Raw genomic sequence first — 57,671 nt, 5'->3', positions numbered from 1 at the left:
GGTTCTTTATCTAGAATTTTGGATAATACTGAGCTTATTCTTGGGCCTGTCTTTACAGATTCTGGTGAAACTGTTCTCATAACACTTGTGGCATGGATAGCAACGGGAAGCTTAATATGAGCATCTAATGAATTTTTTGATGGCAGCATTGTTCGAAAAGACATACTTGGCTTGGTGGAGTAGGTACAATTATTTAAGATAATTAATTGATGACAGTCAATAAGACACTTATGCTTACTCTCGAGGATGTGCTCTGCTTGCCATGGATGAACAGGAATCATTAAATAGTCATTGCTATCAAAACCTTTTTTTGCAAGTTCAGAACACCATAGTTTATATTCTTGAGGATAATTGTTAGACATCCAATCACTATATGTTGTATTTAAGCCATCTATAATTTCTGTGTGTGAAATGTTCTTATGGATTGCTGCAAAGATGATATCTACTTCTGCTTGAAACTCTGGTGAGTAAATAATATTTTCAAATTTACTCAATCCTAATTTAGTTTTTGATCCTGGGTGATAGATATGTCCGACAGCTCCCCACTGTTCCAAAAAAGATAAGTGCTGATCCTTGGGTATAGAGGCATTCATCCAATCCCAAAGGTTTTCAGAATTAGAGTTTTGTATGTTGTTAAGTAGCTGTTTTTGCCAAAAGTTTCGATATACGCCCATAGACAACTCATTTTCATATGAATTCATTATTTCTAATTCAAATTGTTTCCAGTCTATTAAACTAATCTGAGGATTATTTACTTTAGCCCAGTCTAGAAGTTCTGTTAGAGAATCTATTTTTTTTGATTTGCCTGAGTCAGAATTTATGATTTCAAGATTTTTGAATATTGGTCTATTAAGGCTAAAAGTAGCAACTTTCTCTATTTTTAGTAGAGAGCTATTTGTGAGGTTAGATGTAAGGATTGTGTTATTAGTATTTTTAGATTGACCTAATAACCCTTCCCTATATAGACCCATAGCAACCCTAACAAAAAGCTTGTGAGATACCTCTGCTTTAAATTTCTCTAGATTTAAGCTTAGGTTTTTAATAGTAAGCCCTATAAGTTCTAATGATTCTATATCTAGAGGATTTTGTGATTTTTGAAGTTGAGAAATCTTCATGTGTTATGGCTATTTATCAATAATGATAATCATTATCATTAATAATTTATTTAAAAGCAATATTTTTTTTGCAAAAAATCAAAAAAATGAGAGGTGTTTTAAACTTCTGGATAAAAACTTTAGGGATAAGAATAGTAACTAAAGGGCTTGTAACACTAAGTTTCTTATATAGCTATTTACTAATGATTGCTATTTTGGGAATTATTTTCTAGGACAAGATTTACATTTTTTGACATATATATTTAGACTGTGATCTACCATTTCAGCACCCATATCTCTGACTATTTGCTCTTGTAATTTTTCGATTTCTTCACTGTAGAATTCTTCGATATTGCCGCACTGCAAGCATATCATGTGATCGTGATGATCTCCTTGATTTAGCTCATACATCACTTGATCATTATCTAATTTTAGACGAATTATAATACCTGCGGATTCAAATTGAGATAATACTCTATAAACTGTAGCTATTCCCGTACTGCTACCCTGTGCCTTCAATTTAGAGAAAACATCATCAGGGCTTAAGTGGTCATCTTTATTCTTTTCAAATAATTTAAGTATTTCAAGGCGCGGTTGTGTTACTTTTAGGCCAAGCTCTTTTAGGTTAAGGTTTTTAGAGTTCATGTTTTATTTTAAGGAAATATTTTAGTAAATTTTGCATAAAAAAATATTTTATTGCAAATATTAAAAACCATCAAACTTAAGCTTTGCTAAGAAGTTTATTTAATCTTTTTAGAAACACTGGTTTGAGCTCGGTATAAATGGCCCTATCACTTTGTACTTGAAGCTTAATTATGCTATCATTGGGGCACTAATTGTTTTTATCATTTCTTTCTATGACTACTAATGTTTATGAACAGTTTGCTCCAATACTAATATTTCTTATTATAGCTTTTGGTCTGGGGGCGGCTTTTGCGATTATAGGTAAGGTCTTGTCAATGATCGTTGGTGCAAATAATCCAAGCAAAACAAAGGGTGAAACTTTTGAATGTGGTTTCCCTACTTTTGGCGATGCAAGAGAGAAGCTGGATGTGCGTTTTTACCTAATAGCTGTGTTGTTTTTGGTTTTTGATCTTGAATTGGCATTTATTATTCCTTGGGGAATAAACTTAAGAGCAGGTGCTGGGATACCTGCTATTTCAGATCATGCATTTTATGCGATGATAATATTCTTGGTAGTACTATTTTTGGGCTTAATATACGCCTGGAAAAAAGGAGCTTTGGAATGGGAATAGGTAACGAAAATAAAGGTTTTATAACTGCAAGTGCTGATGCTCTTATAAATTGGGTGCGTACTGGTTCAATGTGGCCAGTAACTACAGGTTTGGCTTGTTGTGCTGTTGAGATGATGCACGCAGGTGCAGCTAGATATGATTTAGATAGATTTGGTATAGTTTTTAGGCCATCTCCAAGACAGTCAGATGTGCTTATTGTTGCTGGTACACTATGTAATAAAATGGCTCCAGCCTTACGTCAAGTCTACGATCAAATGCCTGATCCTAAATGGGTTATTTCTATGGGATCATGTGCAAATGGTGGCGGGTATTACCATTACTCTTATTCGGTGGTTCGTGGCTGTGACAGGATTGTACCTGTTGATATATATGTGCCTGGTTGTCCGCCAACTGCTGAAGCTCTCGTTTATGGGATTATTCAGTTGCAAAATAAGATTGTTAGAAAAGATACTATAGCGAGGAAGTGATTGTGAGCCTTAAGTTACAAGATCATTTTGATAATATAACAAAGTTTTTAGACGGTTTTGGTGTCGAGAATTCTATCGCTAATCAAGAAATAACTATAGCTATTAAAGATCAGCGAGATATTCACCTGATCTTAGAAAAGTTGAGGAATAGTTATTGTTTTGAACAATTGACTGATGTTACAGCTGTCGATTATTTAACTTATGGTCAGTCAGATTGGCAGGTTGGAAAGGCGGTGTCTCAAGAAGGCTTTTCAAGAGGCCGTCAGCAAGGGTTCAAAACGGCAGATGTTGATAATAGATTCGAAATTATCTATCAGTTATTAAGCATGGAAAATAATGTTCGCGTGCGTGTGAAGTGTAAGCTAAAAGATGCACAGATTATTTTAATTGATTCTGTGAGTGATTTATGGGCTTCGGCTAACTGGGCTGAAAGAGAAGTTTACGACATGTTTGGAATTTATTTTAATAATCATCCAGATTTAAGAAGAGTGCTTACGGATTATGGTTTTGTGGGGCATCCATTAAGAAAAGACTTCCCGCAAACTGGTTATGTAGAGATGCGTTATGATGAGAATCTTGGCAAAGTGGTATATGAACCAGTAGAGATTGATGATAGGGTTAACACTCCAAGAGTGATTCGTAACTAATAAAAAACTATGGATTTATAGTAATGGCAGAGTATAAAAACTATACATTAAACTTTGGTCCAGTTCACCCAGCAGCGCATGGTGTTCTTAGGCTTATATTAGAGCTTGATGGCGAGAGTGTTGTTAGGGCTGATCCGCATGTTGGTTTATTGCACAGAGGTACAGAGAAGCTAGCTGAGTTTAAGCCGTATAATCAAAGTATTGGTTATATGGATAGATTAGATTATGTATCTATGATGTGTAATGAGCATGCTTATGTTATGGCAATTGAGAAGTTACTTGAATTAGAAGTTCCAGAGAGAGCACAATATATTCGAGTTATGTTTGCTGAAATGACAAGGATTTTAAACCATTTGTTGTGGGCAGCAGCCTGCGGTATTGACCTTGGTGCAATGACTGTGTTCTTGTATGCTTTTCGTGTCAGAGAAGATTTGTTTGACTGTTATGAGGCGGTTTCTGGTGCGCGTATGCATGCGGCATACTTTAGACCAGGCGGTGTTGCTAGAGATTTACCAACACAGATGCCAAAATATGAGAAAACTAGATTTAACAGCAAAAGAAAAACTAAGAAGATGAATGCTAATAGACAAGGTAGCATGTTAGATTTTCTAGATTCATTTGTTGTTGATTTTGAAAAATCTCTAGATGAGATTGATACTCTTCTAACGGATAATAGACTTTGGAAGCAAAGAACGGTTGATATTGGTACTGTAACCGCTGAACGAGCAAAAGAGCTTGGTTTTACAGGACCTATGTTAAGAGCAAGTGGTGTTGCTTGGGATCTTAGAAAGTCTCAGCCGTATGAAGTTTATGATCAGTTGGATTTTGATATTCCTATTGGTTCAAACGGTGACTGCTACGACAGATATCTTGTTAGAATGGCTGAAATGCGCGAATCAAATAAGCTTATTAAACAGTGTGTAGATTGGTTAAGAGCTAATCCGGGTGAAGTGCTTTCTGATAATCATAAAGTAGCCCCACCAAGAAGAAATGCTATGAAAAATAATATGGAAGAGCTTATTCATCATTTCAAACTTTTCTCTGAAGGGTATTGTACTCCTGAAGGAGAGGTTTATGTTGGTACAGAGCATCCAAAAGGTGAGTTTGGTGTGTATATCAAATCAGATGGCGCCAATAAACCATATAGGTTAAAGATGAGAGCTCCAGGTTTTGCACACATTAGTGCAATGGATGAATTATTGGCAGGGCATATGTTAGCAGATACTCCAGCGATTATCTCAACAATAGATGTCGTGTTTGGTGATGTAGATAGATAGAGGGAAATATGTCTTTAGTAGATTTAATATCGCCACTAGCGAAAGAAGATATTGATAGGGTTTTAAGTAAGTTTCCAGCAGATCAGAGAAGATCAGCTATTTTAGAAGGCTTACATATATTACAGGATCAAAATGGTGGCTATTTAACAGATGATTTACAAACAGCTTTGGCTGAGTACTTACAGGTAAGCAAAGTTGATGTTTATGAAGTTGCAACTTTTTACTGTATGTATGATTTGAAGCCTGTTGGTAGACACAAGCTTAACGTATGTACAAATGTTTCTTGTATGTTAAATGGTGCGTATGAGATTTTGGCACATATTGAGAAAAAACTTGGTATCAAACCTGGTGAGACTACAAAGGATGGTCGTATAACTCTAAAAGAAGTAGAGTGTCAAGGAGCTTGTTGTGGTTCACCAATGTTAGAGGTGGATAAAGTTTTTTATGAAAATCTAACTATAGAAAAAGTGAATCAACTTATTGATTCTTTGGAGTAGTTAAATGGCAAATGAAGTTTGTTTTCGTACCTTACACCTGGATAAGCCATATAGCTTAGAAGCTTACCTTTCTGTTGGTGGGTACTCATATTGGAATAAAATCTTAACAGAGAAAATTCCACCAGAAGAAATTATTGAACAGTTAAAGATTTCAGGACTTAGAGGTCGTGGTGGAGCTGGTTTCCCTGCTGGTCTAAAGTGGAGTTTTATGCCGCGTAATGCCCCTGGACAAAAATATGTTGTATGTAATTCAGATGAAGGTGAGCCGGGGACTTGTAAGGATAGGGAGATTCTTAGAAATAATCCTCACCAGCTTATTGAGGGTATGGCGATAGCTGGATATGTTGTAGGAGCTACAGCGGGTTATAACTACACAAGAGGTGAGTTTTATGAGCCGATTGCTAGATTTGAAGATGCTCTTATAGAAGCTTATCAAGCGGGACTTTTAGGTTCAAATATTAAATCATCAGGCATCTCGTTTGATTTGTATTCGGCTGTTGGTGCTGGTGCATATATTTGTGGTGAAGAGACAGCTCTTCTAAATTCTTTGGAAGGTAAGAAAGGTCGACCAAGATTTAAGCCGCCATTCCCAGCATTTAAGGGCTTGTATGGTAAGCCAACGAATATTAATAACACAGAAACTTATGCTTCTGTTCCTGCGATATTACAACATGGCGGAGAGTGGTTCAAAAAGTTAGGTACTGAAAAAAGTGGCGGTACTAAGCTTTTTTGCATTTCAGGACATGTTGAGAAACAAAGAGTTATGGAGATCAGTTTAGGTACTCCGTTTAAAGATGTTTTAGAAATGTGTGGCGGTATTCGTGGTGGCAAAAAGCTAAAAGCTGTGATTCCTGGCGGTAGCTCATCAAAGATCCTTACAGGTGAAGAGATGATGAAAGTCAATATGGATTATGAATCTATTGGTGAAGCTGGATCGATGCTTGGTTCAGGAGCAGTTGTAGTTTTAGATGAAACAACCTGTATGGTAAAAACTTTAGCAAGACTGGCTGATTTCTATCATGAAGAATCATGTGGTCAGTGTACACCATGCAGAGAGGGTACTGGTTGGTTAGCACGTACGCTACATAGGATTGTAGCTGGTGAAGGTAAGCCAGAGGATATAGATACTTTAGTTCGAGTGGCAACAAATATAGAAGGTAATTCCATTTGTGGTCTAGGTGATGCAGCAGCATGGCCAGTACAGAGTTATATTAATAAGTTCAAGGATGAGTTTGTTTATATGATTGAGAACAATGGTAAAAGTATAGTGGATCAATAGTTTATTGGAGTAATTTAAGTGTCAGACAATAAAGAATCCAAAAAAGTAAATATAGAGATTGATGGTAAGAATTATGAAGCTTTACCTAGTCAGTCGATAATTCAGGTTGCAGATGAAAATGGTATTTATATACCTAGATTTTGCTACCATAAGAAATTATCTGTAGCAGCAAACTGTAGAATGTGTTTGGTAGATGTTGAAGGTGCAAGGCGTGCCTCACCAGCCTGTGCAACACCTGTTATAGATGGTATGAAAGTCAAAACTCGTTCAGAGACAGCTCTAAAAATGCAAAAAGATATGATGGAATTTTTGCTTATTAACCATCCGTTGGATTGTCCAATATGCGATCAAGGTGGTGAGTGCGAATTGCAGGATATTGCTATGGGCTATGGTAATACTACTTCAGAGTACCATGAGACAAAAAGAGCTGTTGAAGATCCTGAACTAGGACCTCTTGTAGCTACAGATATGACTAGATGTATTCTTTGTACTCGCTGTGTGCGCTTTGGTGAAGAGGTTGCTGGAGTTAAAGAGCTTGGTGTAATGGGTCGTGGAGATCACTCTGCTATTAGTACTTACATGTCTGGTGATATGATGGATTCAGAAGTCTCTGGTAATGTTATTGATTTATGTCCAGTTGGAGCACTTACATCTAAGCCATTTAGATTTAAAGCAAGAGCTTGGGAGTTAAAACAATTTCCAACAGTATCAGCAGGTGATGCTTTAGCTACTGAGATAAATGCTCATGTATATCAAGGGAAAGTTGTTAGAGTAGTGCCTAGAGAGAGTGAAATTACAGGTACATGGATAGCAGATAGAGATAGGTTTGAGTATTCAGGTTTATATGCCCAGGATAGAATTCAGCAACCGATGATTAAAAAAGGTGATGATTGGGTAAATGTTTCATGGGAAGAAGCTTTAGATTTTGTAAAAGTTGCTGTTGAGAAGACAAAAGAAAAAGATGGTGTAGATGCTATATCTGCAATTATGTCTGAAGCATCAACTTCAGAAGAAATGTTTCTTATGAAAAAACTTCTTGCTGGAGTTGGTTCAACAAATATTGATGGTCGTGTTAGACAATATGCTGATATCGCTGGTATTAGTGCAGGTAAGGGACTTAGCTGCTCATTAGATAATATTCGTGAGAGTGATTTTATCTTAGTGTTTGGCTCAAATATTAGAAAAGAATATCCATTGGTAAACGTTGCTATTAAGGATGCTGTAGATCAAAATGGCGCAAATGTGGTTGCTTGGAATCTTTGTGAATATGACTTTAACTATGATGTTAAGCAAACTAGTTTAGCCGCTGATAATATTCAATATATTGCATTATCATTACTTAAAGCTATTTTCGTTAGGGCAAATATTCCTTATGGCGAGTTAGATGAGATTTTAAGGAAAGTGGATCCTGCTGCTGAAGTCAGAGAGGCTGCTGATAAGATAATTGCAGCTGAAAATCCAAAGATAATCATTGGTCAGGATATCGTTAATACAAGTAGTTTTGAGACTGTATTCAGTGTTTTTGATATATTAGAAAAAGTTTCTAATATTAAAGGTGGTGTTTTAGCTAGTAATGTAAACTCTGTTGCTGCAGATAGATTATTTAGCTCATCTAAGTCTGAATTTAGTACTTATAAATGTTTAAATGGTCAGACAGGAACTAAGCTTTTATTTACAGCACATACTGAGCTTGCTAAAGATAGTATGTATGGAGAACAAAGGTTAAGAAATGCTCTAAGAGATATAGATATTGTAGTAAGTTTTACGTCATTTGCTGATAAGTTTACAAAAGATACTTCTGATATAATTATACCAGTAGCTACTCATTATGAGACTAGTGGTAGTTTTGTTGATCTATTTGGTAATACAAAAGAGTTTAGGCAAGCTGTTAAACCATATGGTGATAGCAAGGAATTGTGGAGAGTTATCAGAGTTTTAGGTAATCTTTTAGAGCTAGAAGGATTTGAATACAATACTATTTCAGAGGTTACAAAAGATACTTACGCATCTAGATCAAGAGTAACAGCAAATCATGTTAGACAAGTGTTAAATGCAGATCTTGAGTATCAAAAAAATATTGTATTTGTTGCATCTAACTCTATGTATGGTTCTAATAGTATTCTTAGGCGTGCAGAGCCTCTACAACAGACTAAAGATGCAAAGCGCTTTGCGGGTGTGAGAATATCACAAGAATTAGCTGATGAGATAGGGTTAAAAGATCCTAAAGGAGTTATCAAGATTTATGATATTGATAATGAAATAAACCCTGAAGTAACAGTTGATTCTAGTTTGCAAGCTAAAAATATTATGTTTCCAAGAGCTTTGTTTAAAGACTTTTTGCTAGGTGACAATATTTCAATTAAGTTAGTAGAAGAGGAGGAGAAGTAAGATGATAGAATATATCTTGTGGACAGCACTTTATGTATTGCTGATTGTTATTCCTCTTATCTTAGTTGTTGCATACTATACTTATGCAGAAAGAAAAATTATTGGCTACATGCAAGATAGACTTGGACCAAATAGGGTTGGTTCTTTTGGTTTATTACAGCCAATCTTTGATGCCTTAAAACTTTTCTTAAAAGAAATTATTGTTCCAACAAATTCAAATAGATACTTGTTTTTTGTAGCTCCAATTCTAGCATTTGCGCCAGCTTATGCGGCTTGGGCTGTTATTCCTTTTTCAAAAGGTGTAGTGTTATCTGATATGAATCTTGGCTTACTGTATATCCTTGCCATGACTTCATTCTCAATATATGGTGTGGTGATAGCTGGCTGGGCTTCAAACAGTAAGTACTCGTTATTTGGAGCATTAAGAGCAGGTGCTCAAGTTATCTCTTATGAGTTGGCTATGGGCTTTGCTATTGTTGGTGTAGTCATAGCTGCAGGTTCTATGGGGATTTCAGGAATTATTGAGTCTCAAACTGGTGGCATTTGGCATTGGTATTTCATTCCATTGTTTCCATTATTTATTGTGTACTTTATCGCAGGTATTGCTGAGACAAATAGAGCACCTTTTGATGTGGTTGAGGGTGAGTCAGAGATCGTTGCAGGACACCATATTGAGTATACAGGTTCTAGATTTGCACTGTTTTTCTTAGCTGAGTATGCAAATATGATTTTGATAAGTATACTAACAGCTATTATGTTTTTGGGTGGTTGGAACTCTCCACTTCAAGGTACGCCTTTAGAAGCAATCTTTAGTTTTGTGCCAGGTGTTGTGTGGTTATTTGCTAAGACTGGTATATTTATGTTTATGTTCTTGTGGGTCAGAGCGACATTCCCAAGATATAGATATGACCAAATCATGCGTTTAGGCTGGAAGATCTTTATACCTCTTACATTTGTATGGGTTGTTGTGGTTGCATTTATGGTCAGGTTTGGCGTAGGACCTTGGTGGTAATAAAAGGGATATTATTATGAGAAATATAGCAAATTTTTTTAAAACCTTTTTATTATGGGAGCTTTTAAAGGGAATGAAAGTTACAGGTAAACACTTTTTTACCCGTAAAGTTACTGTTCAATATCCTGATGAGAAGACTCCAATATCAAATAGGTTTAGAGGGCTACATGCTCTTAGACGCTATGAGAATGGCGAAGAAAGGTGTATTGCTTGTAAGCTATGTGAAGTTGTTTGTCCAGCTTTAGCAATTACTATTAATTCAACAGAAAGAGACGATGGTACGCGTAGAACATCAAGTTATGAAATTGATTTATTCAAATGTATCTTTTGTGGTTTTTGTGAGGAGTCATGCCCTGTTGATTCAATTGTTGAGACAAATATTCTTGAGTATCACTTCGAAGAGCGCGGTGAGAATATTATGACAAAAGCTAAACTTCTTGCTATTGGTGATAAATATGAATCACAAATTGCAGCAGATAGATTGCAAGATAAGGATTTTAGGTAGAGATATGCTTGTAACAGATATTTTATTTTATATTTTTGCTTCATTGGCGATAATTTCTGCACTAGTTTTGGTGTTGGGTAACAATCCTGTTAATTCTGTAGTAGCAATGATCTCAACATTTATATTTACAGCTGGGGTATGGATTATATTACAACAAGTATACTTAGCCTTATTGCTAATAGTTGTGTATGTTGGTGCCGTGTTAGTTATGTTTTTATTTGTTGTCTTCATGCTTGATTTACATGTTGAAAAACAAGGTAGAGTTGGAAGATTCTTTTATGCTTTAGCTGCTGTTATTGTTTGTGCTGTATTTGCAACAATTATAAGTTATGCAGTTACTCATGTTTTTGCTGATCAGCAGATGCAGGGGGGCGTAGGTGGTCTAAGAATTATAGGATCTACTATGTTTGATAACAATAATCTATATGTATTTGAGCTGATCGACTTTATATTATTAGCAGCGATGACTGCTGCAATTACTCTAACTCTTAGAGCTAAGCGTAAAGATAATAGAGCTGTTAATCCGGCTAAGCAAGTTAAGGTTAGAGCAAAAGATCGTTTAACTATGGTTAAAATGCCAAGTAATAAAGAGGGCTCTAAAGATGAATAGTATCTCTGTTTCAGTTACTAATGGACTGATTTTTAGTACAATTTTATTTGTTATAAGTGTAGCAGGCATTATCATCAATAGAAGAAATATTCTGATACTTTTGATGTCTATCGAGCTAATGCTTCTAGCAGTTAATACAAATTTCTTGATATTTGCTAATATGCATCATCAAGCGATGGGTGGAGTTTTTGTATTCTTTATAATGGCAGTGGCAGCTGCTGAAACAGCTATTGGATTAGCTATAGTTGTTGCAATATTTAGAAAACGTAAGACTATTGATTTAAGTAAACTAAATACACTAAGAGGTTAGTAGGCTATGACAATAAATTCTCAAATAGCATCTGTACTAATCGCGGTTATAGTTTTAGCTCCTTTGTTAGGTGCTTTAATTGCTGGGTTTGCTGGTAAGTCGATCAAGAATGCAGGTGTAAACTTTTTTACAATTACTTTATGTGGACTTTCATTTGTCTTAAGTGCTATTTTAGCTTGTGGTGTATTTGGTAGTAATGAAGTGTATACGGTTAGTTTCTATCAATGGGCGCCTATTTCAAATTTGTTTTCATTTGATGTTGGTTTTACAGTAAATAAGATAACTGTATATATGATGTTGATAGTAACATCTGTATCTACGCTTGTGCATATATATTCTATTGGATATATGAAAGGCGAAGAAGGCTATGCAAGATTCTTTGCATATATCTCAGGCTTTACATTTTCAATGCTTACCTTAGTTATGGGGAATAACTTCTTACTTCTATTCTTTGGTTGGGAAGGTGTTGGTTTATTCTCATACTTGCTTATTGGCTTCTACTTTACTAGAGAGAAAGCGATTGTTGCTAGTTTAAGAGCATTTTTAGTAAATAGGGTTGGTGACTTAGGTTTCTTACTAGGTATCGGCGCAGTTATTTTATATACTGGTTCGGTAGATTACACTACGGTTTTTGCTTCATTATCAAGTATTGATAATACTCAAACAATTCATTTCTTAGGATTAAGTTTTAGTCCAGTTACACTTATGTGTTCATTGTTATTTATAGGTGCAATGGGTAAATCTGCTCAATTTCCACTACATTCTTGGTTAGAGGGGTCAATGGAAGGTCCTACGCCAATTTCAGCATTAATCCATGCTGCAACAATGGTTACAGCTGGTGTATTTATGGTGGCAAGATTATCGCCAATGTTTGTACTATCGCCAGCAGCCCTAAGTTTTGTATTGATAATTGGTGCCATTACTTGTTTGTTTATGGGTCTGATTGCTATTGTTCAAACAGATATTAAGAGGGTTATTGCTTACTGTACTCTATCTCAGCTTGGTTATATGATGGTGGCACAAGGTGCTGGGGCATTCTCAATTGGTATGTTCCATCTTATGACCCATGCAATGTTTAAGGCTTTGTTATTCTTGGCAGCTGGTTCTGTTATTGTTGCTATGCATCATGAGCAAGATATTCGTAGAATGGGAGGCTTAAGAAAATATATGCCTGTTACATATATATGTATGTTTATAGGTGCTTGGGCTCTTGCAGCGTTACCGCCATTCTCTGGTTTCTTCTCAAAAGATTTGATTATTGAGGCTGCTCAATCTACTACTGTATATGGGCATCAGTTTGCATACTACATGGTGTTAGCTTGTGCTTTTGTAACTTCTTTCTATATCTTTAGGATGTTCTTCCTTGTTTTCCATGGAAAAGAGAGAATGTCTGAAAAAGAAAGATCACATATTAAAGAATCACCGTTTAGTATATTGTTACCGTTAATATTGTTAGCAATACCTTCGGCATTTATAGGTGAGTACTTCTTTAGTAGTATTTTATCGCAAGATAATGGTTTATTTGGCAATACTATCAGCTCTTACGCTCAGTCAGGTTTGCATGGTATGTCAGTTACAGCTCATCTTGCTGGTGAGTCTGCTATGCAAAATCCTATGACCTATATGACTCACTCACTAGAAACAGTACCTTTCTGGTTGGCGCTAAGTGCTTTAGTTTTGTCGTATGTATTGTATATATGGGTTCCAGCTATTCCAAAAGCTTTAGCAACTACGAAATCTGGTTTTGGGATTGTTTATCATATTTTGGTCAAAAAGTATTTTATTGACACTTTATATGATGTCATATTTGTAAGTATTTTCTTAGCTATTAGTAATTTCCTATGGAAAGCTGTAGATATCTTTATTATAGATAAAACTGTTGTGCATGGTACATCTAACTTGATATACCATACAGGTGATAGCTTTAGAAAGATACAGCGTGGATATTTGTTCGACTATGCATTTGTAATGATGGTCGGTGTATTATTATTTATGATTTTGCTAATTTCTGTATAGAGCAAGTTAGAGGATAAATTTGTATTATGAATTTAGGTAATTACTTATTAAGCTTGATAATATGGCTCCCAATAGTCGGTGGTTTTGTTGTTTTAGCAACAAGGACTAAAGAGTTACATGGGGATGCGGCACGCTGGGTTGCATTAGTGTTTAGCTGCTTAACTGTAGCGTTATGTATCCCATTAGTTACTTCTTTTGACTATAGTAGTTCTGCAATGCAATTCCAAGAATCTGCGAAATGGTTCACAGTGTTTGGTATGCATGATATCTACTATAGCTTGGGTGTCGATGGTTTCTCTGTGTTGTTTATCGTTTTAACTTCTTTTGCAACGCTTGTGATCGTATTAGCAGCATGGACTTCTATCAAGACTAAAGTTAGACAATACATGGCAATCTTTTTGATTACATGTGGCTTAACAAATGGTGTATTTTGTGCGACTGACTCAATTTTGTATTATGTGTTCTGGGAGGCTTTACTAATCCCTACTTGTCTTGGTATAGGTATTTGGGGTGGTAAGAATAAAGCTTATGCAGCAGTTAAATACTTTATGTATACATTCTTTGGATCAGTATTTTTATTGGCTGCTATCTTATATATTCAAACAAGAGTAGCCGGATCATCTTCAGATATTTTAGTAAATGCAGATACCTATTCAATCCAAAACTTTATCGCTTGGGCAACACAATCTCAAGGTTTAACGGATACTGTTAAGTTTACTCTTACAGCACAATGGCTTGTGTTTGGAGCATTTTTCTTAGCTTTTGCTGTTAAGATTCCTATGTGGCCATTCCATTCTTGGTTGCCAGATGCTCACTCAGAGGCGCCTGCTGGTGGTTCTGTAATTCTAGCAGCTCTTATGCTTAAGCTTGGTGCCTATGGTTTCTTAAGATTTGCTATTCCTATGCTACCAGAAGTTACAGCTACTTTAGGTTATGCTTTGATCATCATGTCTTTGATTGCAATTGTGTATGTTGGTGTAGTCGCGGTGGCTCAAACTGATGTTAAGAGATTGATTGCATATTCATCAATATCTCACATGGGTCTAGTAACTCTTGGCATGTTTTCAATATTTATTTTGAAAAATGCTGATCCAATGCTTGGTACTACCCATGCACAAATGGCATTACAAGGTGCTGTTTTTCAGATGATTGCACATGCATTTTCATCTGGCGGTATGTTTATTGGTATTGGTTATCTATATCTAAGAATGCATACTAGAAATATCTCTGATTTTTCTGGTGTGGCAAAAACTATGCCAATATTTGCAACATTTTTCTTACTTTTCTGTATGGCTAATGTTGGTTTACCTGGTACAAGTGGTTTTGTTGGTGAGTTTATGATCTTACTAGCAGTTTTCCAATATTCCCCATTGATAGCATTGATTGCAGGGTTAACTCTTGTAATTGCTCCAATATATACATTATGGATGTATAAGAGAGTATTCTTTGGTGAAGTTGTATCTACACAAGTAGCGAATCTTACAGATTTAAATAGAATGGAGCTATTTGTATTTATATTGTTAGCGATACCAACTTTGTTGTTTGGTTTATATCCAGAGCCGATACTGCATCTGTCTGAGGCAGCGTCAGCACATATTGTTGGTTTATCTCTATAGGGTGGTGTTTTGATTATGAGTTTATCAATACTTTATATATTACCGGAAATATTATTGGCAGTTGGCATCATTGTAGTGATGTTTTCTGGCCTTTTTCTACATGGTAAAATTAGAAATATTAATTATATTTTTTTCCAAGTATTTGTAGTACTTGCTCTTATAGCAACTTTTACAAAAGACTTCTTACTACAGTCAAGTGGTTCAGTATTTGAAGGTCAAGTTGTATTTAGTGGTTTTGCATATACATTACAAATAGTGATTTTGGTTTTAGCCCTTTTTGTAGCTTTATACTCAAGAGAGTATGTTAAAGATAGAAAAATTTCTGATGGTGATTTTTATACATTACTAATGCTATGTGTGCTAGGTGCAATGGTTCTTACAGCAGCACATAGTTTAGTTACTATTTATGTTGGCTTAGAGCTTTTATCTTTACCTATGTACGCTTTAATTGCTATTTATAGAGATTCTGGCAAGGGTCTTGAGGCATCTATTAAGTATTTTGTATTAGGTGCAATTGCGTCAGCATTATTACTATTTGGTATGTCATTCGTATATGGTATGACGGGAGAGCTTGACATTACAAGCATTGCTCATGTATTAGCTCAAGGAAACTTTACAGGCTTAGAGCAACAGTTCTTACTTGTATGCCTAGTAATGATGATTGCAACATTCTTATTTAAGCTTGGTGCTTTTCCTTTTCATATGTGGTTACCAGATGTTTATGAAGGTGCGCCTAATGCTGTAGCAAATATTGTAGCTACAATTCCAAAAGTTGCTGCTTTTGCGATGCTTGTGAATATTTTATTTGTAGGCTTTCCTTCGCTTAAAGATTCTTGGATATATCTATTTAGAGTTATTGGAATACTGTCGATCTTCTTTGGTAGTTTAGTGGCATTGTCACAAACTAATATTAAGAGACTACTTGGTTACTCTACAGTTTCGCAAATTGGTTTTGTACTTCTAGCAACAACTTTAGATCCGCAAGGATATGCTTTAACAGCTGCTAGCTTCTATGTGATCGTATATGTGTTTACAACATTAGCGGTGTTTGGTGTACTTACAACAATTTCTGTTGGTGGTTATGAAGTTCAAGATCTTAAAGATTTGAAAGGCTTTAATACTAAAGATTCTTGGCTAGCATTTATCTTATTGATAACGCTATTCTCGATGGCAGGTATTCCTCCATTTGGTGGGTTTATTGCTAAGCTATTTGTTGTTATGGGGCTGATCAATGATGGGAATTATGTGATTGCGTGTTTCGTGTTATTTATGGCAGTAGTAGCATCATTCTATTATGTCAGAGTTATCAAGACTATGTATTTTGATGATCCAGAAAATGACGAGACAGTTAAACCGCCTTTAACATCTTTAGTAGCATTAAGTGTTAATGGTTTGGTACTTTTATTCTTAGGTATTATGCCAATGCTTCTTTTAGGGGTGCTTACTCAAGTTACTAACGTAATTTAATTAGTTTTTATTTATTAATTATCTCAATAAATTCATTAATAATTTCCTCGACACTCTTTTCAATATTTATATTTACTATAAATTTTTCATTTTTGGGGAACTCAAGGGTTGAAAACTGACTCTCAAGCAAACTAATGGGCATATAGTGATCAGAGCGTTTAGTCATTCGATTTTCAATAGTAGAAAAGCTTCCGTGCAAATGCAAAAAATGTAGCTTGTTATTATAAGATCTTAACTGATCTCTATATTTTTTCTTTAATGCTGAGCATGCTATTATGATATGTTTACTGGCGAGTATCTCTCCAATGTTTTTTAGCCAATCCTTTCGATCATCATCTGTAAGAGGAGTACCGCTTTTCATTTTTTTGATATTTGATTCTGGGTGTAAGATATCTCCATCGATAAATGGAATATTTAATTTTTTTGACAGAGCTTTTCCAACAGTTGATTTTCCACACCCTGATACTCCCATAACTATAATTGGGAAAGTAAGTTGTCGAAGGTTTTTATTGTTCACGAGAGTTCCTAATTTCTGTACTAAAGTGTAGTGATTCTTTATACTTGTAATACTAACACGCACTAGGTATTAATAAAATTGTCTTCTTTAATGTTGATAGGTATTGCAGTGTTTGCAATATTCTTACTTTTATTCTTAGTAATGAAGGTCCGATTACATGCATTTGTAGCTTTACTTCTTGTTTCTATTATAACAGCTCTATTATCTGGTCAGGACCCTTCTAAAGTTGCAGATTCCATACAAAATGGTATGGGAGGAACCTTAGGTTTTATTGCTGTGGTGGTTGGTTTGGGAGCAATGTTTGGTAAAGTTATGGAAGTCACTGGTGCGCTTGATCAAATTGCTAACTCTTTAATAAGGAAGTTTGGAGACAATAGAGCAAATATTGCAATGACTTTAGTTGGCTTTATTTGTGCAATCCCTTTGTTTTTTGATGTAGCATTTGTGTTGCTTATAGGGATAGCTTTTGCAGTAGTGCGAAGAACTGATCAAAAAATGATAAAGATAGCTATCGCACTTTTAGCAGGTATAGCTACTTGTCAGGCGTACCTAATACCAGCAGCTGGGCCAATTCTAGTAGCATCACAATTAGGTGCAGATTATGGATATATGATTATATTTGCATTAGTTATTAGTATCCCAGCCATGGTTCTTGCAGGGCCAGTTTTTGGCAGCTGGATCTCAAAGCGTGTGGATGTTGATCTACCAGATTTTGAAGATATTCGTGAGAGTGAGTATGAAGGTAGTGTATTACCTACATTAAAGTTATCGCTGTTTCTTTTATTATTGCCATTACTTTTGATTATGTTAAAGACAGTTGTATCTTTATTTATAAGTCAAAATACTGTTTTTTATAAATGGCTAGTATTTTTTGGTCATCCTTTTACAGCTTTGATTATATCCTGTTTATGCTGTTTTTATTTCTTAGGAGTGCGCAGAGGCTTGTCAAATGATAAAATTATGGCTATTTGTAGTACAGCAATGCAACCTGTTGGGATAATTATATTAGTTACAGGGGCTGGAGGAGTTTTTAAGCAGGTTTTAATTGACTCAGGTGTTGGTGCTGCTTTAGGAACTATGCTGTCAGATTCAGGGATGCCTATAGTTTTATCAGCATTTATACTGACAGCTGCTGTGCGTATTATTCAAGGCTCTGCGACAGTATCGATGCTTACGGCGAGCGGGCTTATATTGCCAATACTTCAAACAATGCATTTAAATGGTATGCAATTAGCCGTTGTTACATTAGCTATAGGGGGAGGGTCGATTGTATGCTCCCATGTTAATGATTCTGGTTTTTGGCTAGCAAGTCGCTATCTTGGTATGACTGAGAAGCAAACTTTACAGACCTGGACAGTGATGGAGACCATTATAGGTTGTACTGGTGGGATCATTGCACTTATTATTTCTGCCTTTTGGTAGTCGTTAGATTAATAGTATTAGTTTTGTTATAGGAATAAAAATGAGTTTTCAAAATACAGAAAAAAAAGCAAGTATAGCAGTAGTTGGCTTAGGCGTGATGGGGCAAAACCTTATTCTTAATATCGCTGACAAAGGATATAAGGTCGTTGCATATAATAGAGAAAAAGCGAGTGTAGATAATTTTCTAGAAGAGAATAAGCAAAACTCTAACATAATTGGCTCACATAGTGCTAAAGAAATGGTTGAGAAATTGAGCAACCCTAAGATAGTTTTTTTAATGGTAAAAGCTGGTTGGGTTGTTGATAGTTTTCTAGATGAGATTGTTCCTTTTCTTAATGAGGGTGATGTGGTAATCGATGGAGGGAACTCTAATTATCTAGATACTCAGAGAAGAAGTAGTGAGCTATCTGAAAAGGGTATTCATTTCATTGGTGCTGGTATATCAGGAGGTGAAGAGGGTGCAAGATATGGTGCATCAATAATGCCTGGTGGAGATCAAAAAGCATGGCCAATTGTTAGAGATATACTACAGGCGATCTCTGCTAAAACTACTGATGGAGAGTCATGTTGTAAATGGATAGGGCAAGGAGGCTCTGGCCATTTTGTCAAAATGGTTCATAATGGAATTGAGTATGGTGATATGCAGCTTATCTCTGAGGTTTATCATTTTATGAAAGTTGCTCTAAGTCTTGAAAATGATCAAATGGCAGGAGTTTTTGAGGATTGGAATGAAAACTCTATGCTGAAGAGCTACCTTATCGAAATTACAGCGAAAATTTTAGAGTTTAAAGACAGTGATGGCCAGTATGTTTTAGATTATATTTTGGATAGAGCAGGACAAAAAGGCACAGGTAAGTGGACTGCTATGGAGTCATTAGATGTAGGCTCACCTTTGACCTTAATTGCTGAGAGTGTCTTCGCTCGATTTTTATCTTCACAAAAGGACACTCGAGTAAAAGCTGAGAACTTTTATTGTTGTGTAAAGGAAAGAAGAGTAGAGCTCTCAGAAGAAATTATTAAAGATCTACAACAAGCTTTATTATTCGCGAAAATCATATCTTATGCCCAAGGATTTATGCTTATGAAAGAAGCTTCTGACAAAAATGAATGGAAGTTGAATTATGGTGATATAGCGCTTGTATGGAGAGAGGGGTGTATTATCAGAAGTGTATTTTTAAATGATATAAAATCGGCATATAGTAAAAATCCTGAGTTAGAAAATCTATTGTTTGATGACTATTTTAAGGGAGTTATAAAAGAAACACTCCCTAGCATAAGGTCTATAGCAAGTTTAGCGATTAAAGCTGGTATACCAATGCCAGCTTTAAATTCAGCTATAACATTTTTTGATGGTTTTACAACAGCTAGATTACCAGCTAACTTGCTACAAGCCCAGAGAGATTATTTTGGTGCCCATACATATCAGAGGGTTGATAGAGGTGAGAGCGAGTTTTTTCACACTAACTGGAATATATAGTTTTTGATTATTGCCTATTATCTCTATACCTTTTATACTTTCTCATAGATATCAAAATAATTTTCAAAAACTATGAAAGAGATTCTTGGCCCAATAAATGATGTAATCAAAAACTCAAAAGAAAGCTTAGTTAATAAAAGTCTTAAAAAGCTTGATGTAGTGAGCAGAGAAGAGTTTGAAGTACAGAAAAAAATCCTTTTAAAAACTCGCCAAAAACTTGAATCAATAGAGGCAAAATTAGACCAACTTTTAGCTAAGAAAAAATAAGATGTCATTAGCGGTCTTAAAAAGTCGAGCACAACTTGGTATAGAAGCTCCTTTGGTTTCTATTGAAGTTCATCTTTCAAATGGTTTGCCAGGATTATCAATAGTTGGCTTGCCAGAAGCAGCAGTTAAAGAGAGTAAAGATCGTGTAAGAAGTGCAATTATAAACTCAGGCTTTAATTTCCCGAATAAGCGAATCACGATAAATCTTGCACCAGCTGATTTACCTAAAAGTAGTGGACGATTTGATTTGCCGATAGCTCTGGGTGTGTTGTATGCTTCAGGTCAGGTAAATATATCTCAAGATATTGATAATTATGAATTTGCAGGAGAATTATCTCTTAGTGGCGATTTACGCAAAATTTCAAGTGCTATTCCGATGGCAATTAAATGTGTGCAAGAAAATAAAAAGCTTGTCATTCCAATTCAAAATGAGAAAGAGATAGGGTTGGTAGAAGATATTCAGGCATATAGTTTTGATACACTAAAAGCCGTTGCTGATTTTTTATCAGGTGAACAGAAAGCTCAAGTTAAGCCAAATGTAGATATAGATTTTGATAGTTTGTATCAAGATCTCGAAGATGTTAAAGGGCAATATCAAGCAAGAAGAGCTTTAGAGATTGCAGCTGCTGGAGGACATAACATTCTGTTGGTTGGACCACCAGGTACTGGTAAGACAATGTTGGCTAGTAGATTAAACTCTATTTTGCCACCATTGGACAAAAAAGAGGCTCTTTCATCTGCCATGATTTCATCTATTAAAGGTGAGTCTGATATAGCTGAGAGTTTTTATAAGCGACCATTTCGCCATCCTCATCATACTTCATCAGGGGTATCTTTAGTTGGTGGTGGTAGTAATCCAATGCCAGGAGAAATTTCATTAGCTCATAATGGTGTATTATTTTTAGATGAGTTACCAGAATTTGATCGTAAGGTACTTGAGGTTTTGCGGGAGCCATTAGAAACAGGCATTGTAAATATTTCTCGAGCAAGATGTCAGGTTGAGTATCCGGCAAACTTCCAGCTAATTGCTGCAATGAATCCTTGTCCTTGTGGTTATTTAGGTTCGCAGTATAAAGAATGTGCGGATTCAATACAGGCTATTCGGAGATATCAAAGTAAGCTTTCAGGTCCTTTGCTTGATAGGATTGATCTACATGTCGAGGTGTTAGAACTATCGAAAGATGATTTGACAAACCAAGAGCTCAGAGGTGAAAAGAGTAGTGCTGTCAGAGAAAGGGTAAAGAAAACGCGCGATATTCAAATAGCTCGACAAGGTAAAATCAATTCAATGCTAAGTAGTAAAGAGCTTGATAAAGTTTGTAACCTTGATGATGATAGTAAGAAAATGCTTTCATTAGCTATAGAAAAGCTTGGACTATCAGCACGAGGGTATTATAAAATACTTAAAGTTGCTAGAACGATAGCAGATCTTAATGGTTGTAAAGATATTCAAAAGGCAGCTATTCAAGAGGCTATTAGTTATAGAAAAATGGATAAATTTATAAAATAATTATTTGTTTCGCTGCTGATGTGCGAAAATACTTAAAATGGATACTAGATTATTATGAGAAAGTTATTTTTAGATGCTTTTAAGCATGAGAAGTTAGAGAAGCCTCCAGTATGGATTATGCGTCAAGCAGGTAGATATTTACCTGAGTATCGAGCAGTTCGTTCAAAATTTGAGAACTTTATGGATATGTGTCGTAATGCCGATGCTTGTTGTGAAGTGGCGTTACATCCATTAGATAGATATGATCTTGATGCGGCAATTGTCTTTTCTGATATTTTGACAATACCAGAAGCTATGGGTATGGATCTAAAATTTATCAAAGGTACAGGCCCAGTTTTTTCTGATCCAATAGAAACGGTAGCAGATTTAGAAAGATTAAAATCTGTAGAGGATAGTGTTGGAGATTTAGAGTATGTTTATAATGCTGTTAAAACGACAGAATCAGCGATAAATGTCCCATTGATTGGCTTTACAGGAAGTCCGTGGACACTTGCAGCATATATGATTGAAGGTCAAGGCTCTAAACAGTTTAACAAGCTTAGAAAAATGATGTATGCAAATCCACAGCTAATGCACTCACTTCTTCAAAGGCTTGCTGATATAACAGTAGTTTACTTGCTTGAGCAAATCAAAGCTGGTGCTAGCTCACTAATGATATTTGATACTTGGGGTGGGATATTGCCTCTAGAGCAATATAGAGACTTCTCTTTACAATATATGGAATATATTGCAAAAGCTGTTAAAAAACATATTGATGTGCCGGTTGTTTTCTTTACTAAAGGCGGAGCTAATTTCTTTGATGAATTAAAGAATAAATCATGTGATGGAGTAGGTGTTGATTGGAGTGTTACTATCGAGCAAGCACGCCACAAGATCGGTGTAGGCAAAGTTCTTCAAGGTAACTTTGATCCAGCATTTTTATACGGGACTCATGAGAGTATTAGAGCTACGGTTGAGAAAAATATGGACTTTATCCAGTCCGATAAACTAAATAACTATATTGTAAACCTTGGTCATGGGATTTATCCGGATATTGATCCTGATAATGTTAAAGTTATGATTGACGCAATTAGAGAGTTTGGTTGTAATTAAGTTCAGATAAGTGAAATAGAATTTTGTAAAAAGCTTGACATACTATAAAACCTTGTTATTATATATGGTCATAGACGCGGGGTGGAGCAGCTTGGTAGCTCGTCGGGCTCATAACCCGAAGGTCGTAGGTTCAAATCCTGCCCCCGCTACCAATAGGAAGTTTTTTTAAGAAAGGCCCTTTTAAGGGCCTTTTTGCTATCTGGAGGTTATCAAAACCTCTTTTGGCACAAGATCTAAGGGGTGAAAATGTTACTAGATGATTTATATGAGATAGTAGAACCCATCACAGCTGATTTAGGCTACATTTTATGGGGAATCGAAGTTGTTGGTAGTGGTAAGATGACTATCCGTATTTTTATTGATCATGAAAATGGTGTATCAGTAGATGATTGTCAAACTGTTAGTAGAGAAGTTAGTGCAATATTTGATGTTGAAGATCCTATCTCTGATAAGTATGTGTTGGAAGTATCTTCCCCAGGGATGAATCGCCAAATTTTTAATATAGTGCAAGCCCAGGCCCTGATAGGCTTTAATGTTAAGGCTGTTTCTTTATCTCCTGTTGAATCACAGACTAAGTTTAAAGGTAAGCTTATAAACGTTGAAGGCAATAATGTGGTTTTAAAGTTAGAAGATAGTAATAAAGAAATAAGTTTTGATTTCGATGAGCTCAAAAAGCTTAGAGTGTCGCCAGATTTTAGTTAGATAGAGGAAATAGATATGAGCAAAGAATTATTGTTAGTATTAGAGACTGTAGCAAATGAAAAAGATATTTCAAAAGATCTTTTAATTGAGGCTATGGAAGAAGCTTTAGCTACTATAACAAAGAAAGAATTAGATGAGCATATGAATATCGAAGTTACTATTGATAGAGTAACTGGAGAATTTAAGGCTGATAGAGTTTGGCATATTGTTTCTGAAGATGAAGATCTGATTGATTACTCTAGAGAGCTTTATGAAGATGTGGCTCAAGAGAAGGGTTATGATGTAAAAGCTGGAGATGTTATCAGAGAGCCTGTTGAGGTAGCTGAATATGGTCGTATAGCTGCTACAATGGCTAAGCAAATTCTGATGAAAAAGATCAAAAACTTTGAAAGAGAAAGAACAGCGAAAATCTACCAAGATAAAATTGGTGATATAGTATATGGTGAAGTCAAAAGAGCTACTTATGAAATACTAATTATTGATCTTGGTGGAAATGCTGAAGGTATATTACCTAAGAAGGATCTTATCGCTAGAGAAAGATTCCGTGTAGGAGATAAAATCAAGGCTTGTGTGGAAAGTATTGAAGCAGATGAAGATGGTAAGCCTAGTACTATTATGCTAAGTCGTGCTAGTAACACTATGCTAAAAGCATTGTTTAAGCTAGAAGTTCCAGAAGTTGAAGAAGAGCTTATAAATGTTGTAAATGTTGTGCGTGAGCCAGGTTTTAGATCTAAAGTAACAGTTAAAAGTAATGATCAAAGAATTGATCCTTGTGGCGCCTGCGTTGGTGTTAGAGGATCAAGAATTCATTCAATCATGAGTGAGTTAAATGGAGAGAAGGTTGATGTAATCCTTTGGGATGAAGAGACTGTTCAATATGCTATTAATGCTTTATCACCAGTTGATGCGGAAGATATTCTAGAAGTGAATGTCGATGAAGAATCTGATGCGATGGATATCGTTGTTAAGCAGGAAAGTTTATCAAAAGCTATTGGTAAAAATGGTGTAAATGTAAGATTAGCAAGTGCTCTTATCGGTTGGAGAATAAATGTCTTGTCAGACACTGAGCAAGAAGAGAAGCAAATGTCTATAGTTGAGAAGTTCGTTGAAGTTCTTGATATAGACCATGATTTTGCATTAGTCTTAATTGAAGAAGGTATTGAGACATTAGAAGATCTTGCATACCTTGATAAAGAAGAACTTCTAGAGATAGAAGGTTTTGATGAAGAAGTCGTAGATGAGCTTCAGGAAAGAGCTAAGGCAGCAGTGTTGTCTCAAGCATTAGGAGGTGAGCCTGCAGAAGATCTATTAAATATGCAAGGCATGACTGAAGAAATGGCAGGCGAGTTAGCTAAAAAAGGCATTTCAACAATGGAAGAGTTAGCAGAATTGTCTGTTGATGAGTTACTTGAACTTGTGACTATCGAAGAAGACAAAGCAACAGATTTAATTATGCAGGCAAGAGCTCCTTGGTTTGAATAGGAAAGTACGCATATAAAGTAAGTACAAAGGAGAGGGAAATGGCAGATATTACAGTTGGCCAACTGGCACAACAAACGAATAAAGAAGTAGATACGTTAATAAAACAGCTGAAGTCTTTTGGTATAGATAAGTCAAGTGATAAAGACACTCTAACTCCAGCGGAGATGAAAACTTTGTTGGAAAAAATAAATAGTGCAAAAAGTTCAGCAGCTAGAAAAAAAACAACTACAGTTAAGTTAGATGGTAAGCATAAAATCAATGTTTCTGTTAAGAAAAAGAGACGTGTAGCTAAAAAAGTAGAAGAACCTGCTAAAGAAGAGCAACTTGTTAAAGCTACTGTTGAAGAGGTAGCTCAATCTATGCCAGAGTCATCTAATAGTGTTGAGACAAAAGTAGCGGAACAGGTAAAAGAAAAAGCTCAAAATCCTCAAGTAAAAAAAGAACATGTAGAAAGTGTTCAATCACAGCAGCCAGCAAAAAAACCTGCTGCTAGTGGTTTTAAAATTACATCTATGCCAGAAGTTGTTGCTCCAAAGATTGATAAGCAAGAGAGTTCTGAGGGTGATTCTGCATCTAAGTCAAAGAAAAAAACTAATAAAAAAGTATTTTCTGACTCTAAAACTACTAATACTAAGTTTAAGCGTGAAGAAGAAGAAAGAAAATCAAAGGCGAAAAAAACTGGTGGTAAAGGATTTAAGAAAGCTAATCCTAGACAGTTGTCACAGCTTGCTGGAGATATGGACTCTTTTGATGAATTTGGTTCTAAAAAAGGTAAACTAAAAGCTCCTAGAGTTAAAAGACAAGAGTTCACAAAGCCTGTTGAAAGTGCTGTTAAAACAGTAGAAATACATGAAGGTATTACAGTTAGTGACCTTGCTCAAAGAATGGCTGTAAAAGGTGCTGAAATTGTTAAGGCGCTTTTCAATATGGGCGTAATGGCAACTATTAATCAATCATTAGATCAAGATACTGCTATTTTGATTATTGAAGAAATGGGTCATAAGTATACACTTCATAATGAAAATGCTCTTGAAGAAGCTGTAACAACAGTTGATAGAAGTGCACATAAACAAATTACTAGAGCTCCTGTTGTAACTATTATGGGGCATGTAGATCATGGTAAAACATCTTTACTTGACTATATCCGTAAAGCAAGAGTTGTGGCTGGTGAAGCTGGTGGTATTACTCAGCATATTGGTGCATATTCTGTTAAAACAGATAAGGGTTCTATTACATTCTTAGATACACCAGGACATGAAGCGTTTACATCAATGCGTGCGCGTGGTGCTAAAAGTACAGATATCGTAATTTTAGTAGTTGCGGCAGATGATGGTGTGATGCCTCAGACAGAAGAAGCTATTCAACATGCTAAAGCTGCGGGTGTACCAATCGTTGTTGCTGTGAACAAAATTGATAAACCAGAAGCAGATCCTGATAAAGTTACTGGTGAGTTAGCACAAAGAGACGTCATTCCAGAATCTTGGGGTGGTGATGTAATGTTTGCTAATGTATCTGCTAAGAGTGGCGAAGGTATTACTGATCTATTGGATGCAGTTTTATTACAATCAGAAGTTTTAGAATTAGAAGCTTTTGCTGAGGGACCAGCTGAAGGTGTGGTTGTGGAGTCTCGCTTAGAAAAAGGTCGTGGTCCAGTTGCTACAGTTCTTGTACAAAATGGTAAGCTTAATCAAGGTGATAATATCTTGTGTGGTACCGAGTATGGTAGAGTTAGAGCGATGCATGATGATCTTGGCAACAAAATTAAAGCTGCAGGTCCTGCAACTCCAGTAGAAATTCTAGGCTTATCTGGTGTACCTGCTGCAGGTGATGAGATGGTTGTGATTGAAAATGAGAAAAAAGCTAAAGAGCTTGCATCTCAGAGATCACAAAAGCAAAAAGAAGCTAAAATTGCTCAAGAACAAGCTCTTAAGTTATCTAACATGTTTAGCAGTATGGGCAAAGAAGGTGAGCAACAAGTACTAAAAATTATCCTTAAAGGTGATGTTCAAGGTTCTGTTGAAGCTATTAGAGAGTCATTGCTTAAGCTTTCTACAGAGGAAGTTAAGGTTGATATTATTGCCAGCGGTATTGGTGGTATTACATCATCTGATGTTACTCTAGCAGTTGCGTCGACTGCTGTAATAGTTGGTTTTAATGTCCGTGCTGATGGTGCTGCGAAGAAACTTGCTGAAACTGATGGTGTAGAACTTCGCTATTATAATATTATTTATGATTTAATAGATGATGTGAAAAAAGCAATGACAGGTCTTCTATCTCCAGAGATGAAAGAGCAAATTATTGGTATTGCTGAAGTTAGAGAAGTTTATAGGTCTTCTAAATTTGGTTCAATTGCTGGTTGTATGGTTATTGAAGGATCTGTTAAACGTACAAATCCAATTCGTGTCCTAAGAGATAACGTTGTTATTTATGAAGGTAGTCTTGAATCACTTAAGAGATTTAAGGATGATGCCAATGAAGTTAAAAAAGGCATGGAATGTGGTATTGGTGTAAGAAATTACAACGATGTACGAGCAGGTGACCAAATTGAGGTATTTGAAGTTATTGAGGTTGCTAAGGAGTTATAATTATGGCTGCAGAAGGTAGAGTACAAAGAGTTGCTAGTGAGCTGCAAAAGGTAATATCGCTATTGTTGCGTACAAAGATTAAAGATCCTAAGCTTGCTACAGCAACTATTACAGAAATAGACCTTTCTAAAGATCTATCTTATGCAAAAGTTTATTATACTTGTTTAGCAATTGAAGATAGTGCATATATTGCAAAAGCATTTGAGAAATCAAAGGGCTTTTTTAGATCATCAATAGCAAAATCTTTGAGTTTAAGAATAGTGCCAAATCTTAAGTTTATCTACGATAGCTCACTTGACTATGGTATGGAAATGGAGGATAAGATCCAGCAAGCCTTAGATGCAGACTCTAAGATAATTAAGCAGGATGATAAGTCACTAGAAGAAAACTATAAAGATGGTGAGAAAGAAAGCAAAGTTGAAAAATTAAGGTAAACTCGTATGAGTAAACTTACTATTATTCGTGGTTTTAATGATATTCTGCCAGACCAAAGCCGTAAGTGGCAATTCTTAGAGTCAAAAATAAAATCTATTTTAGATAATTACAACTATAATGAAACAAGATTGCCTATTTTAGAAAAAAGCGAACTTTTTCATAGAAGTGTTGGAGAGACTTCCGACATTGTTTCAAAAGAAACTTATGACTTTCAAGATAGAAATGGTGATAGTCTTACCTTAAGACCAGAAGGAACGGCTGGCTGTGTTAGGATGGTTATCGAGAATAGTCTAGCTAATAGAGGACAAACTCAGAAGCTTTGGTATTGTGGTCCAATGTTTCGTTATGAAAGGCCGCAAAAAGGGCGTTATAGACAGTTTTATCAGCTAGGTGTCGAGGCTTATGGCTTTGATAGCATTGCGATAGATTTGGAGATTTTATCAGTAGCGTGGAGTCTTTTCAAAGAGCTTGGTATTTCTGAGTTTGTAACACTTGAGATAAATAGTCTTGGTTCTGCTGAAAACAGACAACAATACACAAAAGCATTGTTAGATTATTTGAAGCCTTATCATACTGAGCTAGATGAAGATTCAATCAAAAGGTTAGATAAAAATCCGCTTAGGATTCTAGATTCAAAAGTTGAGAAAACACAGGATATTTTAATTAATGCTCCTAAGTTAATTGATTTTATAGATCAAGAGTTAACAGCAAGGTTTAAACAAACTTGTGAATATCTAGATGCTTTAGGCGTTAATTATAAAATTAATCAAAACCTTGTTAGAGGTCTAGACTACTATAGTGGCTTGGTTTTTGAGTGGACTACAGACAGGCTAGGTGCCCAGAGTGCAATATGTGCGGGTGGTAGATATGATAGCTTACTAGAGAACCTTGGTGGTCAAAAAGCAGGAGCAATTGGTTTTGCAATTGGTATGGAAAGGTTGCTTTTATTGTTGGAAGATTTGGGAAAATTACCTAATCAAAAAGATGTCTGTGATGTGTTCTTTATCCTAGATAAGGAGCAGTTACATAAGTCACTGGCTGTAGTTGATACTATTCGTTCAGAACTTCCTGATTTAAAAGTTGATATGGATCTAAAATTTGGTAGCTTTAAATCACAATTTAAAAAAGCTGATAAATCAGATGCAAAAATCGCTGTAATTATTGGTCAAGATGAGTTGGATAATCAAACTGCTGGTATAAAATACTTACAGCAAGATAAATCGCAAGAGCAAGTTTCTTTTGCTGAGTTGGTTAATTTTCTAGAAATGTGAAAAAGGAATAAATGAAATTACATAATATTAAAGGCTACGCTTGGATAGTAGTTGCATTAAGCTCATTCTTATTAATAGATAAGTATATAATGAATGTTTCACCGAGTCTGATCGCCAATGAACTGATGAGTAGTTTTTCAATTAATGCTACACAAATGAGTGCAATGGTATCATTGTTTCTGTGGTCTGTGGTTTTTTGTCAGTTTTTTGTAGCTGGGCCAATTATTGATAAGTTGGGCTTTAGAAAGGTTAGTTTTTTTTCGCTAATTCTTTCTGCTGTAGGACTGTTGTTGTTTGTATTAGCCGCAGATATTCATAGTTTTGCATTAGGTTGTGTATCGCGATTAATGATAGGTATAGGAGCATCTTTTGCAACGGTTGGATATATAAAAGCTGCTGCTGTGTGGTTTGACCCTCGTAAATTTGCTTTTGTTTGTAGTTTTTTGATGACTGCAGCCATGACAGGCGCATTGCTTGGTCAAGTGCCTTTAGTTTATCTTATCAAGCTTACTGGATCTTGGCATAGTGCGCTAATTAGTTACGCAATTTTTAGTATTTTTATTGCTTTGTTATATTTGGCGCTTGTTAGAGATTATAACCCTCATGCCTCTGATATTAATAAAGCAACCTCAGATACAGGCACTCTTGCAGGAATCAAGAAAGTCCTGCTTAATAAAAACAATTGGTATTTAACCTTGTATACAGGCCTTACTTTTACAACAATTGATGTTTTTGGTGGTATTTGGGGAAATAATTATTTTAGAGAGTTGTATCATATAAATGTACAAGAAGCTTCATATATTGTATCAATGATGTTTTTAGGTCTAGCAATAGGGTCTCCTGTAATAGGTAAACTTTCAGAAAAATTTGATAATCGTGTTGGTATTATGGTGGCTTTTCATATTGTTGCTACAATATCGTTGGCTTTGGTTTTACAGTTTAAGCTTACTCCAGCTGTTTCAGGTATTTTACTATTTATCTTTGGTTTTTGTTTAGGTGTATATATGCTTGCATTTGCTATTGGAAACCGTATTAACCCAATAATCGTAGCAGCTACTGTTGCAGCTTTAATTAATACTGGAGAGCCTTTGTTGGGAGCTTTATTTGATCCTCTGATAGGTCACTTATTAGATTTGACTTGGACAGGACAATATATTGATGTACATAATCATATCTCAAATGTTATGACAGAGGGTGCGCATAGATATTTTCATGTAAGCGCTTATCATAATGCGTTTTTAATACTTGTATTTAGTATGGTAGTATCATTTTTCTTATTAATTTTGGTAAAAGATAAAGAAGTGAAGTAATATGAATCTTGAGCAGGTTTACTTACAAAAAGTTAAAGAGTTAGGCTTGATGGCTGATTCTTTACAAATAGAAGCTGTAAAAGATCTACAAGAAATAATTGATCAGGTAAACTCAAAAAAAACATCAAAATTTAATTTTTTTAAAAAATCTTTTTATCCTTCGATCAAAGGCCTCTATATGTGGGGAGGAGTTGGTCGTGGTAAGACTTTTATTATGGACATTTTCTATGAAAATATCCCTACAGAAAAGAAATTACGTCAGCATTTTTCTCACTTTATGAAAGATATCCATACTCAACTAAGAAAATATCAGGGTAAAAAAAACCCTATATCAAGAGTTGCTTATGATATGGCAAGGCGAACACAAGTTATATGCTTTGATGAATTTTTTGTTGAAGATATTGCGGATGCTATGATTTTAGGGAATGTTTTTACAGAACTTTTTAGCTTAGGCGTAGTGTTAGTAGCAACTTCAAATATAGAGCCTCGTGGTTTATATAAAAATGGTTTACAAAGAGAAATGTTTTTACCGGCTATTGATGTATTGTTGGAAAATGTTGATGTTTTAAATTTAGATTCTGGAGTGGATTATAGATTTAGATTGCCAACTGAGCATTTGAACTATTTATATCCTTATAATGAGCAAAATCGTAAAAACTTTTTTGACAAGTTCTTTTTGAGGAACTCTGGTTTTGATAAAGATTTTAATATTCAGGTACTCTCGAGAGACATTCCAACAATGCTTTTGAGTTATAAAGACGTATGTTTTGACTTTAAGGTGATCTGCGGAGCTGGGCGTAGTTCTCATGACTATATAGAACTCTGTAAAAGATATCAGCAAATATTTATTTATAATCTTACAGGTTTTGATGAATATAATGAGGATATGGCAAGGAGATTTATTGCTTTAATAGATGAATTTTATGATCAGAACAAAAAGGTTATTATCTTGGCAAATAATGATTTTAAAGAAATATATCAAGGTGAAAAACTAAGGTTTCAATTTCAAAGAACAATAAGTAGATTAAATGATATGCAAAACTCAGCTTTTGGAGCTTCTAATGAATAAAGTTCAGTTCTTAGAAGTTTCTGATGATGTTGTAAATCAGCGTATTGATAATTTTCTAATTGGCAAATTTTCGCGTTTACCTAAGTCTTTAATTTATCGTTGGATTCGTAAAGGCGAACTACGTGTAAATAAAAAAAGAGTTAAACAGACTTCTCGCGTTAGTGCTGGAGATATTGTTCGAGTTCCACCATTTTCACTAGAAGAGCAGCAGGAGCAAATTAAGGTTTCTCAAAATCATTTAGACTTTCTTGAGCAAAGAATACTTTATGAAAATGATGACTATATCATTGTAAATAAGCCATCTGGAATGGCAGTGCATGGCGGATCAGGTGTAAATTCTGGTTTAGTTGAGAGACTACGACAACTAAGACCTAAGGCTAGGCGTTTAGATTTAGTTCACAGGCTAGATAAAGAGACATCTGGTTGTGTGCTTCTAGCAAAGAAACATAGTTCACTAGTTTATTTTTTTGATATTTTTAAAGAAAGGAAAGTTAATAAAGTTTATTATGCAATTGTTCATGGGCATTGGGATGAGAAAACAAAAGAGATAGATTTACCACTTAAAAGAACAGAGACAAAAGATGGTCAAAGAATTGTTCGTGTAGATAGAGTGGACGGTAAGAAAGCTTTAACAAAAATTATATCAGTTAGAAGAGTGGGGGAGTTTAGCATTCTTGAAATTAAACTTGAAACTGGTAGAACTCATCAAATTAGGGTACATACAAAAGCTATGGGACACCCAATTGCTGCGGATAAAAAATACGGCTTCGCAGACAAAGATCAGCTACTAGCTAAAAAAGGAATTGATAAATTACTGCTTCATGCTGGCAAGTTAGAGTTTTTTGATGAGAAACAACAGAAAAAAATATCCGTAGAGGCTAAGTTAGATACTAGATTTGAACAGTTTCTTAATTAAATTAGTCATTAGTATCTTTAATCATTACCAGTATTACAAGAGATGCTATCATACTCGCAACAAGAGTAGTGAATGCAAAATGATATGAGCTAAGCTCATAGTACTTGATATCAGAGTTGGCAACATGTTGAGAAACAACTTTGCCAGCTTCATTGATGTATTGCCCTGTCCATGACCAATCTAAAAAATAACCTATTAATGGGTCAAAAATCGCACCTAAAATAGGTTCACCTGTATTAATAAAAGCAGCAACTGTTGCTGTGATTATAATAGGATTAATACGGTTACCAATTGCAAAAGAAAGCATATAAATCCCTAGACATAATCCAAATATGAAAAGTAAGATTGCTGACGTGGTAGCGCTAGTCTTAGTAAGTAGAACTATGCTTAACGCGATTGTTCCAATAATATGAAATACAATCATCACTCCTTTTCTACTATCTAAAATTTCAGATAGTTTACCAATAATTGGTGAACCTATAGCCATACCTATAAAAATCATTGAAATTATAGTAGCTGCTTGCTCTTTTGAAATATGGTAGGCTTCTCTAAAGTAAGCGTTGCCCCAAAACCCTGCAAAAGCATCGACTGCTGTGAAGCTTAAACCAACATAAAATGTTAGTAGCCAGTTGTTTTTATTTTTAACTACTTCTTTTAAGGCATCTAAAGTTTTTAGTTGATTGCTTGGATTGCTAGCTTCAGGTTGTTGAGGATTGAAGTCACGGACAACAATATAGTAAACAACGGCAATAAATAAACTAGCTACACAAAATAGTAGCATCGCCATTTTCCAGTCACCACAGATATTTATTAAATACGCTAAAGGCGCTTGCGCACAAAGGGCTCCAATCATTGCAGCTGTTGCTAAAAAGCTTGCTGCAAAGGCAAATTTACGTGGTTCAAACCATACTGATACGGCTTTTAAGTATGAAATTGTGGCAAAAGATACTCCCATACCTGTAGTTATACGTGCTATATATGCCATGCTTAAGCTGCTAAGATTGGCTGAAACTACAAAAAGTATTACACCAGTAGCTGATATGGTTATAGATATTGGGCTAATAAGTCTAAAACCAAACTTATCAATAATTGGTCCTGCTAAAAAAAGCTGGCAAACGATAATTGACCAGAAAAATGCAGAACCTAATGCTCCTGTTTGGGTAGCATTTGTACCAAAACTTGACATCATGTCGTCAGTAATTAAGCTTGGGAAAACTTGCATTACGTATTTGTCAAATAGCAAAAAAGAGCTCAGTACTATTATTATCCAGGCATAACCTTTTATGTTGTGTATCTTTGTCATAATTTATAATATTAATAATTGCAAGTGGTTATAAAGCTTAATTCTATGTCTAGGAGCGTTGTATTTCAAGACTATACGCTTTTTCTTTGCTAATATATTGTTTTTTGATATGATAACTCCAACTTTTTTAAAATATATTGAGTCATGCTAGCAAACATAAAAATTGATAGTAAAAGATTTGTCTGGATTCAGGTTGCTTTAGTTATAGTGGGGTACTTGATTGTATTTGTGCCTTATGGGGGCATATATGCTAATTCATTTTTATTGGGCTCATTAATAATGTTTTTAGCAAACTTTGTATTTTTCTTTAGGCTTTTTATCAATAAGCAGTTTTCACCAGGTGTTGAAATCATAATATTTTATTTTAGTGAACTTCTTAAATTGAGTGTTGTTGCATTAGCTACAATAGTGTTAGCAATTTATGTAAAACCTAAATTATTTTCTTACATTTTTGGATTAGTTTTGCTACAATTAGTCGTATGTTTTGTGCCTATCTTGTTTAAAAAGACTAGATAGGCTTGTTTTTGTATATTTAATAAACAATATAAATTATTATACTGGTGGGAAAGTAATGGCAAATACAGAGGCAGGCTCTCAGGTAGCTACTGAATATGTTCAGCACCACTTGCATCATTGGCAAGTAAGCTTAGGTGAAGGTTCTTTTTGGCAGCTTAATGTTGATTCGCTTTTAGTGAGTATTGTGTTGGGTGTGGCATTTATTTTTGCTATGCTTGTTGCGGCGAGAAAGGCTAATTCAGGAGTTCCTGGTAAGTTTCAGAATATGGTTGAAGCTATGTGGGAATGGATGGATGGCATGGTTGCTGAAAACTATGATCATAAGAGAGATTTTGTGACCCCTCTTGCTCTTACTATATTTGTTTGGGTTGTTCTTATGAACCTTATGGATCTACTGCCGGTTGATTTATTTGGTTGGCTAATCAGCTTCTTTACAGATAGTCATGAAGCGTACTTTAGAGTAGTGCCTACAGCTGATCCAAATGTTACATTTGCTATGTCAATAGCAGTATTCTTCTTGGTGGTTTTCTATAATATCAAAGCAAAAGGTTTTGGTTTAGTAAAAGAGATTTTGAGTGCTCCTTTTGGTATATGGTTATTTCCACTAAATATCTTTTTCAGATTAATTGATGAAGTTGTTAAACCAGTTTCGTTATCGTTACGTTTGTTTGGTAATATTTTTGCCGGTGAACTAATCTTTATTCTTATTGCTTTACTTCCTTGGTGGTTCCAGTGGTCACTTGGCGGGATATGGGCAATATTTCATATATTAATCGTTTTAATACAAGCTTTTGTATTTATGATGTTGACTGTTGTTTATTTGAATATGGCACAGGATGCTCACTAAGTTTAACTAACCTAAAAATAAATCTTTAAAATAAAACAGGAGAAATAAAATGGATATGTCTTTACAGGTTTTAGGAAATTTAAATGGTTTAACTGCTATAGCGGTTGCTTTATTAATTTCTTTACCAGCTCTAGGTACTGCAGTTGGTTTTGGTGTTCTAGGTGGTAAGTATCTAGAAGGTGTTGCTCGTCAGCCAGAATTAGGTGGTATGTTATTAGGTCGTATGTTCATCGTTGCGGCTTTCGTAGATGCGTTCGCAGCAATTTCAATTGCAATTGGTTTCTTAGTTCTTTATGCAAACCCATTAGCAATCCCTGGCTTAGTAGATGCTGCTCAAAAAGTAATCGGTGCTTAATTAAAAAATCATAAGTTTCATTATCTAAAGGATAAGTAGATGGATATTAATATAACCCTAATAGGCCAGATGATAACATTTGCAATCTTCGTCGGGTTTACGATGAAGTTTGTTTGGCCGCCGCTACGTAAAGCTTTAGAAGAGCGTAGAGAAAAGATAGCTGAAGGCTTAGCATCAGCTGATAGAGCCTCTAGAGAATTAGAAGTCGCTAAAAGGCAGTCTGCTGAAGTTATACGTGAAGCTAAAGCTAAAGCTACTGAAATAGTTGAGAATGCTTACGTTAGAGCTCATAAAGTAGATGAGCAAGCAAAAGAAGAAGCTATTGCTGCTGCTGATAAGATCAAGAGCATGGCTATGGCTGAGATAGAGCAAGAAAAGATCAAGGCAAAAGAAGAGCTTAAACAAGAGCTTGTTGATCTTGCAATGCTTGGAGCTAGTAAGATTATTTCAGCAAAAGTTGACGAACAAACTGGCAATGAAATTTTAAAAGATTTTGTAGCTAAAGTGTAAAAGGTAGGATACATGGCAAGTCTAAATGTGATTGCAAAACCATATGCAAAAGCTGCTTTTGAGTTTGCAAGTGAAAACAAAGCTTTGACAGCATGGTCTAGTCAGTTGAAGGCTTTAAGCCAACTTGTTGAAAGTGATGTATTTGTAAGTGTTGTTTCTAACCCTGTTATTTCACAGCTAGATATAGTTAAAGCTATTGCTGAAAATGTTGATGAAAACTTCGCGAACTTCCTCACGTTAATTGCTGAGAATAAAAGATTACAAATTATGGCTGTGATAGCTCAACAATTTGAAGCTATTGCCGATGAGCATAAAAGTAAAAAATCAGCAGAAGTTACGTTGGCATATAAAGCCGATAAAGAGCTACTTGATAGCTTAAAATCAAGCTTGGAAAAAAGGTTTGGTTGCTCTATATCAATGAAAGTGAGTGTTGATAAAGACATTATTGGTGGAGCAATAATAAAGGTTGGTGACACAGTTATAGATGATTCTGTATCTGGTCGCTTAGAGAAATTAAAAAGTATTTTGTTATCATAAATTATAGGAAGTGAGCTTATGCAATTAAGTCCATCAGAAATAAGTGGTTTAATAAAACAAAGAATTGAAAAGTTCGATAATTCAATTGAGCTTAAATCGGAAGGTACTATTGTTAGCGTTGCTGATGGTATTGTTACTATATACGGTTTAAATGATGTAACAGCCGGCGAAATGATTAAGTTGCCAGGTGATGTTTATGGTTTAGCTCTTAACTTGAACACTGACTCGGTAGGAGCAGTTGTGTTAGGTGAGTATGAGCATATTAAAGAAGGTGATAAGGCATATTGTACTGGTAGAATTTTAGAAGTACCAGTTGGCGAAGCTCTTTTAGGAAGAGTTGTTGATGCTTTAGGTAATCCAATTGATGGTAAAGGTGAAGTTGAAACAGATCATTCATCTCCAATTGAAAAAATTGCTCCAGGTGTTATTTGGAGAAAATCAGTAGATCAAGCATTACAAACAGGTATCAAATCTATTGACTCAATGGTTCCAATTGGGAGAGGTCAAAGAGAGCTTATTATTGGTGATAGACAGATTGGTAAAACTGCTATTGCTGTTGATACTATTATCAACCAGAAAGATTCTGGTGTTAAATGTATCTATGTAGCTATCGGTCAAAAAGCTTCTACAATTGCAAATATTGTAAGACAGCTTGAAGAGCATGATGCGATGAAGCATACTATAATTGTTGCTGCTACAGCTTCTGATTCTGCAGCTTTACAATATATTGCACCATATGCTGGTTGTTCTATGGGTGAGTACTTTAGAGATCGTGGCGAAGATGCACTTATCATTTATGATGATTTAACTAAGCAAGCATGGGCATATAGACAGATTTCATTATTATTAAGAAGACCGCCTGGACGTGAAGCATATCCTGGTGATGTATTCTATCTTCACTCAAGACTTCTTGAAAGAGCAGCAAGAGTAAATGAAGAGTATGTAGAGAAATTTACAAATGGTGAAGTTAAAGGTAAGACAGGTTCTTTAACTGCTTTACCTATTATTGAAACACAAGCGGGAGATATTTCTGCATTTGTACCAACAAACGTGATTTCAATTACTGACGGACAAATATTCTTAGAGACAGATCTGTTTAACTCTGGTCTAAGACCTGCTATTAACCCAGGTAACTCTGTATCACGTGTAGGTGGTTCAGCACAAACTAAGATTATTAAAAAACTAGGTGGTGGTATTCGTTTAGCACTTGCACAGTTTAGAGAGCTAGAAGCATTCTCTCAGTTTGCTTCAGATCTTGATGAAGCTACAAGAGCGCAATTAAGTAGAGGTCAAAGAGTGACAGAGCTTCTTAAACAGAAGCAGTTCTCAACACTATCTGTCGCGTTAATGGCTTTATCTCTATATGCTGCGGATAATGGTTATTTAGATAGTCTTGAAGTATCAGAGGTTATTCCGTTTGAATCAGCACTTCACGCATTAGCAGAAGATAAGTATGCTGATGTAATTGCTGAAATTAATGAAACAGGTAAGTATGACGCTGAGATTGCAGATAAGTTAAAAACAATTGTTGAAGACTGTAAAGCAAACCAAGCTTGGTAGTAGGAGTATAGACTATGTCTAACGCTAGAGAAATACGTTCTAAAGTAGCCAGTGTTAAAAATACGCAAAAAATCACAGGTGCTATGGAACTAGTTGCAGCTAGTAAAATGAGAGGAGCTATCGTTAAAATGAATAACGTGCGCCCTTATGTTGAAAGTGCAAATACTATTATCAAAAATGTTACAGCTGCAAGTATAGATTATCCAAATCCTTATCTATTTGATAGAGAAGTTAAAAGAGCTGGCTATATTGTTACATCTACAGACAGAGGGCTTTGTGGAGGTCTTAACATAAATCTTTTCAAACACGTCTTAAAAAATATCAAAAAAGATATAGATAATAGAATTGAAATTGATATTTGTGTTATTGGCTCTAAAGCAGAAACTTTCTTTACTAAGTTAAAAGGCGTGAATGTTGTTGCAACAGCGCACTATAATGATAAAGATAAAGAAGGAAGTATCAAGGCTATTAGAGGAGCTGTTAAGGTTATGCTAGATAAGTATACAAACGGTGAAATTGATAGACTTTATATGAGTAGTAACCAATTTGTAAGTACAATCAAGCAAAAGCCGAGATTACAGACTTTACTTCCAATTCAAGATATCTTTACAGATGAAGAAGTTAAAGCAAATAAAGAGCAGGCTTCAAAAGGACATTGGGACTATATCTATGAGCGTGATATTGAAGAAGTGCTTAATGCTTTATGTATTAGGTATATCGAAGCTCAAGTTAGAGGTGCTATATTGGAAAATGCTGCATGTGAGCAAGCTGCTCGTATGTTAGCTATGAAAAACGCAACTGACAATGCTAGTGATATTATTGATCAGTTGAATTTAGATTATAATAAAGTAAGACAGGCTATGATTACTCAAGAGCTTGCAGAAATTTGTTCAGGTGCGGCAGCAGTTTAGGAGAGGTAAATGAGTACAGGTAAAATTGTTCAAGTAATTGGTGCTGTTATTGATGTAGAGTTTTCTCGCGATAACACACCAAAAGTATACGATGCTTTAAATGTAGAAGAGACAGGTTTAGTACTAGAAGTACAACAACAGATTGGCGATGGAGTAGTGCGTACTATTGCTATGGGGTCAAGTGATGGTCTTAGACGAGGTATGGACGTTAAAAATACTAATGCGCCTATTTCAGTACCAGTTGGTCAAGGTACATTAGGACGTATTATGAATGTCTTAGGTGAACCAATTGATGAAGCTGGTCCAATTGAGCACTCTGAAACAAGATCAATCCATCAGACTCCTCCTGCATATGATGAATTAGCATTAAGTACTGAGATTTTAGAAACAGGTATTAAAGTTGTTGACCTTATTTGTCCGTTCGCTAAAGGTGGTAAAGTAGGCCTATTTGGTGGTGCAGGTGTTGGTAAAACTGTAACTATGATGGAGCTTATTAACAACATTGCAAAAGAACATAGTGGTTATTCTGTATTTGCAGGTGTTGGTGAAAGAACTCGTGAAGGTAACGATTTCTACTATGAGATGAAAGATTCAAATGTACTAGATAAAGTATCTCTGGTATATGGTCAGATGAATGAGCCACCTGGAAATAGACTAAGAGTAGCTCTTAGTGGTCTTACTATTGCAGAAGGCTTCCGTGATGAGAAACGTGATGTATTAATGTTTATTGATAATATTTATCGTTATACATTAGCAGGTACAGAAGTATCAGCTCTTTTAGGGCGTATGCCATCAGCAGTAGGTTATCAACCGACGCTAGCAGCTGAAATGGGTGCTTTACAAGAGCGTATTACTTCTACTAAGACTGGATCAATTACTTCAGTACAAGCTGTATACGTACCGGCAGATGACTTAACAGACCCATCTCCTGCAACTACGTTCTCGCATCTTGATGCTACAATTGTACTTTCACGTCAAATTGCTGAGCTTGGTATTTACCCTGCGGTAGATCCATTAGATTCTACATCTAGACAATTAGATCCTTTAGTAGTTGGACAGGAGCATTATGAAACTGCTCGCTCTGTGCAAAAAGTACTACAAAGATATAAAGAGTTGAAAGATATTATTGCAATTCTTGGTATGGATGAGTTATCTGATGAAGATAAGAAAACTGTAGATAGAGCGCGTAAGATTCAAAGATTTTTATCTCAACCGTTCCATGTAGCAGAAGTATTTACTGGTAATCCTGGTAAATTTGTATCTTTGAAAGATACTGTTGCTAGTTTTAAAGCTATTGTTAATGGTGAATATGATCACTTACCAGAGCAGGCTTTCTATATGGTTGGATCAATCCAAGAAGCTATTGAGAAAGCAAAAACTCTATAAATAGGGTATTTAGATATGACAAAAAATTATCTACAAGTCGATGTTGTTAGTCCCCTTGGATCAGTTTTCAAAGGCGAAGCCGATATGGTTAGCCTTCGTGGTTCGGCTGGTGAAATGGGCATAGCATATGGACATACTGAACTACTATCTACTATGCCTGCTGGTGTGGTAAATGTTAGAAAAGATGAGCATACAGATGTTTTATATGTTTCTGGAGGTATAGTCGAAGTTACTCCAACTCGTGTAACGATCATGGTAGACGATATGGAAAGAGCTGAAAACTTAAATCAAGCAGAAGCAGAAAAAGCTAGAGCAAGAGCAGAAGAAGCACTTAAGAATCCTGATGCATCGAAACTTGATATTGAGGCAGCTAATACAAGGCTTAAAGAAGCAGATGCTCGTTTAAAAGCTCTTAATTCATCAAAAGGTTTATATTACTCTAAGGATTAAACCTTTATTGTTTACTTTCTATTCATAATTTTCCATATTTTCTTCTTAAGAGAAAAGCAATACCTACTAACAAATTTATATAAAATTACTTATAATATGACTAATATTCTATTTTTTTATATAAATTATGAAACAACTGTGTAAAAAAGCTTTTATTCTTTTGATTTTGTTTGCTTCGATATTTTCTTTGCTAAATGCAGCATCGATATCAGATGTGGAACAAAAAAATAATATCCTGCCTGATAGGATGATTGCAGGTTTTCTAGATATTCGAACTCCTGGTTCTACAACAAGAGTAGATATGCAAAAAGCTAAAAATGATGGTTACAATGTTGTGATAGTAGCCTTCGGTGAGGTTTACGGAACTGATATAGGCTTCTATACATCAAGTGATGCTGATATATCATCTCAAACTGCGGTTGATAAGATTCGACGTGCTGAAAAAGCAGGCATGAAAGTTCTCTTAGCGGTTGGTGGTGTGCCTAATACTTTTCATCCAGGAGTTAAAAGAGGTGAGGAAGCCCCTAAGATCTTTGGTAAAGGGATGTCTCAAGCAGATGTTGATACGTTAGCTAATAATATAGTTACATTTCTGCATAAATATAAAATGAAAGGTATTGTTTATAGTATTAAGAAATTTGTTTCTCCTAGCTTTATCAATGATCTATCTGCTAAGATAAAAGAGATAGATCATGATTTAGCAATCGTAGCAGAGCCTGAGGTTAATAATTATAGATTAGTTACAACAGGCAGAAGTAATGATTATGATACTGCTATCCAAAATGGAAATATAGATTATCTTTTTATTCAAGAGTATAATTCTTTTATGGAGTCGGATCCAAATTTTATTGCAGATAGTTACTCAAAAATTATAGAAAATTCAAAAATACCATTAACAACAAAAGTAGTGGTTGATGAGCCGACAAACTCTGTGTCTGGGGGTACAAATACTATTTATCATCCACAAGCAAATGCTACAGAGTCTTTAACAACTGAAGAGGCTGTTGGACTTATGTTACCACAGTTAGAAAAACTTAAATTCAAACCTAGGTTTGCAGGAATGGCTGGTTGGTCATTAAATACAGATTATGCGGCAGACTTATATGGTGACTCTAAACATAATTCAGGAGCATTTGCTAGAGAGTTAAGTAATTGTATATATAAGAATGTTTGTGCTTCAATTGAGAAAAAAATTGAAGGTCCTGTTGTTGCAGGTTTATTACCTTTGTGGGGTAAGAGTAGTTCTTACAACATTTCTGGTCAACAGATAAATACAGACCCTGTTGATATTAGTATGCCAAAGGATAAAGAATACTGTGATAAGAATCCACAAGTATGTAAATATAATATAATAATTGTTGGCTATATTAACTATACGGGAAGTAAAGGCTTTTATTTAACTTTTAATGAAGAGAATGGAAGTTCTGAAAAAATATATACACCAGAACAGCTAAAACAGTTTATAAACTATATGAAATCAAAAGGTAAGCATGTTTTAGTTGATGTTGGAGGAAAATTCTCCCATATAAATTGGACAACGATAGATTTGAGTGGGTTAGTTAAGATTGTAGAGGATTATGGTTTTGATGGAGTTAATTTTCACTTAACAGATTCTGATATTCCTAAAAATGAAGAAGTCTCTAAAATTGCCGCTCAAAAAATTAGTAGAATGCTTGCTACTCTAAAACAAAAAAATCCAAGTTTTTGGTTAGCTTTTTCACCTGATTGGCACTATATAGTTGCACCGTTAGCAAAAAATAGTAGAGATAATATTTATACTAATCGTTCGTACTTAGATTTATTAAGTGATATAGGAATTAATAATATTAACTATATTTTCTTAAACACTTATTCGGAGAAGGCAGCTGATAGTATATTAAGCTTTTATAAGAATGATCAGGGGGAATATCAGAAAATATCACCAGTAGATGGTTATGGCAAATTCTTAGCGTCTCTAGCATGGGCATTAACAACTCAAGATGGTTATGATGCAAATAAGCCAAAATATAAAGTGGCGAATCCTTTAGAAATTCCAGCAAGTAAGCTTGTATTTATGATCCCTCCAACAGAAGGCGCTGTTCATAGCGGAATGGTTTATGTGTTATCTGAACAGGATATTGATGAAACAGTTAAACTAATGAAAAATAATAAAGCTTCTTTTGCTGGTTTTGCTATCTCAAGCCTAGATTTTGATGCTACAGAAATTAAGGATGGTGATTTGGGACAGGGCTATTCACATAAGCCGTGGGCTACTACTGATACTATTTCTGATATAACACTGCCACCTGTAGTGTCTCAGATTGTTAATAAAAGTATTCAGAAGAAAGAAGCAGAGCAAGAGGAAAAAAAACAAGAGTCTATCGAAGGAGGTATAGTTAACTATCCTGCAAATATAGGTTCGTATGATGGCAATACTATAGTTAACTATCAAGGTAAAAGATATAAATGTATCTCTTCATTAGAAGCTAAGTTGTGTAATGATAGAGGTTATATTCCTAATGGTTTACATGGTTATCTAGCTTGGGAAGAAATTAATCAAGATACTAGTAAGAAAGAGACTAAACAACGTATTATTATGGATGGGGAGACTCCGAAGTATCCTGATGGGATTGGTAGTTATAAGAAAGAACAGGTTGTAGTTGCTGGAGATAGAAAGTTTGAATGCAGAGTGGATAAATTAGAGCTGTGTAACAATATCTCATTTGATCCGATTTCTAAAAAAGGGTATATGGCTTGGACAGATATTACAGATGATGTAACTCATTTGTCTAGAGATCAAAAGCAGGTTAAACCAAAAGGAGCTGAATATATATATCCTAATGGAATAGAAGATTATACAGGAGGTACTATAGTTGCCGTAGGAAAAGAGCTGTATAGATGTAAAGTTGGTCCAGAATCAAGCTTATGTAATAAAGAAGCATATGATCCTACTGGAAAATATGGTGCTGATGCTTGGACAAAATTAGATGAGTAAGTTAAGGGAAGCTACTCTACAGAATCGATAATTTCTTTTAGTTCTCCAGATTCATTCATTTCCATAATTATATCGCATCCGCCAATTAGCTCACCTTTGACCCAAAGTTGTGGGAATGTTGGCCAATCTGCATACTTTGGTAAAATAGCTCGGATATCCGGATTTTCTAGTATATTAACAAAGGCAAATGGTTTACCACATGATCTGATAGCTGTTGCCGCATGAGCCGAGAAGCCACATTGTGGAAGATTTGGAGAACCTTTCATATATAGGATGATATCATTATCTTTTATTTGTTTTTCGATCTTATTAATTACATCTTGTTCTTCAGGGGTGTACATTATTATTTTCCTCTTTGTAATTTAAATTAGACAAGTAAGTTTAGAAATTTTTCTCAAAAGATGATAGCATATTATACTAAATGGGTATAGTATCAAGATGCCTAAAGTTAATTCAACTCATTAAAGGAGACGTGAATAATGAAATTTGAACTACCAAAATTACCATATAGCACAGACGCATTAGAGCCAGTGATTTCAAAAGAAACAATTGAATATCATTATGGTAAACATCATCAAACATATGTGACTAATTTAAATGCCTTAGTTGAAGGTACTGAGCATGATGGTCAGAACTTAGAAGAAGTTATTAAGACATCTTCAGGTGGTATGTTTAATAATGCTGCACAAGTTTATAATCATACTTTTTACTGGAATTGCTTAACTCCAAATAAAACAGAGCCTACAAGCCAGCTAAAAGCTGCTATTTTTGAAGCTTTTGGTTCTATGGAAAAATTCCAAGAAGATTTTTCAAAAGCGGCTGTTACAACTTTCGGTTCTGGCTGGGCTTGGCTAGTTAAAAATTCTGAGGGTAAATTAGAAATTGTAACTACTAGTAATGCTGGTTGCCCGTTAACTGATAATAAAAAGCCACTACTTACATTTGATGTGTGGGAGCATGCTTATTATATTGATTATCGTAATGCTAGACCTAAGTATGTTGAGGCTTTGTGGAGTCTTGTAAACTGGGAATTTGTTTCTGAACAGTTTGCTAAATAAGAATATACAGATATGTCAAAAAAGAATTTACCTTTGATATCTTTTATAGCAGGGGTTCTATCTATTTTATTTGTAGTGTTTATAGCTGTTTTATTTCCTAGGCTAGAGATATCAGCAATGACAAAAAATATTATATTGATAGTTCTTTTGCTTCCTTGGGTTGTTTTTATGCTTTCTCTTATTTTTTGCAATAAGGATAATAAGTAAGAAAAATTACTTCAGGTTAGCCATTACCTTTATTCGTTTTTTGAATATTAGAATAAGTGCTGATATGAATAAGCCGATAAGAAAGCTAAAAATAAATAATCCTTGCCAGCCATAACTACCTTGGATATTGCCAGCTAGAGGACCTACTAAAACTCTTCCTAGTGAATCAATCGAGCTTAGAACAGCAAATTGAGTGGCCGAAAATTTTACATTAACTAAACTCATAATCATTGCTACAAGAATTGCTGTACCCATTGCACCACAAAAGTATTCGACAGCTACAGAGCTAACCATTAGATAATAGTTTTTACCAACAACAGCTAGTAAAACATACATTAAATTAGCACACGCCATAATGATGCTGAAGTATAAGAAGCTTTTATATATGCCAATTTTTTTTGCAACTAAGCCTCCTATGATAAGCCCTCCTAGAGATGCAAAAAGAGCGAATGCTTTATAAGAGACTGCTATGGTGGTTTTATCAAATCCAAGATCAACAAAAAATACTGAATTTAATGAAAATGCAATTGCATCGGCAAGTTTGTAAGTAACTATAATTGCAAGGATTATTAACGCGGATGATATTTTATCGCGAGTAAAAAACTCAGATATAGAGGATGTGAAAGCATCAAAAAAGCTCTTAGGAGTCTCTTGATATTTACTTTCTTTTAAAAGTAGTGTGTACAATGGACAGATGGCAAAAAATGGTAGAATCATTAGCCATGCAAGATTCCAGTTATTGTTTAGCTTATCAACAATTATTAATATAATTGATCCAGTTATAAGCATCCCTACACGATATCCCATGACAGCTACAGCATTCCCTAGAGCTCTCTCAGGTTCTGTTAAAATTTCTGTTTGATATGCATTTATAGCAATATCTTGAGTTGCTGATATGAAGCATATTAAGAAACCAATAAATGCAATGATTAAGGGGGAGTTTGCAGGAGAAAATCTGCTCATCAAGGCAATTAATAACATTAGTGTTATTTGAGTTAATAGTATCCAGCCTTTTCTTCGACCAAAGTTTCCTATTCTTATTTTGTCTAAAAAGGGGGCCCATAAATATTTAAATGTATATGGTATAGCTATTAGAGTTAAGAAGCCTATGTTTTTTGTTTCTATTCCATTATCTTTATACCATAAAAATAATGAAGAGGCTGTTAGCATAAGAGGGAAGCCAGATGCGTACCCTAGAATTAACATACTAAACATTTTAGATTGTTTAAAAGGAGCGGTTAGCTTTTCTATTAGAGTTGGAGAATTAGCCATTTTACTGTTTTGGAGATTTTCTATATATGTAAAATGCTAGTTTAAAGAGAGATGAAAGTAAATAAAGAATGGTGAGTAGGGTGGAAAATTAGAAGTTTCTGCTTGTTTCACCAGTATATAGTTGTCTTGGACGTCCAATTTTTTGAGCAGGATCATTAACCATTTCAATCCATTGAGAAATCCAACCAGAAGTTCTAGCAAGAGCAAATATGGCTGTAAACATATCCTCTGGTATTCCCATAGCTTTCAGAATAATCCCTGAATAGAAATCTACATTAGGGAATAATTTTCTGTCTATAAAGAAGTCGTCTTGAAGAGCGATCTCTTCTAGTTTTTTTGCTACAGTTAAAAGAGGGTTGTCACTATTGCCAAGCTTACCTAAGATTTCTTCACAGTTTTTCTTCATAGCTGTAGCTCTTGGATCAGTGTTCTTATAAACTCTATGACCAAAGCCCATTAGTCTAAACGGATCATCTTTATCTTTTGCTTTGGCAATAAACTTTTCAATATTCTCAACACTTCCAATTTCTGATAACATTTTAAGGACTGCTTCGTTAGCTCCACCATGAGCAGGGCCCCAAAGAGCAGTTATACCTGCTATTATTGCAGCATATGGAGAGTTCCCTGTTGAACCAGATAGTCTAACTGTAGATGTCGATGCGTTTTGTTCATGATCTGCATGGAGCATAAACATTGTATCCATTGCCTTGATATGAAGGGGGTCTGGCTTGTAATTTTCATCGTCAGCAAACATCATGTAGATAAAGTTTTCTGCGTAACCATATTCAGATTTAGGCTCAAGGAAGTTTTTGCCTTGGCTATGTCTATATGCAAGGGCTGCAATAGTAGCGATTTTAGCTACAATGTTTTTAGCAACTTCATCTTGTGCTTCTGTTTGCCCATTATGAACATGTTCAGCAGCAAGAACATTTACTCCTGCAATTAAACCAGACATTGGATGGGTATGTTTAGGCATTGCTGAAATTGCAGCTTTAACATGCTCACATACTGCCATTTTTGAAACTATTTCTTGTCTGAACGCTTCTCTTTGCTTGTCTGAAGGAAGTTCTCCATATATTAGAGCATAGCAAAGACTTCTATAATTTGACTTTTCTGTCCATTCTTCAATAGGGTAGCCTCTGTGTAGAAGGACTCCTGCTCCACCGTCAATATACGTGATCGTTGACTCGCAAGCAGCTGTTGACATGAACCCTGGGTCATAAGTAAAAACACCGTGTTTTACTAGTGATGATACATCTATGCAGTCATTACCCAGGCTAGGCGAATATACTGGTAATTCTATTTCAATGTTTTTTTCTGCATACTTAAGAGTTGCGTATTTGCTCATTATTAAATGGTCTCCAAGTAAAAGAGTTGATCAAAAAGTAATGCAAACGGGTTGCAATAAAAAGACACTTTTATAAAAAATGGGGAACATTTCCCCAGTGCCATTACACGCCAATAATAAGCTAAAGATTGCTCTTTTGCAAATAAAAAAACCTTATAAAGCTAATAGGTATTTTTCTGATACTCCTTTGGTTTAGTTATACCCTTTTGTTTAAAGAGCAAATTAAAGTTAAAACTTTATTTAAATGTTTGAATTTGATGTTACAAAATTATATTATTAAATGTTGTGTGACATTGGTTTACGTCCAAATATTTATATACGAAAATTGCTTCGGAGGAACATCGAGCGTGAAAAAATTTACAAACATTGATTTAATGTCAATAAAATCGTATAACTTTCCAATTACTGCTATAAGCTCTATATTGCATCGTATATCAGGAGTGATCTTGATTATTGCAATACCTTTGGCTGTTATTGGTATGAATTATTCGTTAGCAGGGCCAGCTGGATATAAGCAGGTGGTCGCTTTCTTAACGCAGGGTTGGTTTAGTTTTTTCTTTTGGCTTTTCCTTTCTTCAATAACATATCATGTTTACGCAGGTGTTAGACATATGATTATGGATATGGGCTTTGGAGAAAGTATGAAAGTCGCTAAGGCTACTTCTTTGATTGTTATTGTGCTAGGTGTTTTATCAGCTATTTTATGGGGGATTTACTTATGGCTGTAATTTCATTAACTTCTTCTGGGATTAAAGATTTTTTTGTCCAAAGAGTTACGGCTGTAATTATAGCTGTTTATTTTGGGTATCTTCTTGTTGAGACTTTATGCTTGTCTCACGCAGGCTCTCTTAACTATGATAGTTGGAGAGGTTTGTTTACTGATGGAATGTTTTTTCGAATTGCTACATTAATGGCTTACCTGGCAATGTTTTTTCATGCTTGGGTAGGTATTTGGATTATATGTGGTGATTATATCAAATGTGCATGGGCTTCTGCTCTTGTGATGTTGAGTTTTGTTTTAGTTTATATATTCTGCTTTTTCTGGTTGTTTGCAGTTTTATTTTTCTATTAAGAGGTTGTTTTTATGAGTATAGCTACACAAGAATTTGACGCTATTGTTATTGGTGCTGGTGGTGCTGGCCTTAGAGCAGCTTTCCAGTTGTCACAGTCTGGATTTAAAACAGCGGCTGTGTCAAAAGTTTTTCCTACTAGATCACATACTGTTGCAGCACAAGGTGGTATTGCAGCAGCTTTAGGTAATGTTGACTTTGATGATGATTTGCCTTCTGATGATTGGAAATGGCATATGTATGATACTGTGAAAGGTTCTGATTATATTGGGGATCAGGATGCTATTGAATATATGTGTGAACATGCGCCACAGTCAATTATTGAACTTGAACATATGGGTATGCCTTTTTCAAGATTAAAGAATGGTAAAATATACCAGCGTGCATTTGGCGGTATGTCAAGAAACTTTGATCCAGCTAATCAAGCTGAGAGAACATGTGCAGCAGCAGACAGAACTGGTCATGCATTGTTACATACTCTTTACCAGGGAAATTTGGCACATAAAACTGACTTTTATACCGAGTGGTTTGCAGTTGATTTAGTGAAAGCTGATGATGGTAGTGTTGCTGGTGTTATTGCTCTATGTATTGAAACTGGTGAGACAGTTTTCTTAAAAGCTAAGATAACAATTCTTGCAACAGGTGGAGCGGGACGTATTTATGAATCTAGTACTAATGCGTATATTAATACTGGTGACGGTATGGGTCTAGCATTAAGAGCAGGACTGCCACTTCAAGATATGGAGTTTTGGCAATTCCATCCAACAGGCATTGCTGGTGCTGGTGTGTTGGTGACAGAAGGCTGTCGTGGTGAAGGTGGAATCTTGCGTAATAAAGATGGCGAGAGATTTATGGAGAGATATGCTCCAAATGCAAAAGATCTTGCGTGTCGTGATGTTGTGTCTCGAGGCTCTCAACAAGAAATTATGGAAGGTCGTGGAGATACTTTTGGCGGTTCAAGTTGTGTATGGCTTGACTTAACTCACTTAGGCGAGGAAGTTATTGATGAGAAATTACCAACAGTAAGAGAACTTGCTAGAACATTTGCAGGAGTTGATCCTGTTGAAAAGCCAATTCCAGTAGTGCCAACATGTCATTATCAGATGGGTGGTATTCCGACTAATAAGTATGGTCAAGTTGTAACGCAAGAAAATGGTGAAGATAAAGTTATTGGTGGATTGTATGCTGTAGGTGAATGTGCATCTGTATCAGTTCACGGAGCTAATAGATTGGGAAGTAACTCTTTGCTGGATTTGGTAGTGTTTGGTAGAGCTGCTGGTATGCATGCTGAGCAAAGCTTAAAAGAAGGCATGCAAATGAAGGAAGTCGCTCAAGATAATGTTGAGAAAGCTATGGCTAGAATCAAAAAATGGGATACTTCTGAAGAGAGAGGTTGTAAGGAAAAAATTTCTGAACTTAGAAAAGAGCTTCAACAGACCATGCAACAATACTTCTCTGTATTTAGACAGGAAGAGACTATGAAGGAAGGTCTTGAAAAACTGTATAAGCTAAGAGAGAGATTGGATAATGCAGTTTTAGAAGACAATTCTAGAATCTTTAATATGATGAGAATAGAAGCTCTTGAGCTTGATAATCTTATGTTGACAGCTGTTGCTACTGCAAAAGCTGCCTTAGAGAGAAAAGAATCACGTGGAGCTCATTCAAGGGTTGATTTCCCAGAAAGAGACGATGAAAACTGGATGAAGCATTCAATTTATTTCTTAGATGGTGATAAAACATCTTCGCGTGGAGTAAATATGTCTCCAACTAAAGTAAAAGCATTCCAACCTGCAGAACGCAAATACTAATTACAAGGATTTAATATAATGGAAGTTAAATTTAAAATTTATAGATACAATCCAGAAGTTGATAGTAAGCCTTACTACGATGAATATACTGTAGAAGTAGAAAATGAAGGGGTTAAAGTTTTAACAGCTCTTGAGCTTATTAAAGAGCAGGATCCAACATTGGCGATGAGAAGATCTTGTCGTGAGGGTGTTTGTGGCTCTGATGGTATGAACATTAATGGTAAAAACCGTTTGGCATGTATTGTATCAATAGGTGATTTAAAACAGCCTATCAAAGTAAATCCATTGCCAGGATTACCTGTTGTTAGAGACTTAATTGTTGATATGAAGCAATTTTATAAGAACTATGAAAAGGTTAAGCCTTATCTAATCAATGATGAAGAAGCTCCTGTTAAAGAAAGGCTTCAATCACCAGAAGATAGAGCTAAGCTTGATGGTTTGTACGAATGTATCCTATGCGCATGTTGTACTACATCTTGTCCATCATTCTGGTGGAATCCTGATAAGTTTATCGGCCCTTCAGGATTATTACAGGCATATAGATTTATAGCAGATTCGAGAGATACTGCAACAGAAGAAAGATTAGATGATCTGAAAGATCCGTTTAGCCTATTTAGATGTAGAACTATTATGAATTGTGTTTCTGTGTGTCCTAAAGGTCTTAACCCTACAGAAGCAATTGGTAAGATTAGATCAGCTTTATTAAAGAAAAACGTGTAAAAATTAAAACCTAGTATTTTGGGTGTTTATATGAAAAAACAACAACCAGATTTTAGTCAATGGCTGGAAACAACCCAGTTTTTTGGCGGTAATCTAGAATATCTTGAATCTATTTATGATGACTATATTTCAGGTAATTATGATGGGATAGACTCTAAGTGGCTATCCTTTTTTGATTCTGTAGCTAGCTCAACAGATACTGTACATAGAGATTTAGTCGATGAGTTTAAGTATTTAGCAAAAAATAAAACAAATACAACAGTTGTTACTGCTGGTGAAAATGATGTGACTTTGAAGGCCAGAGCTTTGGTTAAAGCATATCGATCTCATGGGTATAAGTCTGCAAATATTGATCCTCTTGGATTGACAAAATTTGAAAGAGATTCTGATCTTGAGTTATCAGCTCAAGGATTATCACAAAACGATTTATCAGAGCAAGTTAATTTAGGTGAGTTCACAAACGACAAACCTATGTCTCTTCAAGATGTTATTAACAAGGCTAAAGCTATATATGAGTCAAGCGTTGGTTATGAATATAGATATATTGGCAACAAAGAAGAAAAGCTTTGGCTTCAGTCAAAAATTGAAGATACAATATCTTTTTCGAATGAGCAAAAAAAATGGATACTACAACAGCTAGTTGCTGCTGAAGGCCTAGAGAAATACCTTGCTCTTAGGTATGTTGGACAAAAACGATTTGGTTTAGAAGGTGGTGAATCTTTGATTCCTTCTTTACAACATATTATTGAAAAATCTGTTTCTAAACATGCTACACGCTTTGTGCAACTAGGTATGGCTCATAGAGGACGTTTAAATGTTCTTGTAAACGTGATGGGTAAAAATCCTAAAGAGTTGTTTGAAGAGTTCGAAGGTAAACAATCTGAAAAAAGTCTTTCAGGTGATGTGAAATATCACATGGGATACTCAAATTATAGAAGCATTGATGGCAAAGAAGCCAAAATTGCATTAGCATTTAATCCATCTCATTTAGAAGCTGTGGATCCGGTTGTGGAGGGTGCAGCGAAAGCTATTCAAGATAAGCTTGATGGTGATGTACATAGTAAAGTGCTTCCTGTTCTTATTCATGGGGATTCTGCTTTCTGTGGACAGGGTGTTGTAATGGAAACATTTGGCTTTTCATTAACAGAAGCTTATGGCACAGGTGGTACTATACATCTTGTAGTAAATAACCAAGTCGGGTTTACAACAAGTAGTGCTCTTGGTGTTAATAGAAGTAGTAATTATTCTACAGATATTGCTAAGATGGTTGATGCGCCTATTTTCCATGTTAATGGTGATGATCCTGAAGCGGTACTTAAAGTTACGGATATTGCTTTAGAGTATCGTATGAAATTCAATAAAGATGTTGTGATTGATTTAGTTTGCTATCGTAAAAACGGTCATAATGAGACAGATGAGCCTTCTGGTACACAGCCTAAAATGTACGAAGTTATCAAAAAACTTCCATCAACATTAAAACAATATAGTGAGAGATTACAAAAAGCAGGTGTTGTTGATTCAGAGCTATTTAGTAGAATGAATACAAATTATCGTAGTAAATTAGATAATGGTAAGGTTACTGTTGATGTGCTAGATAGAAGTGCTGTTAAAGACAAATTGAATGTCTGTGATTGGCTTCCTTATATCGGTAATCAAGAAACTAAGTATATTTATAAAGCTATACCTCAAAAAACACTTAAAGAGTTAGCTCTTAAAATGAGCGATGTGCCTGAAGAGATTAAGGCACAAATGCAGGTTAAAAAAGCAATCACAGATAGAATTAAAATGGCTAATGGTGAACTTCCTTTAAATTGGGGCTTTGCTGAGACATTAGCGTATGCAACTTTACTTGATGAAGGTTATCCAGTAAGAATATCAGGTGAGGATAGTGGTAGAGGTACATTCTCACACCGTCATGCTGTCGTTAAAAATATGAATACCGATTCTAAAATTAAAGAGTATATACCATTACAACATATCAATGAAAAAGTTCGTTTTGATGTTATAGACTCAACTCTTTCTGAATATGGAGTATTAGGATTTGAGTATGGTTATAGTTGTTATAGTCCAGATTCGTTAGTGATTTGGGAAGCACAATTTGGTGACTTTGTGAATACAGCCCAAGTTGTGATAGATCAGTTCCTTGTTGCTGCAGAAGAAAAATGGGGTATATTATCAGGTTTAACTCTACTTTTACCTCATGGGCAAGAGGGTGCTGGTGCAGAGCATTCATCTGCGAGATTGGAGAGATTTTTAGCATCTTGTGCAAATATGAATATGCAAGTTTGTACTCCTACAACTCCAGCACAGATTTATCATCTTTTAAGAAGACAGGTTATAAGACCTCTTAGAAAGCCACTGATAGTAATGACTCCTAAGAGCTTGCTAAGAAATCCTATGGCTGTTTCATCAATTGCAGAATTATCAAAAGGTAAGTTCGAGCCTGTGATTGATGATGCTACTGCAAAAGCAGATAAAGTTAAGAAGCTTATATTGTGTAATGGTAAAGTTTACTATGATCTTATGACTAAAAAGCAAGATAAATATGGTGATATTGCTGTTGTAAGATTAGAGGAATTATATCCTTTCCCTCAAGAAGAGTTAGCACAAATATTTGCTAAATATAAAAATGCTGAAAAGGTTGTATGGTTACAAGAAGAACCACAAAATAAAGGTGCTTGGTATAATATTAGACACTTTATTGAGAAACTAGTTGGCAAAAAACATGAGCTAGTATGTGTTGCTAGAGAAAGATCGTCAACACCTGCCGTAGGTTATCATGCAATGTATGTTAAACAGCAAGAAGAAATTATTAATAGAGCTTTAGAAATATAAAAATAAATTATACTACTAGGAGTAAAAAATGGTTGAATTAAAAGTACCTATGTTCCCAGAGTCTGTAGCAGATGGCACATTAGCTCAATGGAATGTTAATGAAGGTGACTTTGTAAACGAGGGTGATATCGTTGCAGAGATTGAAACAGATAAGGTTGTAATGGAAGTTCCAGCAACAACTAGCGGTGTTTTGAAAGGTATCAAGAAGCATGCTGGTGATACTGTTCTTTCAGAAGAGTTTTTAGCAAATATTGATGCTGATGCTTCTGCAGGTGAAACTAAACAAGATCCAGGTGAAGTAGAAACAACTGCTGAAGTTGCATCTCCTGGTCAAGAAATGGATATCAAAGCTCCGGTATTTCCAGAGTCTGTAGCAGATGGTACAGTTTCTGAGTGGCATAAAAATGAAGGTGATGCTGTATCAGAAGGTGATATCTTGGCAGAAATTGAAACAGATAAAGTTGTAATGGAAGTTCCAGCAACTGCTAATGGTACTTTAACTAAAATATTAAAATCTGCTGGCGAAACAGTTTTATCATCTGAAGTGATTGCTAAAATTGTAGAGGGTGCTGTTGCATCTGCACCTAAAGCTGAAGCAAAAGAACAAGAAGTGGAATCTGGTAATGATCCTCACTTGGTTCCTTCAGCACGTAAAGCATTTAATGCAAGTGGCTTAGATTCAGCTTCAAATATTCAAGGTACTGGTAAAAAAGGTCGTATAACATCTGATGATGTTAAAAAAGCAGCTACTGCACCAAGTGGAGCAGCACAACAAGCACCTGTTGCACAGCAAGGGCCTAGATTCGAGAAGAGAGTTAAAATGACTCGTTTGCGTCAAACTATTGCAAATAGACTTGTGGACGTACAGCAGACTAACGCCATCTTAACTACTTTTAATGAAGTTGATATGACTGCTGTTATGGAGCTTAGGAAGAAATACAAAGATATGTTTCTTAAAGAACATGATACTAAACTTGGTTTTATGTCGTTCTTCATCAAAGCAGCTACAGAGGCTCTTAAGAAATTCCCAGATGTAAACGCATCTATCGATGGTGATGAAATTGTTTATCATAACTTCTTTGATATTGGTATTGCTGTTGGTACTGATAGAGGTCTTGTTGTTCCTGTGTTGAGAGATACGGATAGCAAAAATCTAGCAGAGTTAGAAGCTGATGTACTTGATAAAGCTATCAAAGGTCGTGATGGTAAGCTTGGTTTAGAGGATATGCAAGGTGGTACTTTTACTATTACAAATGGAGGTACTTATGGCTCTATGCTGTCTACTCCAATTATTAATTCGCCTCAAAGTGCTATCTTAGGTATGCACAATATCGTTGAGCGTCCAATGGTTGTTAATGGCGAGATTAAGATTCGCCCAATCATGTACTTAGCATTATCTTATGATCATAGAATTATCGATGGTGGTACTTCTGTAAGATTCTTGAAGATGATTAAAGAATTGCTTGAAGATCCAAATAGAATTCTTCTTCAAGTTTAGTCTTCTTTCTTTTAACTTTTCTTAAGGTATTTTTCTATGAGTATTGATTTCATAAAAAGCAAAATTGCGTCTGTGCCAGATTTTCCAAAGCCTGGAATTATTTTTAGAGATATTACTCCGCTATTAGCAGACCCTCAAGGTTTGAGAAAAACAGCAGAAGCGATGGCAGAAGTTTTAAAACAAAAGAATATTGAGCCAACAATTATTGCTGGGACAGAAAGTAGAGGTTTTATATTTGGTGTAGCTCTTGCTGAAGTTCTAGGTTTAGGCTTTGTACCTGTCAGAAAGCCAGGAAAGCTTCCTAGAGAAACGTATAGTGTAAGCTATGATCTTGAATATGGTAGTGATAGTTTAGAAATCCATAAAGATGCTTTTTCTAAAGATGATAATGTACTTATTGTTGATGATTTGTTAGCAACTGGTGGTACAGCAAAGGCAACAGTCCAACTTATAGAAAAAACGCCAGCTAAAGTTGCAGCTCTTATATTTGTGATGGAGCTTGATGGTCTTCCAGGTAGAGAAGTTTTAGAAGGTTACGATGTTTCAGCATTGTTAAAATTTTAAAAGGTTATTTTGATGGGAAAGTATTTCGGTACAGATGGTATTCGTGGAGAAGTAGGTAACTCAACAATAACGGCTGAGTTTACACAAAGACTAGGTAATGCAGTTGGCTCTCTAATTAATGATAAAAATTATCCAAAATTTGTAGTTATTGGTCAAGATACTCGTAGTTCTGGTAGAGTCTTAAAGTTTGCTCTAATTTCTGGACTAAACGCTGCTGGGATTGATGTAATAGATCTTGGTATTGTTCCTACTCCTGTAGTTGCATTTATGACAGTTAAAAATAAAGCTGCAGCTGGTTTTGTTATCACTGCTTCTCATAATAAATTCACTGATAATGGTATTAAACTTTTTTCATCTGATGGTTTTAAACTTGACGATGCTTTAGAGGAAGAAGTTGAAGCTAAGATAGATAATGATTTTGTTTATCAGACAGATTATAGGTTTGGAGAGTATAAAGTACTAAGTGATTCAACTAGTGAATATATTGATGATATTTACAAGCGTTTTGGTTCGTTAGTGAGCTATAAAGGCAAAGTTGTTGTTGACTGTGCTCATGGTGCAGCTTCTGGTAGTTTTGAAAAACTACTTGATAGATTTGGAATTGATTATGTTTCAATTGCCTCTAATCCAGATGGTATAAATATCAATGTTGAGTGTGGTGCTACCTGCATGGACAATATCAAAAAGGCCATGAAAGAGCATGGCGCAGATTTAGGTATTTCATTAGATGGTGATGCTGATAGAATAATTATTGTTGATGAAAAATCTCAAGAGATTGATGGTGATGGAATTTTAAATATCCTTGCTCAACATAGTGATATTTGTGGTGGTACTGATGGAATAGTTGGCACGCAAATGACAAATATGAGTTATGAAAATCATTACAAACAAAATAATATTCCATTTATCCGTTCAAAAGTTGGTGATAGATATGTACTGGAAGATCTAAAAAAACATGGTTATAAAATCGGTGGAGAGTCTTCTGGTCATGTGATTAATCTAAACTTTGTAACTACTGGTGATGGGTTGTTTACAGCGATACAATTATTGGCAATTTTCTCACAAGCAGATAAACCTGTATCTGAGTTTAAACTGCAGGGTGAGCTCATGCAACAAACTCTAATAAATGTACCTTTAGCTAAAAAAGTAAATGCTGACGATTTAGCAAAACTTTCAAATGATGTTGCAGATGTTGAAGCTCGTTTAGCTGATAGAGGAAGAGTATTACTAAGACCTTCGGGTACTGAGCCAGTACTTCGAGTAATGGTTGAGGCTGATGATAAAGATTTAGCGACAAAAGAAGCTGAATATTTAGTAGAAAAAGTAAAACAAAAATTAGTATAAGGCAAAATTGGTGTAGATATGCAAAAATTAATAATGGGTAACTGGAAAATGAATGGAAACTCTGCAAGTATCAAAGAACTTTGCAGTGGTATTTCTCAAGCG

55 protein-coding genes and 1 tRNA gene (2 of these 56 running past the window's edge) are annotated in these 57,671 nt (G+C 35.3%); 49 read left to right on the top strand and 7 right to left on the bottom strand.

The annotated features are described in order from the left end of the window. Both fslA and QI37_RS05705 read right to left on the bottom strand, forming a co-directional pair. On the bottom strand, window positions 1-1,115 hold the 5' portion of the coding sequence (gene fslA / locus QI37_RS05710) for a rhizoferrin biosynthesis protein FslA (protein WP_040009387.1). Its footprint begins 796 nt before the window's first position; the window shows 1,115 of its 1,911 coding nt (coding positions 1-1,115); its start codon is at window positions 1,113-1,115; the stop codon falls past the left edge of the window. A 201-nt stretch (window positions 1,116-1,316) separates the two neighbouring features. Further along, window positions 1,317-1,739 (bottom strand): Fur family transcriptional regulator, encoded by a 423-nt coding sequence (locus QI37_RS05705; RefSeq protein WP_040009384.1) that lies wholly within the window; start codon window positions 1,737-1,739, stop codon window positions 1,317-1,319. A gap of 212 nt (window positions 1,740-1,951) precedes the next feature. Between QI37_RS05705 and ndhC the strand changes: the two genes are divergently transcribed. The 14 genes from ndhC to QI37_RS05635 are packed head-to-tail and all read left to right on the top strand — an operon-like array spanning window position 1,952 to window position 16,441. Then, entirely contained in the window at window positions 1,952-2,350 is a 399-nt protein-coding gene (gene ndhC, locus QI37_RS05700; RefSeq protein WP_040009383.1) for an NADH-quinone oxidoreductase subunit A, read from the top strand. Next, window positions 2,341-2,817 carry a NuoB/complex I 20 kDa subunit family protein gene (locus tag QI37_RS05695; protein WP_040009382.1) on the top strand — a complete coding sequence of 159 codons (477 nt, stop codon included), beginning with the start codon at window positions 2,341-2,343 and terminating at the stop codon, window positions 2,815-2,817. Before ndhC ends, QI37_RS05695 begins: the two co-directional genes overlap by 10 nt. Before the next feature lie 2 nt (window positions 2,818-2,819). Beyond that, window positions 2,820-3,464, top strand: a complete 645-nt coding sequence (locus QI37_RS05690; protein ID WP_040009381.1) for an NADH-quinone oxidoreductase subunit C — start codon at window positions 2,820-2,822, stop codon at window positions 3,462-3,464. A gap of 23 nt (window positions 3,465-3,487) precedes the next feature. Continuing rightward, window positions 3,488-4,741, top strand: coding sequence for an NADH-quinone oxidoreductase subunit D (locus QI37_RS05685; protein WP_040009380.1), 1,254 nt, complete (start codon window positions 3,488-3,490; stop codon window positions 4,739-4,741). Between the two features lie 8 nt (window positions 4,742-4,749). After that, on the top strand, window positions 4,750-5,238 hold the full coding sequence (locus QI37_RS05680; protein ID WP_040009379.1) for an NADH-quinone oxidoreductase subunit NuoE family protein: 489 nt from the start codon (window positions 4,750-4,752) through the stop codon (window positions 5,236-5,238). A 4-nt stretch (window positions 5,239-5,242) separates the two neighbouring features. Beyond that, window positions 5,243-6,517, top strand: a complete 1,275-nt coding sequence (nuoF, locus tag QI37_RS05675; protein WP_040009378.1) for an NADH-quinone oxidoreductase subunit NuoF — start codon at window positions 5,243-5,245, stop codon at window positions 6,515-6,517. A gap of 18 nt (window positions 6,518-6,535) precedes the next feature. Beyond that, on the top strand, window positions 6,536-8,905 hold the full coding sequence (gene nuoG, locus QI37_RS05670; RefSeq protein WP_040009375.1) for an NADH-quinone oxidoreductase subunit NuoG: 2,370 nt from the start codon (window positions 6,536-6,538) through the stop codon (window positions 8,903-8,905). Between the two features lies 1 nt (window position 8,906). Next, window positions 8,907-9,917, top strand: a complete 1,011-nt coding sequence (nuoH, locus tag QI37_RS05665; RefSeq protein ID WP_040009371.1) for an NADH-quinone oxidoreductase subunit NuoH — start codon at window positions 8,907-8,909, stop codon at window positions 9,915-9,917. A gap of 16 nt (window positions 9,918-9,933) precedes the next feature. Next, window positions 9,934-10,422 carry an NADH-quinone oxidoreductase subunit NuoI gene (gene nuoI / locus QI37_RS05660; RefSeq protein WP_040009368.1) on the top strand — a complete coding sequence of 163 codons (489 nt, stop codon included), beginning with the start codon at window positions 9,934-9,936 and terminating at the stop codon, window positions 10,420-10,422. A gap of 4 nt (window positions 10,423-10,426) precedes the next feature. After that, the gene (locus QI37_RS05655; RefSeq protein WP_040009365.1) at window positions 10,427-11,032 is read left to right on the top strand and encodes an NADH-quinone oxidoreductase subunit J; all 606 of its coding nucleotides are present in this window, start codon (window positions 10,427-10,429) and stop codon (window positions 11,030-11,032) included. Next, window positions 11,025-11,342 carry an NADH-quinone oxidoreductase subunit NuoK gene (gene nuoK, locus QI37_RS05650; protein ID WP_040009363.1) on the top strand — a complete coding sequence of 106 codons (318 nt, stop codon included), beginning with the start codon at window positions 11,025-11,027 and terminating at the stop codon, window positions 11,340-11,342. Before QI37_RS05655 ends, nuoK begins: the two co-directional genes overlap by 8 nt. Window positions 11,343-11,348: 6 nt before the next feature. Continuing rightward, on the top strand, window positions 11,349-13,358 hold the full coding sequence (gene nuoL / locus QI37_RS05645; protein ID WP_040009361.1) for an NADH-quinone oxidoreductase subunit L: 2,010 nt from the start codon (window positions 11,349-11,351) through the stop codon (window positions 13,356-13,358). Between the two features lie 26 nt (window positions 13,359-13,384). Next, window positions 13,385-14,974, top strand: a complete 1,590-nt coding sequence (locus QI37_RS05640; RefSeq protein ID WP_040009359.1) for a complex I subunit 4 family protein — start codon at window positions 13,385-13,387, stop codon at window positions 14,972-14,974. Window positions 14,975-14,989: 15 nt separating this feature from the next. Continuing rightward, on the top strand, window positions 14,990-16,441 hold the full coding sequence (locus tag QI37_RS05635) for an NADH-quinone oxidoreductase subunit N (protein WP_040009357.1): 1,452 nt from the start codon (window positions 14,990-14,992) through the stop codon (window positions 16,439-16,441). A 7-nt stretch (window positions 16,442-16,448) separates the two neighbouring features. Here the strand turns inward: QI37_RS05635 and QI37_RS05630 are convergent, their stop codons facing one another. Then, window positions 16,449-16,958, bottom strand: coding sequence for a gluconokinase (locus tag QI37_RS05630; RefSeq protein WP_200883193.1), 510 nt, complete (start codon window positions 16,956-16,958; stop codon window positions 16,449-16,451). Window positions 16,959-17,036: 78 nt separating this feature from the next. Between QI37_RS05630 and gntU the strand changes: the two genes are divergently transcribed. The 14 genes from gntU (at window position 17,037) to QI37_RS05560 (ending at window position 32,496) form a co-directional block, all read left to right on the top strand. Next, window positions 17,037-18,380: a gluconate transporter gene (gene gntU, locus QI37_RS05625; RefSeq protein WP_040009355.1), complete on the top strand. Its 1,344-nt coding sequence runs from the start codon at window positions 17,037-17,039 to the stop codon at window positions 18,378-18,380. A 40-nt stretch (window positions 18,381-18,420) separates the two neighbouring features. Then, on the top strand, window positions 18,421-19,857 hold the full coding sequence (gene gnd / locus QI37_RS05620) for a decarboxylating NADP(+)-dependent phosphogluconate dehydrogenase (RefSeq protein ID WP_052399160.1): 1,437 nt from the start codon (window positions 18,421-18,423) through the stop codon (window positions 19,855-19,857). A gap of 72 nt (window positions 19,858-19,929) precedes the next feature. Continuing rightward, the gene (locus tag QI37_RS05615; protein WP_040009353.1) at window positions 19,930-20,124 is read left to right on the top strand and encodes an accessory factor UbiK family protein; all 195 of its coding nucleotides are present in this window, start codon (window positions 19,930-19,932) and stop codon (window positions 20,122-20,124) included. Between the two features lies 1 nt (window position 20,125). Continuing rightward, the gene (locus QI37_RS05610) at window positions 20,126-21,634 is read left to right on the top strand and encodes a YifB family Mg chelatase-like AAA ATPase (RefSeq protein ID WP_040009351.1); all 1,509 of its coding nucleotides are present in this window, start codon (window positions 20,126-20,128) and stop codon (window positions 21,632-21,634) included. A 54-nt stretch (window positions 21,635-21,688) separates the two neighbouring features. Continuing rightward, window positions 21,689-22,726 (top strand): uroporphyrinogen decarboxylase, encoded by a 1,038-nt coding sequence (gene hemE / locus QI37_RS05605; protein ID WP_040009349.1) that lies wholly within the window; start codon window positions 21,689-21,691, stop codon window positions 22,724-22,726. Window positions 22,727-22,801: 75 nt separating this feature from the next. Beyond that, window positions 22,802-22,878 (top strand) — tRNA-Met (locus QI37_RS05600). Window positions 22,879-22,972: 94 nt separating this feature from the next. Continuing rightward, window positions 22,973-23,428, top strand: coding sequence for a ribosome maturation factor RimP (rimP, locus tag QI37_RS05595; RefSeq protein ID WP_040009346.1), 456 nt, complete (start codon window positions 22,973-22,975; stop codon window positions 23,426-23,428). Window positions 23,429-23,443: 15 nt separating this feature from the next. Further along, window positions 23,444-24,910 (top strand): transcription termination factor NusA, encoded by a 1,467-nt coding sequence (gene nusA / locus QI37_RS05590; protein WP_040009343.1) that lies wholly within the window; start codon window positions 23,444-23,446, stop codon window positions 24,908-24,910. A 38-nt stretch (window positions 24,911-24,948) separates the two neighbouring features. Continuing rightward, window positions 24,949-27,495 (top strand): translation initiation factor IF-2, encoded by a 2,547-nt coding sequence (gene infB, locus QI37_RS05585; RefSeq protein ID WP_040009340.1) that lies wholly within the window; start codon window positions 24,949-24,951, stop codon window positions 27,493-27,495. Window positions 27,496-27,497: 2 nt separating this feature from the next. Further along, window positions 27,498-27,929: a 30S ribosome-binding factor RbfA gene (gene rbfA / locus QI37_RS05580; protein ID WP_040009337.1), complete on the top strand. Its 432-nt coding sequence runs from the start codon at window positions 27,498-27,500 to the stop codon at window positions 27,927-27,929. 6 nt (window positions 27,930-27,935) lie between these two features. After that, window positions 27,936-29,201: a histidine--tRNA ligase gene (gene hisS / locus QI37_RS05575; RefSeq protein WP_040009333.1), complete on the top strand. Its 1,266-nt coding sequence runs from the start codon at window positions 27,936-27,938 to the stop codon at window positions 29,199-29,201. Window positions 29,202-29,212: 11 nt separating this feature from the next. Continuing rightward, window positions 29,213-30,511: an MFS transporter gene (locus QI37_RS05570; RefSeq protein WP_040009330.1), complete on the top strand. Its 1,299-nt coding sequence runs from the start codon at window positions 29,213-29,215 to the stop codon at window positions 30,509-30,511. 1 nt (window position 30,512) lies between these two features. Continuing rightward, window positions 30,513-31,580 (top strand): cell division protein ZapE, encoded by a 1,068-nt coding sequence (gene zapE / locus QI37_RS05565; protein ID WP_040009327.1) that lies wholly within the window; start codon window positions 30,513-30,515, stop codon window positions 31,578-31,580. Further along, window positions 31,573-32,496: an RluA family pseudouridine synthase gene (locus tag QI37_RS05560; RefSeq protein ID WP_040009324.1), complete on the top strand. Its 924-nt coding sequence runs from the start codon at window positions 31,573-31,575 to the stop codon at window positions 32,494-32,496. Before zapE ends, QI37_RS05560 begins: the two co-directional genes overlap by 8 nt. Before the next feature lies 1 nt (window position 32,497). Here QI37_RS05560 and QI37_RS05555 read toward each other — a convergent pair whose 3' ends face one another. After that, a complete protein-coding gene (locus tag QI37_RS05555) occupies window positions 32,498-33,799 on the bottom strand; it encodes an MFS transporter (protein ID WP_040009321.1) in 1,302 nt (433 codons plus the stop codon). A gap of 144 nt (window positions 33,800-33,943) precedes the next feature. Between QI37_RS05555 and QI37_RS05550 the strand changes: the two genes are divergently transcribed. From QI37_RS05550 to QI37_RS05505, 10 genes are all read left to right on the top strand, one after another. Further along, window positions 33,944-34,315, top strand: a complete 372-nt coding sequence (locus QI37_RS05550) for an ATP synthase subunit I (protein WP_081946986.1) — start codon at window positions 33,944-33,946, stop codon at window positions 34,313-34,315. A gap of 55 nt (window positions 34,316-34,370) precedes the next feature. Next, entirely contained in the window at window positions 34,371-35,162 is a 792-nt protein-coding gene (gene atpB / locus QI37_RS05545; RefSeq protein WP_040009318.1) for a F0F1 ATP synthase subunit A, read from the top strand. 49 nt (window positions 35,163-35,211) lie between these two features. Beyond that, window positions 35,212-35,517 carry a F0F1 ATP synthase subunit B gene (locus QI37_RS05540; protein ID WP_040009315.1) on the top strand — a complete coding sequence of 102 codons (306 nt, stop codon included), beginning with the start codon at window positions 35,212-35,214 and terminating at the stop codon, window positions 35,515-35,517. A gap of 39 nt (window positions 35,518-35,556) precedes the next feature. After that, the gene (locus tag QI37_RS05535; protein WP_040009312.1) at window positions 35,557-36,027 is read left to right on the top strand and encodes a F0F1 ATP synthase subunit B; all 471 of its coding nucleotides are present in this window, start codon (window positions 35,557-35,559) and stop codon (window positions 36,025-36,027) included. 12 nt (window positions 36,028-36,039) lie between these two features. After that, window positions 36,040-36,564 (top strand): F0F1 ATP synthase subunit delta, encoded by a 525-nt coding sequence (locus tag QI37_RS05530; RefSeq protein ID WP_040009309.1) that lies wholly within the window; start codon window positions 36,040-36,042, stop codon window positions 36,562-36,564. Window positions 36,565-36,582: 18 nt separating this feature from the next. Then, entirely contained in the window at window positions 36,583-38,124 is a 1,542-nt protein-coding gene (gene atpA / locus QI37_RS05525; protein WP_040009306.1) for a F0F1 ATP synthase subunit alpha, read from the top strand. A gap of 14 nt (window positions 38,125-38,138) precedes the next feature. Next, the gene (locus QI37_RS05520; RefSeq protein WP_040009303.1) at window positions 38,139-39,035 is read left to right on the top strand and encodes a F0F1 ATP synthase subunit gamma; all 897 of its coding nucleotides are present in this window, start codon (window positions 38,139-38,141) and stop codon (window positions 39,033-39,035) included. 9 nt (window positions 39,036-39,044) lie between these two features. After that, complete coding sequence (atpD, locus tag QI37_RS05515; RefSeq protein WP_040009300.1) at window positions 39,045-40,421, top strand: F0F1 ATP synthase subunit beta; 1,377 nt, start codon at window positions 39,045-39,047, stop codon at window positions 40,419-40,421. Window positions 40,422-40,436: 15 nt separating this feature from the next. Beyond that, window positions 40,437-40,871: a F0F1 ATP synthase subunit epsilon gene (locus QI37_RS05510; RefSeq protein ID WP_040009298.1), complete on the top strand. Its 435-nt coding sequence runs from the start codon at window positions 40,437-40,439 to the stop codon at window positions 40,869-40,871. 127 nt (window positions 40,872-40,998) lie between these two features. Next, window positions 40,999-43,845, top strand: a complete 2,847-nt coding sequence (locus tag QI37_RS05505) for a glycosyl hydrolase family 18 protein (protein ID WP_040009296.1) — start codon at window positions 40,999-41,001, stop codon at window positions 43,843-43,845. Between the two features lie 11 nt (window positions 43,846-43,856). On the opposite strand, the gene grxD is transcribed toward QI37_RS05505, so the two are convergent. Then, on the bottom strand, window positions 43,857-44,186 hold the full coding sequence (gene grxD / locus QI37_RS05500; protein ID WP_040009294.1) for a Grx4 family monothiol glutaredoxin: 330 nt from the start codon (window positions 44,184-44,186) through the stop codon (window positions 43,857-43,859). Between the two features lie 138 nt (window positions 44,187-44,324). Between grxD and QI37_RS05495 the strand changes: the two genes are divergently transcribed. Together QI37_RS05495 and QI37_RS05490 are read left to right on the top strand one after the other, a co-directional pair. Further along, entirely contained in the window at window positions 44,325-44,903 is a 579-nt protein-coding gene (locus QI37_RS05495; RefSeq protein ID WP_040009291.1) for a superoxide dismutase, read from the top strand. Window positions 44,904-44,915: 12 nt separating this feature from the next. Continuing rightward, a complete protein-coding gene (locus tag QI37_RS05490; protein ID WP_040009288.1) occupies window positions 44,916-45,110 on the top strand; it encodes a hypothetical protein in 195 nt (64 codons plus the stop codon). Window positions 45,111-45,116: 6 nt separating this feature from the next. Here the strand turns inward: QI37_RS05490 and QI37_RS05485 are convergent, their stop codons facing one another. Together QI37_RS05485 and QI37_RS05480 are read right to left on the bottom strand one after the other, a co-directional pair. After that, window positions 45,117-46,382 (bottom strand): AmpG family muropeptide MFS transporter, encoded by a 1,266-nt coding sequence (locus QI37_RS05485; RefSeq protein ID WP_040009285.1) that lies wholly within the window; start codon window positions 46,380-46,382, stop codon window positions 45,117-45,119. Window positions 46,383-46,470: 88 nt separating this feature from the next. Further along, on the bottom strand, window positions 46,471-47,730 hold the full coding sequence (locus QI37_RS05480; RefSeq protein WP_040009282.1) for a citrate synthase: 1,260 nt from the start codon (window positions 47,728-47,730) through the stop codon (window positions 46,471-46,473). A 347-nt stretch (window positions 47,731-48,077) separates the two neighbouring features. On the opposite strand from QI37_RS05480, the gene sdhC reads away from it, so the two are divergent. The 9 genes in view from sdhC to tpiA are tightly spaced (at most 36 nt apart) and all read left to right on the top strand, a layout consistent with a single transcriptional unit that may run on beyond the window. Continuing rightward, window positions 48,078-48,458 carry a succinate dehydrogenase, cytochrome b556 subunit gene (gene sdhC / locus QI37_RS05475; RefSeq protein ID WP_040009280.1) on the top strand — a complete coding sequence of 127 codons (381 nt, stop codon included), beginning with the start codon at window positions 48,078-48,080 and terminating at the stop codon, window positions 48,456-48,458. Next, window positions 48,434-48,802, top strand: coding sequence for a succinate dehydrogenase, hydrophobic membrane anchor protein (gene sdhD, locus QI37_RS05470; RefSeq protein ID WP_144242709.1), 369 nt, complete (start codon window positions 48,434-48,436; stop codon window positions 48,800-48,802). The genes sdhC and sdhD overlap by 25 nt, the downstream gene beginning before the upstream one ends. A gap of 12 nt (window positions 48,803-48,814) precedes the next feature. Beyond that, the gene (gene sdhA / locus QI37_RS05465; RefSeq protein ID WP_040009275.1) at window positions 48,815-50,608 is read left to right on the top strand and encodes a succinate dehydrogenase flavoprotein subunit; all 1,794 of its coding nucleotides are present in this window, start codon (window positions 48,815-48,817) and stop codon (window positions 50,606-50,608) included. Window positions 50,609-50,626: 18 nt separating this feature from the next. After that, the gene (locus tag QI37_RS05460) at window positions 50,627-51,328 is read left to right on the top strand and encodes a succinate dehydrogenase iron-sulfur subunit (protein WP_040009273.1); all 702 of its coding nucleotides are present in this window, start codon (window positions 50,627-50,629) and stop codon (window positions 51,326-51,328) included. 30 nt (window positions 51,329-51,358) lie between these two features. After that, window positions 51,359-54,163: a 2-oxoglutarate dehydrogenase E1 component gene (locus QI37_RS05455; protein ID WP_040009270.1), complete on the top strand. Its 2,805-nt coding sequence runs from the start codon at window positions 51,359-51,361 to the stop codon at window positions 54,161-54,163. Window positions 54,164-54,191: 28 nt separating this feature from the next. Continuing rightward, the gene (gene odhB / locus QI37_RS05450; protein ID WP_040009268.1) at window positions 54,192-55,661 is read left to right on the top strand and encodes a 2-oxoglutarate dehydrogenase complex dihydrolipoyllysine-residue succinyltransferase; all 1,470 of its coding nucleotides are present in this window, start codon (window positions 54,192-54,194) and stop codon (window positions 55,659-55,661) included. Window positions 55,662-55,697: 36 nt separating this feature from the next. Next, the gene (locus QI37_RS05445) at window positions 55,698-56,225 is read left to right on the top strand and encodes an adenine phosphoribosyltransferase (RefSeq protein ID WP_040009267.1); all 528 of its coding nucleotides are present in this window, start codon (window positions 55,698-55,700) and stop codon (window positions 56,223-56,225) included. 12 nt (window positions 56,226-56,237) lie between these two features. Beyond that, window positions 56,238-57,569 (top strand): phosphoglucosamine mutase, encoded by a 1,332-nt coding sequence (gene glmM / locus QI37_RS05440; protein ID WP_040009265.1) that lies wholly within the window; start codon window positions 56,238-56,240, stop codon window positions 57,567-57,569. Between the two features lie 18 nt (window positions 57,570-57,587). Then, a protein-coding gene (gene tpiA, locus QI37_RS05435) for a triose-phosphate isomerase (RefSeq protein ID WP_040009263.1) crosses the window boundary here: on the top strand, window positions 57,588-57,671 show its start. It continues 678 nt past the right edge of the window; only the first 84 of its 762 coding nucleotides appear in the window; the start codon lies at window positions 57,588-57,590; the stop codon falls past the right edge of the window.

It is taken from the genome of Candidatus Francisella endociliophora, from assembly GCF_000764555.1.
GTDB lineage: Bacteria > Pseudomonadota > Gammaproteobacteria > Francisellales > Francisellaceae > Francisella > Francisella endociliophora.
This window is presented reverse-complemented; position numbering and strand designations above follow the sequence as displayed.

Coding starts and splice junctions, on each gene's coding strand:
- QI37_RS05540 (WP_040009315.1), top strand. CDS start 35,212: ATGGATATGTCTTTACAGGTTTTAGGAAATTTAAATGGTTTAACTGCT.
- rbfA (WP_040009337.1), top strand. CDS start 27,498: ATGGCTGCAGAAGGTAGAGTACAAAGAGTTGCTAGTGAGCTGCAAAAG.
- atpB (WP_040009318.1), top strand. CDS start 34,371: ATGGCAAATACAGAGGCAGGCTCTCAGGTAGCTACTGAATATGTTCAG.
- QI37_RS05485 (WP_040009285.1), bottom strand. CDS start 46,382: ATGGCTAATTCTCCAACTCTAATAGAAAAGCTAACCGCTCCTTTTAAA.
- QI37_RS05480 (WP_040009282.1), bottom strand. CDS start 47,730: ATGAGCAAATACGCAACTCTTAAGTATGCAGAAAAAAACATTGAAATA.
- QI37_RS05455 (WP_040009270.1), top strand. CDS start 51,359: ATGAAAAAACAACAACCAGATTTTAGTCAATGGCTGGAAACAACCCAG.
- QI37_RS05510 (WP_040009298.1), top strand. CDS start 40,437: ATGACAAAAAATTATCTACAAGTCGATGTTGTTAGTCCCCTTGGATCA.
- QI37_RS05560 (WP_040009324.1), top strand. CDS start 31,573: ATGAATAAAGTTCAGTTCTTAGAAGTTTCTGATGATGTTGTAAATCAG.
- QI37_RS05695 (WP_040009382.1), top strand. CDS start 2,341: ATGGGAATAGGTAACGAAAATAAAGGTTTTATAACTGCAAGTGCTGAT.
- nusA (WP_040009343.1), top strand. CDS start 23,444: ATGAGCAAAGAATTATTGTTAGTATTAGAGACTGTAGCAAATGAAAAA.
- QI37_RS05530 (WP_040009309.1), top strand. CDS start 36,040: ATGGCAAGTCTAAATGTGATTGCAAAACCATATGCAAAAGCTGCTTTT.
- QI37_RS05685 (WP_040009380.1), top strand. CDS start 3,488: ATGGCAGAGTATAAAAACTATACATTAAACTTTGGTCCAGTTCACCCA.
- sdhD (WP_144242709.1), top strand. CDS start 48,434: ATGGGGGATTTACTTATGGCTGTAATTTCATTAACTTCTTCTGGGATT.
- infB (WP_040009340.1), top strand. CDS start 24,949: ATGGCAGATATTACAGTTGGCCAACTGGCACAACAAACGAATAAAGAA.
- QI37_RS05570 (WP_040009330.1), top strand. CDS start 29,213: ATGAAATTACATAATATTAAAGGCTACGCTTGGATAGTAGTTGCATTA.
- rimP (WP_040009346.1), top strand. CDS start 22,973: ATGTTACTAGATGATTTATATGAGATAGTAGAACCCATCACAGCTGAT.
- grxD (WP_040009294.1), bottom strand. CDS start 44,186: ATGTACACCCCTGAAGAACAAGATGTAATTAATAAGATCGAAAAACAA.
- QI37_RS05505 (WP_040009296.1), top strand. CDS start 40,999: ATGAAACAACTGTGTAAAAAAGCTTTTATTCTTTTGATTTTGTTTGCT.
- QI37_RS05460 (WP_040009273.1), top strand. CDS start 50,627: ATGGAAGTTAAATTTAAAATTTATAGATACAATCCAGAAGTTGATAGT.
- QI37_RS05550 (WP_081946986.1), top strand. CDS start 33,944: ATGCTAGCAAACATAAAAATTGATAGTAAAAGATTTGTCTGGATTCAG.
- gnd (WP_052399160.1), top strand. CDS start 18,421: ATGAGTTTTCAAAATACAGAAAAAAAAGCAAGTATAGCAGTAGTTGGC.
- QI37_RS05680 (WP_040009379.1), top strand. CDS start 4,750: ATGTCTTTAGTAGATTTAATATCGCCACTAGCGAAAGAAGATATTGAT.
- QI37_RS05610 (WP_040009351.1), top strand. CDS start 20,126: ATGTCATTAGCGGTCTTAAAAAGTCGAGCACAACTTGGTATAGAAGCT.
- nuoF (WP_040009378.1), top strand. CDS start 5,243: ATGGCAAATGAAGTTTGTTTTCGTACCTTACACCTGGATAAGCCATAT.
- QI37_RS05705 (WP_040009384.1), bottom strand. CDS start 1,739: ATGAACTCTAAAAACCTTAACCTAAAAGAGCTTGGCCTAAAAGTAACA.
- QI37_RS05555 (WP_040009321.1), bottom strand. CDS start 33,799: ATGACAAAGATACACAACATAAAAGGTTATGCCTGGATAATAATAGTA.
- QI37_RS05445 (WP_040009267.1), top strand. CDS start 55,698: ATGAGTATTGATTTCATAAAAAGCAAAATTGCGTCTGTGCCAGATTTT.
- sdhA (WP_040009275.1), top strand. CDS start 48,815: ATGAGTATAGCTACACAAGAATTTGACGCTATTGTTATTGGTGCTGGT.
- QI37_RS05635 (WP_040009357.1), top strand. CDS start 14,990: ATGAGTTTATCAATACTTTATATATTACCGGAAATATTATTGGCAGTT.
- QI37_RS05490 (WP_040009288.1), top strand. CDS start 44,916: ATGTCAAAAAAGAATTTACCTTTGATATCTTTTATAGCAGGGGTTCTA.
- nuoL (WP_040009361.1), top strand. CDS start 11,349: ATGACAATAAATTCTCAAATAGCATCTGTACTAATCGCGGTTATAGTT.
- ndhC (WP_040009383.1), top strand. CDS start 1,952: ATGACTACTAATGTTTATGAACAGTTTGCTCCAATACTAATATTTCTT.
- zapE (WP_040009327.1), top strand. CDS start 30,513: ATGAATCTTGAGCAGGTTTACTTACAAAAAGTTAAAGAGTTAGGCTTG.
- glmM (WP_040009265.1), top strand. CDS start 56,238: ATGGGAAAGTATTTCGGTACAGATGGTATTCGTGGAGAAGTAGGTAAC.
- QI37_RS05615 (WP_040009353.1), top strand. CDS start 19,930: ATGAAAGAGATTCTTGGCCCAATAAATGATGTAATCAAAAACTCAAAA.
- atpD (WP_040009300.1), top strand. CDS start 39,045: ATGAGTACAGGTAAAATTGTTCAAGTAATTGGTGCTGTTATTGATGTA.
- QI37_RS05640 (WP_040009359.1), top strand. CDS start 13,385: ATGAATTTAGGTAATTACTTATTAAGCTTGATAATATGGCTCCCAATA.
- nuoH (WP_040009371.1), top strand. CDS start 8,907: ATGATAGAATATATCTTGTGGACAGCACTTTATGTATTGCTGATTGTT.
- atpA (WP_040009306.1), top strand. CDS start 36,583: ATGCAATTAAGTCCATCAGAAATAAGTGGTTTAATAAAACAAAGAATT.
- nuoI (WP_040009368.1), top strand. CDS start 9,934: ATGAGAAATATAGCAAATTTTTTTAAAACCTTTTTATTATGGGAGCTT.
- QI37_RS05655 (WP_040009365.1), top strand. CDS start 10,427: ATGCTTGTAACAGATATTTTATTTTATATTTTTGCTTCATTGGCGATA.
- QI37_RS05520 (WP_040009303.1), top strand. CDS start 38,139: ATGTCTAACGCTAGAGAAATACGTTCTAAAGTAGCCAGTGTTAAAAAT.
- hisS (WP_040009333.1), top strand. CDS start 27,936: ATGAGTAAACTTACTATTATTCGTGGTTTTAATGATATTCTGCCAGAC.
- odhB (WP_040009268.1), top strand. CDS start 54,192: ATGGTTGAATTAAAAGTACCTATGTTCCCAGAGTCTGTAGCAGATGGC.
- QI37_RS05535 (WP_040009312.1), top strand. CDS start 35,557: ATGGATATTAATATAACCCTAATAGGCCAGATGATAACATTTGCAATC.
- hemE (WP_040009349.1), top strand. CDS start 21,689: ATGAGAAAGTTATTTTTAGATGCTTTTAAGCATGAGAAGTTAGAGAAG.
- QI37_RS05495 (WP_040009291.1), top strand. CDS start 44,325: ATGAAATTTGAACTACCAAAATTACCATATAGCACAGACGCATTAGAG.
- nuoK (WP_040009363.1), top strand. CDS start 11,025: ATGAATAGTATCTCTGTTTCAGTTACTAATGGACTGATTTTTAGTACA.